The sequence below is a fragment of the Caulobacter sp. GW821-FHT12F03 genome, assembly GCF_058806855.1.
Genome location: NZ_JBXAQC010000009.1, coordinates 1 through 52,840 on the forward strand (window position 1 = coordinate 1; position 52,840 = coordinate 52,840).

A 52,840-nucleotide genomic window follows, 5' to 3' on the forward strand; every position below is an offset into this window, starting at 1 on the left:
GGGCTAGGGGCTAGGGGCTAGGGGCTAGGGGCTAGGGGCTAGGGGCTAGGGGCTAGGGGCTAGGGGCTAGGGGCTAGACATGGATCTGAGCTGACCTTGCTAACCCCTAGCCCCTAATCCCTAATCCCTAGTCCCTACTCCCTAACCGCCGCCCCCTTCCCGCCTTGCCTTCGCCGCATGGCCCGGCGAATGTGCGATCAATCCCTCCAGCCCTGATTGAGCGTATCCCCGCATGCACCCCTTCGTCCGCCCGGCCCTCGTCGCCGTGACGGCCCTGTCCCTCGCGGGCTGCGCCGGCGTCTCCGGCAAGCTGCCCGGCCTTCCCTTCGGCAAGCCCCGTGACCAGGCCGCCGCCGCGCCGACGCCCGTCCAGGGGCCGCAGGCGGTGAAGCTGGCGCCCGGGCAGTGGCCGCAGGCGGTCAGCGATGTGGCCGCCGATCCGAACATCCGCTTCGGCGCGCTGCCCAACGGCATGCGCTACGCCATCATCCGCAACGCCACGCCGCCGGGCCAGGCGTCGCTGCGCCTGCGCTTCGACGCCGGCTCGCTGATGGAGACCGACGCCCAGCAGGGCCTGGCCCACTTCCTCGAGCACATGGCCTTCAACGGCAGCAAGGGGATCGCCGAAGGCGACATGGTCAAGATGCTCGAGCGGCGGGGCCTGGCCTTCGGCGCCGACACCAACGCCTCGACCAATTTCGACGAGACCACCTACAAGCTCGACCTGCCGCAGACCGACGACGAGACCGTCGACCTGTCGCTGAAGGTGATGCGCGAGACGGCCAGCGAACTGCTGATCGCCGGCGACGCGGTCGACCGTGAGCGCGGCGTGGTGCTGTCCGAGGAGCGCACGAGCGACAGCCCGGGCCTGCGGGTCTACAAGGCGCGGCTCGAGTTCATCCTGCGCGGCCAGCTGCCGCCCAACCGCATGCCGATCGGCAAGGTCGCGGTGCTGCAAAGCGCCCCACGCGAGCAGATCGTCGACTTCTACAACCGCTACTACCGCCCCGAGCGGGCCGTGCTGGTGGCGGTCGGCGACTTCGACGTCGACGCCATGGAGGCCAAGATCAAGGCCAGCTTCAGCAGCTGGAGCAACTCGACGCCGCCCGGCGCCGAGCCGAACCTGGGCCGGGTGGCCAAACGCGGCCTCGAGACCCAGATCATCGTCGAGCCGGGCTCGTCCACCTCGCTGCAGATCGGCTGGGTCCAGGCCGCCGACCTGCGCCCCGACAGCGCCGCCAAGCGGCGGCAGGACTGGATCCAGCAACTGGGTTTCGCGGTGCTGAACCGCCGGCTGGAGGCCATCGCCCGCGGCGCGACGCCGCCGTTCATCGCCGCCGGCGGATTCTCGGGCAACCAGACCGACGCGGCCAGGGTGACGACGCTGGCCATCACGGCCCGCCCGGGCGAATGGCAATCCGCCCTGACGGCCGCCGAACGCGAACAGCGCCGCCTCATGCAGTACGGCGTGCGCCAGGACGAGCTGGATCGCGAGATCGAGGACTACCGCCAGTGGCTCAAGTCGCGCGTCGCCTCCGCCGCCACGCGCCGCACGCCGCAGCTGGCCAACGAGATGATCGACTCCGTCGGCGACGAGGAGGTGATGACCAGCCCGGCGCAGGACCTCGCCCAGTTCGAGGCCGCCGCGAAGGACCTCAAGGCCGACACCGTGTCGCTGGCCCTGAAGGCCGCCTTCGCCGGGTCCGGTCCGCTGGTGTTCGTCGCCACCCCGACGCCGATCGAGGGCAACGAACAGGCCGTCACCCAGGCCTGGACCCAGTCACAGCAGGTCGCCGTGGCCGCCCCGACCGGGCCGCGCCAGGTGGTCTGGCCCTATGACGCGTTCGGCGCGCCGGGCCAGGTGGCCGAGCAGACCGACGTCGTCGATCTCGACACCACCTTCGTGCGCTTCGCCAACGGCGTGCGGCTGACGGTGAAGCCGACCAAGTTCCGCGACGACCAGGTGCTGGTGAAGGTGCGCATCGGCAGCGGCCTCGCCGGCCTGCCGGCCGACCGGCAGTCGGTCTCCTGGGCCAGCAGCGCGCTGGTCGAGGGCGGCCTGGCGAAGATCGACTCCGAGGACATGGAGCGGGTGCTGGTCTCGAAGGTCTACGGCGCCCGGTTCGGCGTCGAGGACGACGCCTTCACCCTGTCGGGCTCGACCCGGCCGGAGGACATCGACACCCAGCTGCAGGTGCTGACCGCGTTCGCCACCGAACCCGGCTGGCGGCCCGAGGCGTTGCAGCGCATGCGGACCTACGCCGCCACCCTCAGCGACCAGTACGAAGCCACCGACAGCGGCGTGTTCAACCGCGACCTGCCGGGCCTGCTGCACGGCGGCGACCGCCGCTGGACGTGGCCCGGCAAGGCCGACATCGCCGCGATCGACGCCGACGCCCTCAAGCGCGCCTATGGCGACGCCCTGACCGGCGGCCCGGTCGAGGTGGTCATCGTCGGCGACATCTCCGTCGAAGAGGCCATCGCCGCCGTCGCCGCCACCTTCGGCGCCCTGCCCAAACGCCCTGACGCGCCGGCGAAGGTGACCGGGACGACCGGCTTCCCCGCGCCGGTGGCCCAGCCGCTGGTGCTGACCCACAAGGGCCGCGACGACCAGGCGATCGCCTTCCTCGCCTGGCGGACGGACGACTTTTTCCACAACGTCCAGCTGGCCCGGAACACGGCCGTGCTGGCCGACATCATGGAACTGCGGCTGATCGACGAACTGCGCGAGGCCCAGGGCGCGACCTACTCGCCGAGCGCCGGCTGGACCGCCAGCGACGTCTGGACCGACTGGGGCTATGTCTCGGCGCGCGTTGAGGTGCCGCCGGCCAAGGTGGAGGGCTTCTTCCGCGACACGCTGAAGATCGCCGCCGACCTGCGGGCCGCCCCGCCGACGGCCGACGAGCTGGACCGGGCGCTGAAGCCCAGGCTGGAGCGTCTGACCAAGGCCCGCGAGACGAACGAGTACTGGCTGGAGGAACTGGGCGGCGCCCAGACCGATCCGCGCCGGCTCGCCGCCACGCGGTCGCTGATCCCCGGCTATGAGCGGGTCACCGCCGCCGACGTCCAGGCCGCCGCCAAGGCCTATCTCGACCCCAACAAGGCCTGGCGCCTCGTCGTCCAGCCGGCCGGAAAGTGAGCCCCGCCATGCGCCAGTCGTTCCGCCTGTTGATCGCCGCCGCCGGCCTGGCCTCGGGCCTGGCGCTGGCGCCGTCCGCCTGGGCCGATCCGCCCGCGCCGACCGAGACCCCGACCCAGGAACTGACCGCGGTGTTCCGCTGCGCCGCCGCCATGGGCATCTACCAGGGCTTTACGGAAGACCCGGCCAGCGTCCTGACCGAGGGCGACAAGACCCTGGCCGCCGGACTGGCCGCGGTCGAGCCCCGGCTGAGGACCCGCGGAGAGGCCCTGGCCGCCAGCCTCGGCGAGGAGGCTACCCAGCAGATCATCGCCGGCATCAAGGCTGATCTGGGCGCACAGATCGAACCCCTGCGGGCTCAGCCCAACGCGCGCGGGAAGGTCATCGACCTTTTCCGGCCGGTCCTGGCCGGCTGCGTCGATCGCGGCGGCGCCCTGCCCACCACCTGAACCGCATCCGGGGGGAAGCGATGAAGACCTGCCGCATCGGCGTCATCGGCCTGGGCCAGCGCATCGCCCATGTGCTGGCCGCCATGAAGGAGGTCGGCTGGGACCTCAATGTCGCCGCCCATGTCGACCCGGCGCCTGTGGGGGCGCCGATTCTGGCGGAGGCCGGGATCGACGCCGGCCTGGCCTGCGACAGCGTCGCCGGGCTGCTGGCGCGCGGTCCCTATGACCTGGTGATGATCGGCTCGCCCAATCATCTGCATCTGGAACACCTGAACCAGGCGCTGGACGCCGGCTGGCCGGTGTTCGCCGAGAAGCCGATCGTGCGCACCGAGGCGGAAACCGAGGCGCTGGCGCGCCGGCTGGCGTCGGGGACGGCGCCGCCGCTGTACATCGGCCTTGTGATGCGCTCGATGTCGATCGTCCGCGAGGTCATCGCCCGGGTCGACTCGGGCCAGCTGGGCGAGATCATCTCCATCGACGCCACCGAACACCTGCCGCCCGAGCACGGCGGCTACCTGGCGCGCAACTGGCGGCGGCGGCAGGAGTGGGGCGGGTCCTATCTGCTCGACAAGGTCTGCCACGACTTCGATATCTTCGGCCGCATCGTCGGGGCCCGGCCGGCGCGGGTCGCCAGCTTCGGCGGGCGACGGATCTTCACGCCCGAGCGCGCCGGCGCGCCGCGGACCTACAGCAACGGCGAGGCCGCCTTCGCCTTGCGCGACGCCGGCTGGTCCGGCGCCAACGACAGCTTCCAGTCGGACATGGATGTCACCGACCACCAGACGGCCATGGTCGAGTACGAGAACCAGGTTCGGCTGACCTTCCACGCCAACAGCCAGGTCTCGCTGGCCGAACGGCGCTGGTACATCGCCGGCACGGAGGGGACGCTGATCGCCGATCTGGTGCGCAACCGGCTGATGGTCCGCGGGGTCATGGACCGGTCAAAACCCGAGCGGATCGACTACGGCGGCCGCACCGCCGACAGCCACAACGGGGCCGACCAGTCCATGGCGCGGGACCTGAAGGCCACGCTGGAAACCGGCGCCCCCTTCCCCGTGACGCCCTGGGACTCGATGGAGGCCGGGCTGACGGTGATGGCCATCGACCGGGCGATGGACGAGCGCGCCATGATCGACTGCGCGCCGATGTGGACGCGCTACGACGCGGCCAGGGGCGTCACCAGGGCCTGACCCAGCAGGTCCTGCAGCAGCGGGGAGCCGGGCCAGGGATGGTGGCGGTATTGCCGGAAGCCCTCGGCCATGGCGACGCCGAAGTCCCGCCCGCGCCGCCGCGCCCACTTTTCCAGCGACGCGACCTGGTCGGGAATGCCGTGCTGGCGGGCGACCCAGCGGATCTGGCTCTCGTGCGCCGCCAGCATGGCGCGCTTGGTCTCGAACACGGTTTCGATATCGGCCCCGAAGTCCGGGACCACGGGAACGCCCTCGCGGTCGCGGCCGCCGATCGGGTCCATGAAATAGAGGTGCGGGATGGAGTCCAGCGCCTGGGCCTCGCCGGTGCGGTAGTTCGGCACGGAGGCGGCGAAGCAGGCGTCGCGGACCAGCTGGCTCGTGGCCTCGTGGTCCGGATGGTAGTCGACCGGCGAACTGGTGATGACGATGTCGGGCCGGGCCCAGCGGATCAGTTCGGTCACCCGTCGCCGTGACGGGTCATCGCTGAACACCCCGAGGTCCGGCAGGTCGCCGCAGCGATAGCCGGCGCCGATGATCGCCGCGGCCGCCGCGGCCTCGGCCTTGCGGATCGCGGCGGTCTGCTCCGGCGTGGTGTCGGTGGCGCCGCCCTCGCCCGCCGTCAGGGTGACGAGGGTCACCGCATGCCCCTCGGCGGCCAGCAGCGCCAGGGCGCCGGCGCCGAGCGTCTCGATGTCGTCGGGATGGGCGTGGATGGCCAGAATGGCGGTCATGCGGCGGTCCTGCGCGTCCGCCGGATGCGGACGCCGCAGGATGCCGGGGTTCGTCGCGGCCTGCTAGTAGACCGTGCCGCCCACGCCGCCGTCGAGGCTCATGCTGTAGCTGGAGGCGGTCGACTCGGTGACCGTCTCCTCGCGGTAGGCCGTGTACTTCTCGACCGTCACGATGGTCAGCACCTTGATGCCGGCGCCGAAGCGGCGGAGCAGGCTGCGCTCGTTGCAGTCGCGGGCCGGCTTCTGCGGGCGGCAGACCAGCTGGCCGGCGTCGGCGGCCGAGCCGCGCGAGCGATAGAGGGCCTCGCCCTTGGCGCAGATCATGGTCTGGCCGCCCGAGAACGAGATTTGCTCGACCCATTCGGCGATCGTGATCTGCATCCGCGTGCCGGCGATGCAGCGATAGAGTTCGCCGTCATAGGCGTCGTCGACGTCCCGCTCCGGGAACACCTGGCTGGCGGGGTGGGGAATGTCGTGGTCGTCGAGACAGAAGGCCTGGATGACGACGCGGCGGCTGCGCGTGCGGCTGGCCTCGTAGGCCACCTGACGCGTGCGATGAACGCCCTGGACGTCGAGTCCCTGGATCAGACCGGTGGCGACCGGCGGCGAGTAGTAGCCGCCGCCCCCGCCGCCGCCGCCGTAGGCGACCGCGCCGGCCCCCGCGCCGGCGCCGGAAACCGACACGGCCACGGCGTTGGAGTTGACGATGATGTTGGTCCGGCCGCCGGCGGTGCAGCAGTTCGGCGGGCTCGGCGGCCGCGGCGGCGGCGCCGGCGGCGTGCAGCAGGGCGGCGGGGTCGGCGGCGTGCAGTTACAGGGCGGCGGTGGCGCGCAGCACTGGGCGGCGGCCTTGTCGCCGGGAATGGCGGATGAGGCGAGCCAGATCAGGATACCCCCGACCAGAGCCATCAACAGATTGCGAGACGCCATGGGACAAGTCCCCTCCAGATACCGTGCGCGCCCACATGCAAGAATCGCGCCTGAGGCGATCATGCGTCCCGAAAAGGAACACTGCGGACCTGGCCCGGGACTTCCCTGCAACCCTCGTGCGGCCGCATGGGGCCGTTCGGGCGGAGGGCCGAACCATGGTCCATCCCAACACGGAACGATTGACGGAGTATTGGCGGGCGCGCGCCGGCGGCGGCGCCGCGCCGTGGCGGTCCGACGTCGATCCGATGGATTTCCATGACCTTCTGCCCCAGGTCCTGATCGTCGGGCGCTCGGCCGACGGGACCTGGCCTTTCCGGCTGGCCGGCGGCTTCGTCTCCGACCTGCACCGCGCCGACCTGCGCGGGACCTGCCTGCTTGAGCGTTTCCGGCCCGGCGACCGCTGGCAGCTGAAGTCCGCGCTGGAGTTCAGCCGCGGGCGGCCCGAACCGCTCATCGTGCATGCCGACATCCTGGCCGACAGCGTCGCGCCGGTGAGTATGGAGGTGCTGCTGGCGCCCCTGCGCGGCCCCAGCGGCGTCGTGGACCGCTTCATCGGCCTGTATCAGCCCACGGCGATGATCTCCCGCCTGCGCGGGCAGCCCGCCCTCGCCCTGGCCATCGGCGGCATCAGCCGCGGCGACGGCGGCGAAGCGGCGCCCTCCCTGCGGCTGGCCGCGGTCGACGGCCGCCGCATCGCCTGATCTTGTGGCCGGTCCGCGCGACCGCTAGCTTCCGGCCATCGGCGCCCGGCATCGGTTCATGGGCCGCTCGCGTCTGGGGGCCTTGAGTGAGCGACGGCACAATCGACCATCGCCGCCTTGGCATCACCGACGGCCTGAGGGCGATCGCCGTGACGGCGGTCGTGCTGTTCCATTTCTTCCCGGCGACGTTCCGCGGCGGCTACATCGGCGTCGACGTGTTCTTCGTCATCTCCGGCTTCGTCATCGCCCTGCGCTACCTGCCTGGGCTGATTTCGGGCGAGAAGCGGATCGGCGACTTCTTCCTGCGGCGCATCCAGCGGCTGGTGCCCGCCTACCTGACCCTGCTGATCGTCGTCGCGGCCTGCGCCTACGTCCTGCTGCCGCCGATGGCGCTGCTGAAGTTCGGCCAGAGCCTGATGGCCCAGGCCGCCTATCTGCAGAACGTCTTCTTCTGGAACCAGGGGGAGTATTTCGACAAGGCCGTGCAGAAGCCGCTGCTGCACACCTGGAGCCTGGCCGTCGAGGAGCAGTTCTACCTGTTCTTCCCCCTGCTGGTGCTGATCTTCCGCCGCAGCTGGAAGCTGGCGGTCGGGCTGATGATCGCCGCCTTCTGCGCCTCGCTGGCGCTGGGCTGGATCGTCGCCGGGTCGAGTCCCAAGACGGCCTTCTACATGCTGCCGACCCGGGTCTGGGAGTTCTTCATCGGCATCGCCGTCGCTTTGCTGTTCGACCGCGTGCGCTTCGGGAGGGCCGCCCTGCCCCTCTATCTCGGCGCGCTCGCGCTGCTGTTCTGGTCGATCCTCGGCTTCGACGAGCGCGATCCCTTCCCCGGCCCCCAGGCGCTGCTCGCGGTGTTCGCCACGGGACTGATCTGCTGGGTGCAGCGCGAGGTCCCGCGCCTGCCCGCCGCGCTGCTGACCAACCGCGTCGCCCAGCACCTGGGGAAGATCTCCTACTCCTGGTATCTCTGGCACTGGCCGCTGGTGGTGTTCTTCCACGCCGCCGCCGGACGGTCGCCCAACCTCCTCGAAGGCCTGGCGGGCGTGGCGGCCAGCTATCTCCTGGCCGTCGCCTCGTTCCGCTTCATCGAGCAACCCGCGCTGGCCTGGAAGCCGCTGCGCAGGCCGCGCAACGCCCTGATGCTGCTGGGCGCCTTCCTCGGCGTCGCCCTGGCGGCGGGCCTGTTCATGCAACAGACCCGCGGCGCCCTGTTCCGCTACGCGCCGGACAAGCAGGTGCTCTACGCCGCCGAAATGGACCGGGTGCCCTACCGCTGCCCGCTCGTGGCGCGGCTGAAGGCCTATGACGCCGAGATCTGCCGGCTGACGGACGGGGGCGGCGGGCCGCCGACCCTGCTGATCGGGGATTCGCACGCTGACCGCGCCAAGGCCGTGCTGACGCCGATGGCCGAGGCGACGGGGACGCCGCTCTACCTGACCAAGCGCAACTGCCGGCCGACGCGGTTCGGCAAGATCGGCAATTGCCCCGCCTCCGTCTGGAAGCACATCGCGCGCGACATGCAGCGGTTCGGGATCAGGCGGGTGGTGGTTGTCGCCTACTGGACCCCGGATCTGACCGAGACGGACTATCGCGAAGCCATGACGCGGATTCTCGACACCGGCGCGACGGTGTTCGTGCAGAAGGTCGTGCCCAACGGGTCCTATTTCCATCCGATCCGCCGGGCGGAGGGCAAGACCTATCCGCCCGTGACCCTCGCCGACTACAACCGCCTCTACGCCGCGCAGAACGCCGCCTTCGCCGCGCTGGCGGCCCAATACGGCCCCCGTTTCCAGGTGATGGACCCCGTGCCCTGGCTCTGCCCGGACGTCTGCGCCTTCGAAACGGGCGGCAAGCCGAACTACATGGACGACAACCATGTGAACTCGGTCGGCCTCAAGCGGATCAGCCCGATCTACGCGCCGATCTTCAAACCCTGAGAATCAGGCGCTGGCGGCGTCCAGCCGGGCGATATGGGCCGGGTCCAGCGACAGCCGGGCCGCGCCCATCAGCTCCTCCAGTTGGAGCAGACTGGTCGCGCTGGCGATCGGGGCGGCGACGGCCGGCCGGGCCATGACCCAGGCCAGGGCGACCTGTGCCGGCGTGGCGCCCAGCGCCGAGGCCACCGCATCCAGCGCCGCCAGGACGCGGGGGCCCTTCTCGCCTTCCAGATGCTTCTTCATGCCGCCGCCGCGCGGGCTCTTGCCGAGGTCTTCCATCGACCGGTACTTGCCGGTCAGGAAGCCGCTGGCCAGGCCGTAGTAGCTGATGATGCTGATGTTTTCGGCCAGACACAGCTGCTGCAGCGGCCCCTCGATGGCGCGATCCATCAGGTTGTAGGCCGGCTGGAGCGTGTCGTAGCGGGGGTAGCCGCGCGCCTTGCTGACGGCCTCGGCCGAGGCCAGACGGTCGGCCTCGAAGTTGGACGCGCCGATCGCCCGCACCTTGCCGGCCTTGACCAGCCGGTCATAGGCCTCGAGCGTCTCGTCCTGCGGCGTGTCGGCGTCGTCGCGGTGCGACTGGTAGAGGTCGATATAGTCCGTCTGCAGCCGGCCGAGCGAAGCCTCGCAGGCGGCGATGATGTTGGCCGCCTTCAGGCCCGGGTGGACCGGCCACATGCCGACCTTGGTGGCGAGGATCACGTCGTCGCGGCGCCCGCGGGCCTTGAGCCAGGTCCCGATGACCTTCTCCGAGTCGCCGCCGGTGTTGCCCGGGACCCAGGCCGAATAGACGTCGGCCGTGTCGATGGCGTTGAAGCCGCCGTCGACGAAGGCGTCGAGGATGGCGTGCGAGGTCGCTTCATCGGCGGTCCAGCCGAACACGTTGCCGCCCAGCATCAGCGGGGCGATCGACAGGCCGGAGCGGCCGAGCGGACGGTGTTCCATGGGTAGCTTCCCTCTCCCGGCGGGAGACGGGCCCGCCGCGAAGCGGTGGGAGGGTGAGGGATTACGCCGCCGTCCGGCAAGCTCTTTAACCCCTCAACCTCCCACGCCGTGTGCGTGCCCCCCCTTCTCCCTGTGGGAGAAGGACTTCTACGCCGCCTTGACGCTCTCGCCGTCGTAGACGGGCGCGTCCTGCGGCGGCAGGGCGGCCTTGCCGCGGATCACGTCGCTGATCTTCTCGGCGATCATCATCGTCGGGGCGTTGGTGTTGCCGCCGATCAGGGTCGGCATGACCGAGGCGTCGACGACGCGCAGGCCCTGCAGGCCGATAACCTTCAGCTCCTCATCGACCACGGCCATGGCGTCGCCGGCCACGCCCATGCGGCAGGTGCCGACGGGGTGATAGATGGTCTCGGCGTTCTTGCGGATCCAGGCGTCGATCTCGTCGTCGGTCTGGACCGCCTTGCCGGGCGAGTATTCCTCGCCGCGATAGGGGTCGAGCGCGGGCTGGGCGGCGACCTTGCGGGCCATCTTGACCCCTTCGCGCACGGCCCGGCGGTCTTCCTCGGTGGCCAGGTAGTTGGCGAAGATCGTCGGATCGTCGTTCGGATCGGCCGAGCGCAGCCCGACCTTGCCGCGGCTTTCCGGGCGCAGCTGGCAGACGTGCAGGGTGAAGCCGTCCTTCTGGACCACGGTCTTGCCGTGGTTCTGCATGATCGCCAGCACGGTGTGGAACTGCAGGTCCGGACGGTCCAGGTCGGGCCGCGAGCGCAGGAAGGCGCCCGACTCGAGCATCTGCTGGCGGCCTGTGCCCTTCTTGAACAGCAGGTAGCTGAGGCCGGTGACGAGGGTCCTGAGGCCCTTGGTCCGCGAATAGGCGGTGATCGGCAGCGGGCATTCCCAGGACACGCAGACGTCCAGGTGGTCCTGCAGGTTCTTGCCGACGCCCGGCAGGGGGTGCAGCACCTTGATGCCGTGCGGCGTCAGGTCCTCCGGATCGCCGATGCCCGACAGCTGCAGGATCTGCGGCGACTGCACCGCGCCGGCGCAGAGCAGCACCTCGGCGTTGGCCTGGACGGTCACCGTCTTGCCGTCCGCGAGGTATTCGACGCCGGAGACGCGCTTGCCGTCGAGGATCAGGCGACTGGTCCGCGCGCCGGTGACGCAGGTCAGGTTCGGGCGATTGAGGGCCGGGTAGAGGTAGGCCTTGGAGGAGCTCCAGCGCTCGCCGTCCTTGACGGTCAGCTGGTACGGGCCCCAGCCCTCCTGCTGGAAGCCGTTGAAGTCCTTGGTGGTCATGTAGCCGGCCTGGGCGCCGGCCTCGATGGTCTTGGAATAGATCGGGTTGGGCGTAGAGGCCTTGGAGACGTGCAGCGGGCCGTCGCCGCCGTGCCAAGCGTCGCCGCCGCCCTCGAGGCTCTCGGAGCGCTTGAAGTAGGGCAGCACGTCGGCGTAGCCCCAGCCGGTCAGGCCCATCTGGCGCCACTGGTCGTAGTCGCGGGCGTGGCCGCGGATGTAGATCATGCCGTTGATCGACGACGAGCCGCCCCAGCCCTTGCCGCGCGGCCACCAGAGCTTGCGGTTTTCGAGGTTGGGCTCGGCTTCGGTCCAGAAGCCCCAGTTATAGACACCCTTGTCTTTAATGAGACTGCCAACGCCGGCAGGCATCTTGACGAGGATCGAGTTGTCCTTCCGCCCGGCTTCCAGCAGCAGGACGGTCTTGGTCCCGTCTTCGGTCAGCCGGTTGGCGAGCACGCAACCGGCCGAGCCGGCGCCGATGATGATGTAGTCGTAACGGTCGGCCACGCCGGCGTCTCCCTGGGCAGGTTATCGTTGTTCAGGGATTAGTGACGCCGGCGTCAGCTTTGGGCAAGCCCTTCCCCCGTGATGGCGTACGCGGGATAGTGCGGCATGCTCACCCGACGCGCCGTCGCCGCCGCCACCCTTGTCACCCTTGTCCCGGAGATCGCCATGGCCGACGAGACCCCGAAATACGGCCTGATCGGCAAGATGATCGCCGCGCCGGGCCAGAGGGACGCGCTGATCGGCTTCCTGATGGCCGGCGCCGGAGCCATGCCCGGCTGCCTCAGCTATGTCATCGCAACCGACCCCGCCCATCCGGACGCGATCTGGATCACCGAGGTCTGGGTCAGCAAACAGCATCACGCCGACTCGCTGAAGCTGCCGGCGGTCCAGGCCGCGATCAGCCAGGCGCGGCCGATTATCGCCGGCTTCGGCGAGCGGTTCGAGACCACGCCGGTGGGCGGGGTCGGGCTCGAGGCGCGCCCCTGACGGGAATCGGCCTACGGCAGGAACGACCATCGCCTTCGCGGAGTAAGATCATGACCGAACGCCCGCCTGTGACGGACGAGAACCGCGAAGTCGGCCGCGTCGCCGCGACGACCTTCGGCGGCGAGCCGAGCGCCTACACCTGGTGGGACGACAGCCGCACGCACAGCGTCGACATCCTGTCCTGCGTCGGCTCGCCCGGCGAAGGCCTGACGGCCTACTCCACCCTGACCTTGTCGAACCACAGCCTGAAGGGCGTCGAGAACGACCTGCGGGTCGAACTGGTCGGCGCCTGCCGCAGCGAGATCACCGCCTTCCCGCAGATGCTGTCGACCTGCGCCTTCAACGTGATCGCCAACGGCGCGGTGGTCGTGCCCGGCGCGGTGTTCCAGGGCGCGCTGTCGTTCTACGAGCCCGGCACGACCGTGCCGAACATCCTGTTCGTGCCGCCGTTCTTCTGGGAGACCGGCCCGAAGACGCTGTTCATGCCCACGCGCACGGTGGCGTGGCTGCTGGCCCTGCCGATCTCGGACGCCGAGTTCGAGTTCGTGAAGTCGGACGGCGCGCGCGCGCTGCTCGACCTGATGGAAGAGAAGCGGCCCAACGTGTTCGACATCCACCGGCCGTCGCTGGTCTGAAGCCGCGGCAAAAGTCTATTTCCTTGACTTTCCGATGCTGCACCGCCACATAGAGCCTGTCGCGGAGCCTTCCGCGCTATCGGCCTGACCCGGCCGCGTATGGAACCCACAGGTTCCGCCCGGGCCAGCCAGCCGATCCTCCCCATAGCGACGCCATACGCGGGGCGTTTCCCAAACTGACCCCCGCTTCGCCCGCAGACCTTGAAGGTCCTGCGGCGCAAGTCGCATTTGAAAGACGACCCTTGACCGATTTTGCTTCGCTTGGCCTCGCCAAGCCGCTGCTCTCCGCGCTCGCCGCCGAGGGCTACACCAAGCCCACCCCGATCCAGGCGCAGGCCATTCCGTTCGTCATGGACGGCAAGGACGTGCTGGGCATCGCCCAGACCGGCACCGGCAAGACCGCCGCGTTCGCCCTGCCCATCCTGCACCGCCTGGCGGCCAACCGCCGCCCGGCCCCGCGCCGCGGCTGCCGCTGCCTGGTGCTGTCGCCGACCCGTGAACTGGCCACCCAGATCGCCGAGAGCTTCCGCGCCTACGGCGCCGGCATGGGCATGACCGTGCAGGTCGTGTTCGGCGGCGTGAAGTACGGCCCGCAGGTCCGCGCCCTCGCCGGCGGCGTCGACGTGCTGGTGGCCACCCCCGGCCGCCTGATCGACCACATCAACGAGAAGGTCGCCAACCTGTCGGAGACGGAAATCTTCGTCCTCGACGAGGCCGACCAGATGCTCGACATGGGCTTCGTGGTGCCGATCCGCCGCATCGCCAAGACCCTGCCGCGCGTGCGCCAGAACCTGTTCTTCTCGGCCACCATGCCCTCGGAAATCGAGAAGCTGGCCGCCGAGCTGCTGAACCCGAACCCGTCGAAGGTCTCGGTCACGCCGCAGGCGACCACCGTCGAGAAGATCGAGCAAAAGGTCCTGTTCATCGAAACGGCCCGCAAGCGCGTGCTGCTGGCCGAGCTGTTCGATGATCCGGCCATGAAGCGCGTGCTGGTGTTCACCCGCACCAAGCGCGGCGCCGACCGCGTCGCCAAGGGTCTGACGACCATCGGCATCGAGGCCGCCTCGATCCACGGCGACAAGAGCCAGGGCCAGCGCGAGCGCGCCCTGGCCGAGTTCAAGGCCGGCAAGATGCGCGCCCTCGTGGCCACCGACATCGCCGCCCGCGGCATCGACGTCGACGGCGTGACCCACGTCATCCAGTTCGAGCTGCCGAACGTGCCGGAAGCCTACGTCCACCGCATCGGCCGGACGGCCCGCGCCGGCGCCGGCGGCGCGGCCATCGCCCTGGTGGCCGACGACGAACGCAACCTGCTGCGCGACATCCAGAAGGTCACCCGCCAGGTGATCCCCGCCTGGGACCGTCGCAACGACAAGGTCCTGGCCCAGGCCCAGGCCGCCCTGGCCAGCGTCGAGCCGGAGAAGCCCTATCGCGATCCGCGCGCGGCCAACGGCCGGGGCGGTCAGCCGGGCCGCAACAAGAAGCCCGCCGCGCTCGACGCCAGCGGCAAGGCCCAGCCTGACCGCGGCCAGCGCGCCCGTCACCGCCCGGCCGGCTATGAGCCGCTGGCCATGGCGGCCGCCGGCGAGGCCGCGCCCAAGCGCAAGAAGCCGCGCAACCGCAATCGCAGCCGCTCCGGCGGCGGCGGCGGCGCGGCGGCCAGCGCCTCGTAGAACGACAAAGGGCGGCCCCGGAAACGGAGCCGCCCTTTTTCATATCAATCCTCCCCTCGTCAGAGGGGAGGGGGACCATCCAAAGGATGGTGGAGGGGGTTGAGCCAGCTTCGCCGGATGGACCTGAAGTCAGGACGGGACCGTTCGCCTCGGCGCCGGCCCCTCCACCATGCTCCGCATGGTCCCCCTCCCCGCTTCGCGGAGAGGAAGATTACTTCCCCTTCCACTGCGGCGCGCGCTTCTGCGCGAACGCCATCGGGCCTTCCTTGAAGTCTTCCGAGCGGAACAGGGCGCCGACGGCGGGGAACTTGAACTGGCCGTTGATCGCCTCGGTCAGCGTCTGGTCGAGGCCCTGCATCACCGCCTGCTTGCTGGCGCGGATCGACATCGGGCTGCACTCGCAGATCATCTGCGCCCACTTGCGGGCCTCGGCCATCAGGTCGGCCGCCGGGACCACCGCGTTGACGAAGCCCAGCGCCTGCCCCTCGGCCGCCGGCACGCGGCGGGCGGTGAGGATCATGCCCATGGCCCGCTTGAGACCGATCTGCCGCGGCAGGCGGTGCAGACCGCCGGCCAGGGCGGCCAGGCCGACCTTCGGCTCCGGCAGCGCGAACACCGCTGTCTCGGCCGCCAGCACGATGTCGCAGGCCAGGGCGATCTCGAAGCCGCCGCCCATGGCCACGCCGTTGACCGCCGCGATCAGCGGCTTGTCGAGGTCGAAGCGGCTGGTCAGGCCGGCGAAGCCCGACGGGGGCGTGCCCATGCCGCCGCCCGTGGCCTGGTGCTTCAGGTCGTTGCCGGCCGAGAAAGCCCGCTCGCCGGCGCCGGTGATGATGCCGACCCACTGCTCGGGATCGGCGGCGAAGGCGTTGAACGCCTCATCCAGCTCGAAGTGCATCGGCGAATGAAGGGCGTTCATCACGTCCGGCCGGTTGAGCGTGAAGATGGTGACCGGCCCCTCGCGGTCGACCGTGATGAATTCGTAGGCCATGGAAGCGTCTCCCTGTTTTGCCGGAAGGTCGCCCCCCTTCCCTATGGTCCGTCAATGTGCGTCCTTCGAGACGCGATCCCGAGGGATCGTTCCTCAGGATGACGAACACCTTTGCCCGTCATGGTGAGGCGCGAGGCCCCGGCCGAGCGTCTCGAACCACGACCCACGCAATCTCTCAGAGCACGACCAGATCCCGGCGGAAGCGCTTCCAGTTTTCGACGTAGTGCAGGGCCGAGGCCTGAAGCACCGCCGCCTGCTGTTCGCCGATCTCGCGGACGACCTTGCCGGGCGCGCCCATGACCAGGCTGTTGTCCGGGATCTCCTTGCCCTCGGGAATCAGCGCCCCGGCGCCGATCAGGCAGTTGCGACCGATCCTCGCGCCGTTGAGCACGATCGAGCCGATGCCGACCAGACTGTTGTCGCCGATGGTGCAGCCGTGAAGCATAACCATGTGGCCGACGGTGACATTGGCCCCGATCACCAGAGGCATGCCCTTGTCGGCGTGAAGCACAGAACCGTCCTGGACGTTGCTGTTCTCGCCGATGGTCAGGGTATCGGTGTCGCCTCTGGCCACGGCGCCCCACCAGATGCTGGCGTTCTTCTGCAGAATCACATCGCCCATCACGGAGGCCGTCGGCGCTATCCAGTATTCACCTTCCGAAGGCAGCCGCGGCGCGAGGGCGCCCAAAGCATAAACAGTCATCCGTACGCCCCGTATATTGGAAATGGCCGCTTGATTAACGGCTGAGAAACCACGTTAGCATCATCCTAGTCGGGCGATTCGAAGGGGCGCCAGCCCCTTCGCATCCCGCCGCGGACATTCGTCCGCGGTCTCCTGACGACGGAGAACAGGGTGCCGCGTATCGTGTTTCGGCGTCATTGGGCGCCGCCAGTCTCGCGAAGCTGCAGTGAGCCGCCGGGCTACGCACGCGCTCCTTCCTCTGTCTTGTCGATCCAAGGGCGAGCCGTTCCGGCGTCGCCCTTTTTTCATGCCCCACTGGAGGCCACCCCATGACGAAGCGTGCCCTGAAGCGGACCGTGCGCGAAGGCGCATTCGACCAGACGCAATTCCACAACGACGACGGCGGCAAGGTCCGTCGCCTGCCGGTGGGCAATGGCTGGTCGCCGCTCGGTCGGGAGGAGGATCGCGAGCAGGGGTATCTCAAGACAATAAAGCCGAAATCAGAGGGCCAGGCCGAGCTGATCAAGGCGATCGACGCCAAGAACCTGGTCATGGCGCTGGGGCCGGCGGGTACGGGCAAGACCTATCTGGCCATCGCCAAGGCGGTTGAAGCGCTGGAGGCCGGCAAGGTCGCGCGCATCGTCCTGTCGCGCCCCGCCGTCGAGGCCGGGGAATCGATCGGCTACCTGCCCGGCGACATGGAGGACAAGCTCGCCCCCTATCTGCGGCCGCTCTACGACGCGTTGTCGGACCGGCTGTCGATGAAGCGGGTGCGGGCCCTGATCGCCGAGGGGGCCATCGAGATCGCGCCGGTCGGCTACATGCGCGGCCGCACACTAAACAACGCCTTCGTGGTCATCGACGAGGCGCAGAACTGCACCTACGGCCAGCTGAAGATGCTGCTGACCCGGCTGGGCTGGCATTCAACCATGGTGGTGACGGGGGATCCGAACCAGTCGGACCTGCTGACCGGCCTGTCGGGCCTGGGCGACGTCGCCGACCGCTTCGAGGCGGTGCCGAACATCGCGGTCGTGCGGCTGGCCGAGCAGGACATCGTGCGCCATCCGCTGGTCGCGGAGATGCTGCACGTTCTCTAGGTCGCGCGTCGCAGGGCGGGGCCGCCGGAGCGGCTCCGCCCGATGACGTCAGGCTTCGGTATCGCCGCCGCCACGCCGGCTGATCGCCAGCCCGACCAGCGCCACGGCCGCGGCCACCAGGGCCGTCGCGGCCACAGGATGCTCCTTGGCGGCCTTGGCGACGTCCTTCGCCGCGCCCTTGACCGCCGGAACGGCCTTGGTCCTGGCCTCTTCCACCAGCTTCTCGGTCGCCTTGGTCAGGTCCGCCACGGCCTTGTCCATGGCGTCGTGGCTGTCCGCGCCGACGTGGCGGGCGGCCTTCTTCAGGGCATGGAGCGCGTCGTCGAGGAAGTCATCGCCCTCGCGGACGGCGGTCTTGATGATCGACTTGGGCATGGGAATCCCTTTGGAGAGAGGGCCTGTGAACGGCCAGCGCCACACTAGGTTCCGGCCGGGCCGCTCGCGTTGACAGATGTCAAACCGGCTCAAGCCATCCCTGGTAGCGCACGATCAGGCCGGTGAACGGATGGCTGATCTCGACAAAGAAGCGGAAGCGATCGTCCTCGACCGCCTCCCAGGCCCTGCTGACCGGCGTGGTCCATCGGGGCATCCTTATGCCGAACAGCCGCCAGCCACGCAGGCGCAGGTTCAGCCGCCGCCCGTCCCAGATGAGGATCATCGGAAAGGCGGCCGGCCCGAACCGCTCCAGCAACCGGCGCTCGCGGCCGGTTTCCTGGGTGCTCTGGAAGACATGGCCGCCGAAGTCGCGCCGCCAGATCTCGACATCCCCGCGCCGCGAGAAGTCCACCCGCACCGCAACGTCGTCACTGGCCGGCGGAAAGCCCGCCAGGCGCCCGACCAGACGCGCCAGCCTGCCGTCGCCGCGCTCGACCTTCGCCCGCCCCGTGGCCGACAGGGTCGTGTCCAGCGCGTGCATGCGGCGCAGTGGTTCGGGCATGCCCGTCCAGGCGCCGCCGAGCAGACGGGCGTAGAGCCAGGTCGGATGGGCGCGTTTCCGGCCGGACTCCGGTTCGGCTCCGGCCGGAGTGGTCACTATTCGAGATCTTCGGCAAGGATGGCCATCTCGAACATGAACGAGCCGGGCTCGTCTTCATCTTCATAGATCACGCCGATGAACTCGCCCTTGAGTTCGACCTCGGCGGAATCCTTCTGCTTGCGGGCGATCACCGCGAAGTGCGGGTTGCCGAAGGTGCGCTTCAGGTGGGCTTCGACCTGTTTGATATGCTTGTCGTCCACGGCGTCGCTCCGGGCATTGGGGATTGGCCGCGGAACCTAGAGCGGGCGCGACGAAAGGTGAAACGCGTTTTGCACGCCATCCCCGGTTTTTTCCGGGTCCGGCGGACCGAACGTCAGATGCTGTAGTCGTAGATCTCTTCCGCCAGGGTGTGGTCCATGGTCCGGGCCGGCTCGTCACAGGTCGGGCAATTGACCAGGCGGGCGGGCACGCCCGCGGCCGTGCAGTGCGGCGGCACGTTCTTCAGCACCACCGAACCGGACGCCACCTTGGCGTAGTCGCCGATGGTGATGTTGCCCAGCACCTTGGCCCCGGCGCCGAGCAGCACGCCCTTGCCGATCTTGGGGTGGCGGTCGCCGCGCTCGGCCCCTGTGCCGCCCAGGGTCACCCCGTGCAGCATGGAGACGTCGTCGCCGACCGTGGCGGTCTCGCCGATGACGATGCCCGTGCCGTGGTCGAAGAAGATGCCCTTGCCGATTCTGGCGGCCGGATGGATGTCGACCTGGAAGACCTCGCTCATCCGGCTCTGCAGATAGAAGGCCAGGGTGTCGCGGCTGTGGGTCCACAGCCAGTGGGCCACGCGATGCGTCTGCAGGGCCTGGAAGCCCTTGAAGAACAGGAACGGCTGGACGTAGCCCTTGCAGGCCGGGTCGCGTTCGAACACGGCCTTCAGGTCGGCCTCGGCGGCGGCGATCAGCGACGGATCGGCCTCGTAGGCCTCGTCGGCGATCTCGCGGGCGCTCATGGCGCGCAGCTCCTGGTCGCCGATCTTGCGCGCGAACTGATAGGACAACGCCTCGGCCATCGAGCCGTGCGACAGGATCACCGCGTTCAGCAGGCTGCCCAGCGTCGGCTCGTCGCGCGCCGCGCGCTCGGCCTCGTTGCGCAGCGCGGCCCAGACGGGCGGCGCCACCGAAGCCTCGACGACTTCAAATTGTCTGGCCATTCCGGCCCTCCCATGATCCGCGCGTCAGACACTATAGCACAGAGGTTGCTATTTCGCCGCCGGGCCGCCCTTTCGCCCCATATGGGAGGCAAACCCGTGTTCGCCAAGGACCGGGGCGCCACCGCCGGTTTCCCTTCCCGCCGGAAAGGCACTAGCTTCAGCCCCATGCGTCTCTGGATCCCGCTCGTCCTCGCCCTGGGCCTCGCGCCCGCCCTGCCCGCGTCGGCGACCGAAAGGCCGGTCAACCGGGAGGGTCTGCTGACCGTGCTCAGGAGCAACCAGGTCTGGTGTTCCGACTGGAAGGACAAGGACCAGAGCTGCGAGGACATCGCCTTCCTCGACGTGCTGCCCGACAACCAGGTCCGGCAGGTCAGCCGCTACCGCATGTCCGAGGAGCCGGACCTCGAAATGGTCGTCCGCGAGACGATGAGGCTCGAAGGCGACGCCCTGTGCTCGGTGTTCCGCTTCGACGACCTGGAGATCGTCGTGCTGATGGACGACCAGCCGGCGCCGATGGAGCAGGCGGCGCCGATCCTGGCGATCCTCGCCCAGTCGATGGCCCACCTCGAGGGCAAGAAGTCCTGCGAGGCCTACGGCCGCGATGACGTCACCGGCGACCTCAAGGGCCATGTCACGCTCGACGGCGAGGCCGCGCCGGAGTTCGACTCGACCTACCGGCTGCTCAAGCCGGACACCAAGATCCTGCTTCGTCCGATGTTCGAGCACGAAGACGAACCCACCACCGTCTAGGGCCGCCATGAGCCACGACCTTCCCGCCGCGCCCGCGTTCGGCGACACCCTGCCCGTGACGGAATCGCCTGAGGTGCTGGCGTTTCTCGCCCGCCGCCGCTCGGCCTCGGCCCTGTCGCTGCGGGGCCCGGCCCCCTCGGACGCGGAACTGTCGGACCTGCTGACGCTCGCCGCGCGCGCGCCAGACCACGGCAAGCTGGCGCCCTGGCGGTTCATTGTGTTGACGGGCGAAGCCAAGGCGACGCTGGCGGATCGGCTCGAGGCCATCGCCGCCTCCCGCCCCGATGCGCCGAAGCTGGTCGCCAAGCTCGGCAAGCTGAAGGCGCCGCCGCTGGGCGTGGCCGTGGTCTCGCGCACCGTGGCCGGCGACATCCCGGCCTGGGAACAGGTGCTGTCGGCCGGCGCGGTCTGCACCGGCCTGCTCTACGCCGCGAGCGCGATGGGCTACGGCGCCAACTGGATCACCGACTGGTACGCCTATGATCCGGACGCCCGCGCGGCGCTGGGTCTGGCGGCCGACGAGCAGGTCGCCGGCTTCGTCTTCATCGGCACGGCGGCCGAGGCGCCGCAGGAGCGGGTGCGGCCGGACGTGGCCGCGCTGACGACCGTCTGGAAGCCCTAGCCGCGACCGCGATAGGGCGCGACGCCCTGGTCGGGCACCCACAGCCCCTCGGGCGCAGGGCCGGTCTGCCAGAAGACATCGATCGGGATGCCGCCACGCGGATACCAGTATCCGCCGATGCGCAGCCAGCGCGGCTGCGCAACCTCGACGATCTTGCGGCCGATCGACACCGTGCAGTCCTCGTGGAACGCCCCGTGATCGCGGAATGACCCGAGATAGAGCTTCAGCGACTTGGACTCGATCAGCCAGTCGCCCGGCGCGTAGTCGATGACCAGATGGGCGAAGTCCGGCTGACCCGTCACCGGGCACAGCGAGGTGAACTCCGGCGCCACGAAGCGGGCCAGGTACAGGGTGTCGTGCTGGGGATTGGGCACGCGCTCGAGGACCGCGTCCTCGGGACGGGTGGGCGCCGCGACGGCCTGGCCCAGCTGGGTGAGATGGAGTTCGCTCATGGCGAGCGGATGTAGACCTCCGCCCGAAGCGCGACAAGGCCGCCGCCCCGCGCTATCAGACCGCAAAACAGGTTCAGGGAGATGACCATGGCGGGCAAGGATTTCGAGGGTTTCGTGGTGCTGGTCACCGGCGGGTCGACCGGTCTCGGCAGGGCCATCGCCGTGGAGACCGCCTCGCGCGGCGCGGCGGCCGTGATCATCAACTACGCCTCCAGCAAGGCCGAGGCCGAGGAAACCGCCCGCCTGTGCGAGGCCGAAGGCGCGAAAACCGTGCTGGTCCAGGGCGATGTCGGCGAGGACGCCGACTGCCGCCGGATCGCCGCGGCGGCCGAACCGTTCGGCCGGATCGACGCGCTGTTCAACAACGCCGGGATCACCAAGTTCGCGCCGAACCACGGGGACCTGGACGCGGTCGACGCCGATGACTTCCTGCGGCTCTATCGCGTCAACGTGGTCGGGGCCTTCCAGATGGTGCGGGCCGCGCGAGCGCTGCTCGAGGCCGCGCCGCAGCCGGGCGCGGTGGTCAACACCGCCTCGATCGCCGGGGTGACCGGGATCGGCTCGTCGGTGCCCTATGCCGCCTCCAAGGGGGCGATGACGACCATGACCCTGTCGCTGGCGCGAGGTCTCGCGCCGAAGATCCGCGTCAACGCCATCTGCCCGGGCTTCATCGACACGCCCTGGTTCGGCAAGGCCATGCCGGACGACCGCATCGAGCGCATGCGCCAGGGGGTGATCAATTCCACGCCGCTGCAGGCGGCCTCCACCGCCGAGGACATCGCCGGCGCGGCGGTGTTCCTCGCCTCGCCCGCCTCGCGCCATGTCACCGGCGAGACCCTGCTGGCGGACGCGGGCACCCATCTGGGATTCGCCTCGCTGTCGATGCGCTGATCCTTAGGCCGCCCTTACAGGCGAGTCGCGTATTTCGCATTGCGGTGAAAAAGCCGGTCTGGGATGCATGCGGCGCCCACAAAACGGGCGAATGCTGGTTGCAGCGCACAATTTGCCGACACCCAAACGCCTGTTGGGCCGATCCGGCCCCGCACCGTTAGGGCGAACGGAACGCTTCGACCACTCTGGACCTGCTCATGCCGTGCGGCGGAGCGACGTCGGCCTCACGACAAAAGCGCGGGGGTCGGCGCCATCAAAAAGGGGATAGCGATGAAAGCTCTTAAACTTGCTCTTTGCGCCGCCGCGGCGTCGTTCGCCATGGCCGGTGTGGCCCATGCCGAAGATCCTACGGTGACCTTCAACGTCGGCCTGACGTCCGACTACGTGTTCCGCGGCGTGAGCCAGACGGACGAAAGCCCGGCCCTGCAGGGCGGCGTGGACGTCTCCAGCGGCATTCTCTACGGCGGCCTGTGGGCCTCCAACGTCGACTTCTACGACAGCACCGACGCTGAAATCGACGCCTACGTCGGCGTGAAGCCGACCGCCGGCCCCGTCAGCTTCGACCTCGGCGCCATCTACTACGGCTACGTCAACGCGCCGGGCTCGGCCGACTATGCCTACTGGGAATTCAAGGCCGCCGCCTCCGTGCCGGCCGGTCCCTTCACCCTCGGCGCCGCCGCCTACTACTCGCCGGAGTTCTTCGGCGGCGTGGGCGATTCGCTGTACTATGAAGCCAACGCGTCGGTCTCGCCGGCCGACAAGTGGACCATCACGGCCGCCGTCGGCAAGCAGACGATCAACGACTTCAGCTTCATGGACTACACGACCTACAACATCGGCGTGGGCTACGCCTTCACCGACAAGATCTCGGGCGACCTGCGCTTCCACGACAGCGACCTGGGTTGCGGCTCGATCTGCGACAGCCGCGTGGTCCTGTCGCTGAAGGCCACCCTGCCCTAGTCGACCGACACCGAGCCGGTCCCGGGTTCCGGGGCCGCTCACGGAAAGCCGTCGCGGTCCGCCGCGGCGGCTTTTTCGTATCCGGTCGGCGCAACGGAAAAGGGCGCGCCTCGCGGCGCGCCCTGATCATCTGGTGGGGACGGTGGGACTCGAACCCACACGCCTTGCGACCGCGGATTTTAAGTCCGCTGCGTATACCAGTTCCGCCACGTCCCCTGGCTCCGGGCCATTAAGCCCGAGTCGCCGCGGCGGCGCAGGCGGAAGCCGGCGTCAGCCCTACATGCCCGACACGCCCGGAGGATTGGGATCGCCGGCCGACCGACGGGTCGGATCGAGAGCCCGGTCCGCCGAATCCTTCAGGGCGTCGCGCTGGGCCACGGTCATGCAGATCTTCTGCGGGCGATTGGACCCGACCACGTGCTCACGCGTGCAGACAATGCGGTTGGGATCGTCCTTCGCAGGCTTGGCGGGCGCGGCCGCCGGCGCTGCGGCCGGGGCGGGCGCCGGCGCGGCGTCGCGGGCCTGCGCGACAGGCGCGAGGGCGACAAGACCGGTGGCGATGACGAAAGCGAAGGAAACTCGGCGCATGATGCGACCTCACTGGAAACTGAAGCGATTGCGCGCAAAGTGGACAGCCCTAACCTGGGGTGTCAAGTAACGTCAGGCCATGGATGCCGGCCGCGCGCAGAGCCGCCGTCAGTTCGTCCAGAGTCGCCTCGACTTCGGCCGGATCGCGCCCGCGAATGACCAGATTCGAGCCGTAGCCCTCGTTCGAGAAGAACGGATAGCTGCCCAGCGACAGCGTCGGATGCGCTTTGGCCACGGCCTCCAGCGGGGCGGCGATATTGCCCTCGCCCGAGCCGTCGACGCGCAGCGTGCGGGCGATGACCACCGCCCCGCCCTTCAGCCGCGGCCCAACGTCCTCGAGCATGCCGCGCATGATCGAGGGCACCCCGGCCAGCACGAAGACGTTCTCGATCTGGAAGCCGGGCGGGCCCTGCACCGGGTTCTTCACCAGGCTGCCGCCCTCGGGCACCCGGGCCATGCGGCGGCGGGCGGCGTTCAGCTCGCTCTTCCAGCGTGATTCCATCATGGCGATGATCTCGGGGTGCTCGTAGAGCGCCACGCCGAACGCCTTGGCCACGCAGTCGGCGGTGATGTCGTCGTGGGTCGGGCCGATGCCGCCGGTGGTGATGACGTAATCGTATTTCGTCCGCAGATGATTCAGCGCCGTGACGATCTCGTCCTCGTCGTCGGGCACCACCCGCGCTTCCGCCAGGTCGACGCCATAGGTCCCGATGTATTTCGCGATGGCCGACAGGTTGGTGTCCTGGGTGCGGCCCGACAGGATCTCGTCGCCGATGATCATGACGGCGGCTGTGACTCGGTCCTGGCTCATCGGAAACTCCGTTCGGCCCCGCACGCGCGGGGCATGTGATGTTTTAGCGGCTGGCGCCGGGTTGTCAGGAAAAAAGGCCCGCCCCGGCTTTCGCGGGAATGATTGCTGACCTAGGTCGATGCAATGGACTTTCCATCCCCGCTCGCGCACGGACAGCTGGTCAGCCGCTACAAGCGGTTCTTCGCCGACGTGCTGCTCGACGACGGGACCGCGATCACCGCCCACTGCCCCAACCCCGGCGCCATGCTGGGCCTGAACCAGCCGGGGCTCGGCTGCTGGGTCTCTCGGTCGGATGATCCCAAACGCAAGCTGGCCTGGACGCTGGAACTGGTCGAGGCGGACGGCGGGCTGGTGGGAATCAACACCCTTTTGCCCAACCGTCTCGTCGCCGAAGCGCTGGCCGCCGATGCGATCCCCGAACTGACCGGATACGCCACCCATCGGCGCGAGGTGGTGTACGGCGCAAACAGCCGGGTCGACTTTCTGCTCACGGCCGAGGACCGGCCGGCCTGCTGGCTGGAGATCAAGAACTGCCACCTGTCGCGGACCCCGGGCCTGGCTGAATTCCCCGACTGCGTGGCGGCCCGCTCGACGAAGCATCTGCGGGAGCTGGAGGCCATGGTCGCGGCCGGCGACCGGGCGGTGGCGCTGTTCGTCGTCCAGCGCACCGACTGCAGCGCCTTCAGCGCCTGCGCCGAGCTCGATCCGGCCTTTGCGGCCGCCCTCGACCGGACCGCCGACGCCGGCGTGGAGGTGCTCGTCTACGCCTGCGCCATGTCGACGGCCGGGATCGCGATCGACCGGCGGCTGGACTGGCGGCGCTAGGTCGCCCGGGCCCGGTCACCGGCCGCGAAGTGAGCCATCTGATCGGCGTGCGCCTTGACGAACGCCGGCCGCGCCGTCGCCCGCGCGACATAGGCCTTGCAGGCGGGGTAGCCGGCCAGCCCGTCGAACCGGTCGACCAGCCGCAGTACGTCGGCCATCAGGATATCCGCCACCGAGAAGGTCCCGGCCAGCCATTCGCGTCCGGTCAGGACCGTCTCCATGGGCCTGAGCCGGTGTTGAAAGAGGAAGTCATCGAAGAACTTGCGCATGGGTGTTTCGTCGGCGGCCGCCATGAACATGAAGAACGACCAGGGCTGACTGGCGGCCTCGACGGACGCCAGCGCGGCGACCAGCCATTCCCGGACCTCGCTGCGGCCGCGGCGGTCGGCGGGCATCAGCCGGTCGCTCAGCTCGCCCAGGTGCAGCAGGATCGCGCCGCTCTCGAAGATCGTCAGGTCGCCGTCGGTCAGCCACGGGACCTGACCGAACGGCTGATGCGCGACATGCTCCGGCCCGCGGTTTTCGAACGGCGTGCTGGCGACGCGGTAGGGCAACCCGGCCTCTTCCAGGGCCCACCGCACCCGCAGGTCGCGCACGAAGCCGCGCGGCGCATCCGGAACCCAGTCGTAGGTGGTCAGGATCAGATCGCTCATTCTCGCTCTCCCTGGCCGGGTCCCGGCGCGCCGGGAGGCTGGCAGACCCCGTCACGGCTATCAACCGCGGCGCCCGTCTTCCGGCTCTGGCGTGTCCCGCGTCGCCTGCACTATGTGTCTGGCCTTCCAGCCAGCGCGGGACCGACCATGACCCATTCCTCAACGTCCAACGGCGGCCAGGGCTCCGACGCCGCCGGCGACCTGCGGGCGCGGTTGCGGACGGACCTGCGCGACGCCATGAAGGCGCGCGACGCCGTCGCGACCGGCCTGCTGAGGCGGCTGATCGCGCTGATCGACAACGCCGAGGCCGTAACGCTGACGCCGGACCAGGCCGCTCCGGTCGACCTTTCGGCAGGGACGTCGGAATGGGTCGCCACCGGCGCGTCCTTCGGCGCGGCGGAGGTCCCGCGCAAGGTCCTCACGGCCGACGACCTGACGGCCCTGTTCCGGACGGAAGCCACGAAGATCGCCGCCACGGCCGCCGAGATGGACCGGGTCGGACGTCCCGACGAGGCGGCCGTCGCCCGCGCCGAGGCGGCGCTGCTGGCCCGCCATCTCGCCTGAGGCGTCCGTCACGGTCCCGCCGTTGATCTTCTGTGCTACAATGCCGACATAGGCTCGACTGACATTTGCATCGTCCCCGCCGCGGCGGCTGGACGAGAGGACCGCTTGATGACCCTCACCGACACCATTTCGGACGCCGAATACCGCACCGGCGAGATCCGCGTTCATGGCCCCGAGGGCTTCGAAGGCATGCGCAAGGCCGGCCGGCTGGCCGCCGAATGCCTCGACATGCTGATCCCGCACGTCGTGCCGGGCGTGACCACCGCCGAACTGGACCGGCTGTCGCGCGAGTTCGTGCTGGACAACGGCGGCCTGCCCGCCTGCCTCGGCTACCGGGGTTACATGCACACGGTGTGCATCTCGACCAACCATGTGGTCTGCCACGGCATTCCCAGCGACCGCGCGCTGCGCGAGGGTGACATCGCCAACATCGACGTCACCGTCATCGTCGACGGCTGGCACGGCGACACCAGCCGCATGTACGGCGTCGGCGAGGTTTCGCCCCGCGCCCGCCGGCTGGTCGACGTGACCTATGAAGGCATGGCCCGCGGCCTGGCGGCCATCAAGCCGGGCGCCACCTTCGGCGACATCGGCCACGCCATCCAGAAGTACGTCGAGGCCCAGCGCTGCTCGGTGGTGCGCGACTTCTGCGGCCACGGCGTCGGCCGGGTCTTCCACGACAGCCCCAACGTGCTGCACTTCGGCCGCCCGGGCGAAGGCCCGGTGCTGAAGGAAGGCATGTTCTTCACCGTCGAGCCGATGGTGAACCTCGGCCGGCCGCAGGTGAAGGTGCTCAGCGACGGCTGGACGGCCGTGACCCGCGACAAGTCCCTGTCGGCCCAGTGCGAGCACAGCTGCGGCGTGACCGCCGATGGCGTCGAGCTGTTCACCGCCTCCCCCGCCGGCCTGTTCAAGCCGGCGATCCAGGGCGAGGGCTAGACGCCGGCGGCCTTGCGCAGCACGGCGTTAATCCGCCCCTGCCAGCCGGGACCACCGGACTTGAAGCTCTCAAGAACATCAGCGTCCAGGCGCAAGGTCACCTGTTGCTTGGGGGCATTCGAGAGCGGGCGTCCACGCCGAACGGGAATGCCCCCGACGTGGAGAACCGCCTTCTCAAAGAACTCGTCCGGGAGCTCGGGAATCTCAGCATAGGCGGCGGCGTCGGGTTCGGTTTCATCGACCTTTTTCAAGTCGCTTCCCAAAGCGCGCTTGTTCACGGGCATTTGCCTTCCTCATCGAAATGACGTGCCGGGTTTCGTCACGCCGCGTCCAAACGACGACGACCATTCTTCCCCGAAGCCGCCCGATCGTCAGGATTCTCTCCTCACCGTAGTCGAACCGCTCATCCAGAATATCGAGCGTGAAATCGTCGAAGACTTCGACCGCATCGTCGAAATCCAGACCGCGGTTGCGAAGCGTCGCCTCGCGCTTGTTCGGATCGTAAGTGATCGTCATTTAATGTAGCTACATTAAATCCGGAGTCAATCCTGCGCGACCGATGCCGTTTGCACAACCCATCCGGGCATTGCATGATGGTCCGAGGTTAGGACCAGGGGCGCGGGGTCGCTTGTCACGGACCGGATCAACGACCCAGGCGCATCACCTCGGCCACCGGGAGCGCCTGCGCGAGCGGGCGCTGAAGAGCCTCGACGCCCTGCCCGACTACGAGCTGCTCGAGCTGTTCCTGTTCCGCACCTTTCCGCGCGGCGAGGTCAAGCCGCTGGCCAAGGCGCTGCTGGCGCGGTTCGGCGCGCTCGGCGGGGTGCTGACCGCCTCGGTGGAGGACCTGAAGACCGTCCCGGGCATCGGCGAGGCGGCGGCGCTGGACCTGCGGCTGCTGGGCGAGGCCACGCTGAGGGTAGGCCGCGAGACTATCCGCAAGCGCACGGTGATCGGCTCCTGGAGCGCCCTGCTGGCCTATGTGAAGGTCGCCCTGGCCAACGAGCCGCGCGAGCAGTTCCGTGTGCTGTTCCTCGACAACAAGAACCAGCTGATCGCCGACGAGGTGCAGAACCGCGGCACCGTCGACCATGCGCCGGTCTATCCGCGCGAGGTCATGCGCCGGGCGCTGGAGCTGTCGGCCAGCGCGGTGATCCTGGTGCACAACCACCCGAGCGGCGACCCGACCCCCAGCCGCCAGGACATCGACATGACGCGGCAGGTGATCGAGGCCGGTCGCAGCCTGAAGATCTCGGTCCACGACCATCTGGTCGTCGGCCGCGAGGGCGTCGCCAGCTTCAAGGCGCTGGGTCTGTTCTAGGCCCGCGCCCGAACAGCCGCCAGCATCCGCCAGCCGAGCAGCAGCAGCACGATCGCGCCGTAGACCAGCGGCGGGCGGTGGTCGGCCTTGACCAGTAGGTAGTAGTGCACGACGCCCATCGGCGCGATCAGGTAGATCAGCCGATGCAGCTTGCGCCAGTTCAATGGCCCCAGCCGGCGGATCGCGGCGTTGAACGAGGTCGCCGCCAGCGGGATCAGCAGCACGAAAGCCGCCATGCCGATAGTGATGAACGGCCGCTTGAGGATGTCCTTCCAGATCGCGTGCCAGTCGAAATACTGGTCGACGCCGATGTAGGTCGACAGGTGCAGCACGACGTAGCCGAAGGCGATGAGACCGATCGGCCGGCGCAGGCGGATCAGGCGCGGCTGCTTCAGGATGCGGGCCAGCGGCGTGATCGTCAGGCCGACGATCAGCAGCCGCAGACCCCAGACGCCCAGATTGCGGATGACCGTCTCGATCGGGTTGGCCCCGAGCGCGCCCTGGTATCCGCGCCAGACCAGCCAGAGCAGCGGCAGCAGGCAGGCCAGCGAGACCGCCCAGAGGGCGATCGCGTCCACGGTCTTGCGGTTCATCAGAAGAACTTTTTCAGGTCCATGCCGCGGTAGAGCGATGCGACCTGCTCGCCATAGCCGTTGAACATCAGGGTCGGGCGGCGGCGGAATTCGCCGATGCGCCGCTCGGTGGCCTGGGACCAGCGCGGGTGGTCCACCTGCGGGTTCACATTGGAATAGAAGCCGTACTCCTGCGGCGCCGACAGGTTCCAGGCCGTGCGCGGCTGGGTCTCGGTGAAGCTGATGCGGACGATGCTCTTGATGCTCTTGAAGCCGTACTTCCACGGCACGACCAGCCGCATCGGCGCGCCGTTCTGGTTCTTCAGCGTCTCGCCGTAAAGGCCGACCGCCATCAGTGTCAGCGGGTTCATCGCCTCGTCGATGCGCAGGCCCTCGCGGTAGGGCCAGTCGAGCACCCGCCGCTTCTGGCCGGGCATCTCGGAGGGCCGGTAGAGGGTCTCGAACGCCACGTACTTCGCCTTGCTGGTCGGCTGGTAGCGCTTGAGCAGGTCGGCCAGCGGCACGCCCAGCCAGGGGATGACCATCGACCAGCCCTCGACGCAGCGGTGACGGTAGACCCGGTCCTGCAGCGTGTTGCCGCGCAGGAAGCTGGCCAGATCGACCGTGCCCGGTTTGGCGCACTCGCCGTCGATCCTGATCGTCCAGGGCGAGGTCTTCAGGGTCCCGGCGTTGCGGGCCGGATCGTCCTTGTCGACGCCGAACTCGTAGAAATTGTTGTAGCCGGTGACGTCCTCCTTCGAGGTCTTCGGCTCGGTCGTGGAGAACGGGCTCGAATTACCCTTCAGCGGGATGGCGGCGGCCTCGCCGGCCAGCCCCAACCCGATGCCGGCCGCGCCGAGCGTCAGAAACTCGCGCCTGCGCAGATAGACATCATGCGGCGTGACGTCGTTCTCGGTCAGGTCGTCGGCGTGGCGGATCAGCATGGTCGTCTCCGTGCCCCCGCACAGTCTACGCATGGGAAGGCTTCTGGATCACGCCGGTCGATCACGCGCCAGTCAACTCGCAGGCGCCCGGGCGTGATCAGGCGGCCAGGGCGTCCTTCTCCCAGGCGAGGAAGTCCGGCGTTTCCAGCAGGCGCTCGACGTACTGGCCCGCCGCGCCCGTGTCGCCGTAGTCGCTGGCGTGGATGCCGTAGCTGCGGAAACGGGTCGCCACCGGGGTGAAAAATGCGTCGGCGATGGTCCAGTCGCCGAACAGGAACGGGCCGCCCGAGCGGGCCAGCAGGCTGGACCACAGCTGGACCAGTCGGCGTACGTTGGCCTGGGTCGCCTCGGACAGGTCCGCCCTGGTCATCAGCGACAGGTCCATCGGGCATTCGCCGCGCAGGGACGCAAAACCACTGTGCATCTCCGCCGTCGCCGCGCGGGCCAGGGCGCGATCGGCCGGGTCTTCCGGCCACAGCTTCGCGTCCGGGAACCGCTCGGCCAGATATTCGCAGATCGCCAGCGAGTCCCAGACCGTAAGGTCGCCGTCCTTCAGCACCGGCACGAGGCCGGACGGAGAGTGCTTCAGGATCTCCTTCGTCGAGGTCTCGACCTCGCGCAGCGGAACCAGCGTCTCGGTGAACGGCGCGCCGGTGCGCTTCATCACCAGCCAGGGGCGCAGCGACCAGGTCGACCAGATCCTGGTGCCGATGACGAGTTCCATGGCCGACTCCTTCCATTGATCACGCAGCCGTTATTGCCGGCGGCGTCTGACGTGCACGTAAGCTGCCTCAACAACGAGAACAAGCGTGTGCCAGGGAGGAGCGTACAGATGACCGACGCGGTTGCGCCGGCGACGGGGGCTGTCGCGCCCGAGCCCGTTCCCCTGGTCAGCGACGGCTACCGCCGCTACGCCCTGACCCTTCTTCTGGTGATCTACACGCTGAACTTCCTCGACCGGCAGGTGGTCAACATCCTGGCCGAGCCGATCAAGAAAGATCTCGGTCTGCATGACTGGCAGCTCGGCATGATGACCGGGCTGGCGTTCGCGCTGTTCTACACCGTGCTCGGCCTGCCGATCGCGCGGCTGGCGGAGCGGGCCAACCGGGCCTGGATCATCTCCGGCGCCATCGCCGCCTGGAGCGGCTTCACGCTGCTGTGTGGCTTCGCCCAGAATTTTCCGCAGCTGATCCTCGCCCGTATCGGGGTGGGGGTCGGCGAGGCCGGCTGCACCCCGCCGTCGCATTCGCTGATCACCGACTATGTGCCGAAGGACAAGCGCGCCTCGGCCATCGCCTTCTATTCCATCGGCACGCCGCTGGGCTCGCTGCTCGGTATGGCCATGGGCGGGGTCGTCGCGGACGCCTGGGGCTGGCGGGCCGCCTTCCTCGTGGCCGGCGCGCCGGGCGTCTTCATGGCGCTGCTGGCGCTCTTCACCCTGAAGGAGCCGCGCAAGGCGGCGATCAGGGGTGTTCCCCACGCGGGGCCGGGCCTCGGCGAGGCCCTGGGCGAGATCCTCGGCAAGAAGACCTTCTGGCTGATGGCCATCGGCGCGGCGATCATCGCCTTCGCCGGCTACGGCAGCGCCGCCTTCATCGGCTCGTTCTACTTCCGCAACCACGCGGCCGAAGCCGCCGCCGCGGCGCAGGGCTTCGGCCTCGGCACCGCCGGGTTCCTTGGCCTGGCGCTGGGCCTCATCGGCGGCGTCGCCGGCATCCTCGGGTCCTTCCTCGGCGGCGTGATCGGCGACCGTCTCGGCAAGAAGGGGCCACAGGGCCAGATGACGCTGCCCGCCGTCGCGGCGATCATCGGCGCGCCCTTCTACATCTACGGCATGACCACGCCCTCGATGACCACGGCCATGGCCGTCCTGGCCATCCCGACCTTCCTCAATTCCATGTGGTACGGCCCCGTCTACGGCAGCGTGCAGGGCCTGGTGCGGCCCCAGACCCGCGCCACCGCGGCCGCGGTCATCCTGTTCATCATCAACCTGATCGGGCTGGGTTTTGGCCCCCTGGCGGTGGGTGCGCTGAGCGACTTTTACGCCGACGGTCTGCACATGGGCGCCGGCGAGGGCATCCGCTGGGCTCTGATGACCTCGGCGTCCTCGATGCTGGTCGCCGCGGTGCTGTTCTGGATCGCGCGCCGGACCATCAAGTCCGACATGGTCAGCTGACGCCATACCGTTGTTTCAAATCGCCACTGGCGATGCGCGACGCGCCGCGGCTAGAGTGGCCGGCTACGACTGGGGAGGATTCAACGGATGACCGATGTGACGGCGGGGGAAACCGCGCGGCCTGTCTATTCGAACGGCTACAAGACGCTCGTGCTCGGAATGCTGCTGGCGGCTTACACGTTCAATTTCATTGATCGCACGATCATCGCCACCATCGGCCAGGCCATCAAGGTCGACCTCAAGCTGACCGACACCCAGCTGGGCCTGCTGGGCGGCCTGTACTTCGCCCTGCTCTACACGACCCTCGGCATCCCCATCGCCCGGCTGGCCGAGCGCAAAAGCCGGGTCAACATCATCACCTGGTCGCTGATCATCTGGTCGGGCTTCACGGCGCTGTGCGGCGCCGCCCAGAACTTCGTCATGCTGGCCATCCTCCGGTTCGGGGTCGGTATCGGCGAGGCGGGCTGTTCGCCGCCGTCGCACTCGCTGATCAGCGACTATTTCGAGCCCAAGAAGCGGGCCACGGCCCTGTCGATCTACGCCTTCGGCATCCCGCTCGGCACGATGATCGGCGCCGTCGCCGGCGGCTGGCTGACCCAGGCCTTCAGCTGGCGGGTGGCCTTCGTCGTCGTCGGCCTGCCGGGCCTGATCCTGGCGGTGCTGTTCAAGCTGCTGGTCAAGGAGCCGCCGCGCGGCCATTCCGACATGGTCGAACACCCGATCGAGCCGGAAGACGTCACCGCGCCGGTGGCCCCGGAGCCGAAGCCCTTCTCCATCGCCAACGAGTTCCGCGAACTCTGGGGCGTGGGCAAGGTCCTGTTCGGCAAGTGGCCCGTGCTGCACATGGTGCTGGGCGTGACCATCGCCTCGTTCGGCTCGTACGGCTCGGGCGCCTTCGTGCCGGCCTATTTCGTCCGCCAGTTCGGCCTGGACTACGCCACCGTCGGCCTGATCACCGGCCTGGTCGGCGGCTTCTCGGCCGGCATCGGCACGCTGGTGGGTGGCTTCGTCGCCGACCGCGCGGCCCGCAAGAGCGCCATCTGGTATCCGCTGGTTCCGGCCATCGGCCTGCTGATCGCCACGCCGATCTACATCGCCGCCTACCTGCAGAACACCTGGCAGCTGGCCGCGATGATCCTGCTGGTCCCGGGCATCTTCCACTACACCTACCTCGGCCCGACGTTCGGCGTGGTGCAGAACTCCGTGCCGGTGACCCAGCGGGCCACGGCGACGGCGCTGCTGTTCTTCTTCCTCAACCTGATCGCCCTCGGCGGCGGGCCGGTGTTCACCGGCTGGCTCAGCGACCTGCTCGGCCAGTTCAACTTCAGCCACCCTGGCCTCGGCGTGGCCGGCCTGTTCCAGGGCTTCAGCGGCGACGCCGGCGTCGGCGACTTCATCAAGGAATGCCCGGGCGGCAAGGCTCCCGAAGGCGCAGCCGAGGCGCTCGGCGCGGCCTGCCATACGGCAGGCTCGATGGGCACGCGGCAGGCGATCATCATCTCGCTCTGCTTCTACGCCTGGGCCTCGGTGCACTACTTCCTGGCCGCCATCGGCATGGTCAAACACATGAAGTCGACCGCGGGCGGTTGACGCCAAGGGCGCCAAGGGCGTAGCGGGCGGCATGATCCCTCGCTACGCCCGCCCCGACGCCGTCGCCATCTGGTCTCCCGAGACCCGGTACAAGATCTGGTTCGAGATCGAGGCCCATGCGGCCGACGCCATGGCGGAGCTGGGAACCATCCCCAAGGCCGCCGCCGCGGCGATCTGGGCCGGCGGCAAGGACGCCGTCTGGGATTCCGACCGCATCGACGAGATCGAGCGGACGACGAAGCACGACGTCATCGCCTTCCTGACCCACGTCTCCGAGGTCGTCGGGCCCGAAGCCCGTTTCCTGCACCAGGGCATGACCAGCAGCGACGTGCTGGACACCTGCCTGGCCGTGCAGATGTCGCGCGCCACCGACCTGCTGCTGGAAGACGTCGACCTGGTGCTGGCCGCGCTCAAGCGCCGGGCCTTCGAACACAAGTTCACCCCGACGGTCGGTCGCAGCCACGGCATTCACGCCGAACCGACGACCTTCGGCCTGAAGCTGGCCGGCCACTACGCCGAGTTCCAGCGGGCCAAGGAACGGCTGGCCATGGCGAAGTTCGAGATCGCCACCTGCGCCATCTCCGGCGCCGTGGGCACCTTCGCCAACGTTGACCCGCGGGTCGAACAGCATGTCGCCGACAAGATGGGCCTGGCCGTCGAGCCGGTCTCGACCCAGGTCATCCCGCGTGACCGCCACGCCGCCTGGTTCGCGGCCCTGGCCGTGGTCGCCAGCTCGATCGAGCGGCTGGCCATCGAGATCCGCCACCTGCAGCGCACCGAGGTGCTGGAAGCCGAAGAGCCCTTCGACCCCGGTCAGAAGGGCAGCTCGGCCATGCCGCACAAGCGCAACCCGATCCTGACCGAGAACCTGACCGGCCTCGCCCGCCTCGTCCGTTCGGCGGTCGTGCCGGCGCTGGAAAACGTCGCCCTCTGGCATGAGCGCGACATCAGCCATTCGTCGGTCGAGCGCGGCATCGCGCCGGACGCCTCGATCCACCTCGACTTCGCGCTGCGCCGCCTGGCGGGCGTGGTCGAGCGGCTGGTGATCTATCCGGAGAACATGCTCAAGAACCTCGACCGCCTCGGCGGCCTGGTGCACAGCCAGCGCGTCATGCTGGCCCTGACCCACAAGGACGTGAGCCGCGAGGAGGCCTATGCGGCCGTCCAGAGCAACGCGATGAAGGTCTGGCGCGGCGAGGGCCGGTTCATCGACTTCCTCAAGGCCGACCCGTTCGTCAGCGCCAACATGACCGACGCCGAGCTCGACGACCTGTTCGACAATGCCTACCACTTCAAGCACGTCGACACGATCTTCGCCCGGGTGTTCGGGGAACAGGCCAACGCGTAAGCGCTCCTTCCCGCCGGTCGTCGCGGCCGATACGCGGCTGCTGGTGCTGGGCAGCCTGCCCGGCGAGGCCTCACTGGCGGCCGGACGCTACTACGCCCACCCGCAGAACGCGTTCTGGCGGCTGATGGGCGAGGTCCTCGGCGAGGACATCGCCGCCCTGCCCTATGACGACCGCCTGGCCGCCCTGCTGCGCCATCGCGTCGGCCTGTGGGACGTTGTCGGCGAGGCCAGCCGGCCGGGCAGCCTCGATGCCGCCATCCGCGACGCCGTTCACAACGACCTCGCCGCCCTCGTCGAAACCCTTCCCGCGCTGTGCATGGTCGCCTTCAACGGCGGCAAGGCCGCGGCCGACGGTCGAAAGCTGCTGGCCGCCCAGGCCGACCGGCTGCGGCTGGTGACCCTGCCCTCGTCGAGCCCTGCCCACGCCAGCCTGCGATTCGAACAGAAGGCTGACGTCTGGAAGGTGCTGCGCGAAGCGCTGGGCTAGGGGTGTTGCCGTTTCCCGGCGGGGCGCCTATCCCGGGACCGCACAGGGGGATCCGCCGCGTGAGATCGTTCTTCATCGCCGGGGCCGGCACCGATGTCGGCAAGACCTATGTCACGGCGGCCCTGGCCCGCGCCCTCTTGCGGACGGGCCGGACGGTCGGCGTCTTCAAGCCGGTGGCCAGCGGCTACGACCCCGCGCATCCGGAGGAAAGCGACGCGGGCCGGCTGCTGGATGCGCTCGGCCTGCCCCTCACGCCCGACAATATCGAGGCCATCTGCCCGCTGCGATTCGCCGCCCCGCTGTCGCCGCCCGCCGCCGCCCGCCGCGAAGGGTCGGCGCTCTCGCTGGAGACGATCGCCGGCCTCTGCGAGGGCAGGGTTCGCGCCGCGGCGACCGATGTGCTGCTGATCGAGGGGGTGGGCGGGCTGATGTCGCCGCTGACCGACGACGCCACCGGGCTGGACCTTATGACGCGACTGGCCGCGCCGACCGTGCTGGTCGGCGGGACCTATCTGGGCGCGATCAGCCATCTGCTGACCGCCGTCGAGGTGCTGATGGGGCGGGGTGTGGAGATCGCCGCGGCGGTGATCAGCGAAAGCCCGTCTCCGGCGCCCGATTTCGAGGAAACGGTCGCCGACATCGGGCGCTTCCTGCCCGGCCTGCCGCTGTACGCCGCGACCCGCGCCGACGCGTGGCGGGCCGACGCTCTGGCCGGCCGCCTGCTGGCCGAAGCCTAGCCGCCGTTCTTGATCTGGTCGCGGGCCTGGGCCAGCAGCTCGTCCATCTTCATGCGGACGTCGCCTTCGCTCACGGCGACGCCGGAGCCCTTCAGGTCGCCGAACACCTTGCGAAGAACATCGTCGTCGCCGGGTTGCTCGAAGTCCGCCTTCACCACGGCGCGCACGTATTCGTCCACCGACTCCAGGCCCATCAGGCCGGCAGCCCATTCCGCAAGCATGCGGTTGCGCCGGGCGGCGGCCTTAAAGTCCTGCTCGGCGTCATGCGCGAACTTCTTCTCGAAGCCCTTTTCGCGGTCGTCGAACGTGCTCATGGAAACTCCAGTGGTCTTTACGGGCGCCCTGATATCCCCTTGCGCGCGTCGCCGCAATGCGATGCGTGGCCGCGCGGGCTCCGGGTTTGCGTGAGCCCCCCCATTCAGGTAGTTTCCGGCTCGACTTCAGCGACAGCGGCCCTGAGTCGACGAACCGCGCGCCGGCCTTCCGCCGCGCGCGATTTTTGTTCCGCAAGGCCGCCGCGCGCCCCCACGGGGAACACCACCAGATGACGACCCGCCGAAAGAAGATCTACGAGGGCAAGGCCAAGATCCTCTATGAGGGTCCGGAGCCGGGCACGTTGATCCAGTACTTCAAGGACGACGCGACGGCGTTCAACGCCCAGAAAAAAGCGGTCCTCGAAGGCAAGGGCGTCATCAACAACCGTATCAGCGAATTCGTGATGGTGAAGCTGGGGGCCATCGGCATCCCGACGCATTTCATCAAGCGCCTGAACCTGCGCGAGCAGCTGATCAAGGAAGTCGAGATCGTCCCGCTCGAGGTGATCTGCCGCAACATCGCCGCCGGCAGCCTGGCCACGCGCCTGGGCCTCGAGGAAGGCGTGCTCCTGCCGCGCTCGATCATCGAGTTCTGCCTGAAGGACGACAAGCTGGGCGACCCGCTGGTCGCCGAGGAGCACATCACCGCGTTCAACTGGGCCACCACCCAGGAGATCGACGACATCATGGCCCTGACCCTGCGGATCAACGACTTCCTGTGCGGGATGTTCGCGGCCGTCGGCATCACCCTGGTCGACTTCAAGGTCGAGTTCGGCCGGATCTACGACGGCGAGTTCGCCCGCATCATCCTGGCCGACGAGATCAGCCCCGACAGCTGCCGGCTGTGGGATTCGACGACCAACGAGAAGCTCGACAAGGACCGCTTCCGCCGCGACATGGGCGAGGTCATCGAGAGCTACACAGAAGTCGCCCGCCGCCTGGGCATCATGAAGGAAATGCCGACGGTCATCCGCGGCGGCCTGCACTAGGGATTTCGAGTCTGCCGATGAAAGCCACCGTCCACGTCTTCCTCAAGCCCGGCGTCCTCGACGTGCAGGGCAAGGCCGTTGAGAGCGCCCTGCACGGTCTGGGCTGGGCCGATGTGAAGGACGTCCGCGTCGGCCGGGTGATCACCTTCGACCTGGCTGCGACCGAAAAGGCCGCCGCCGAAACCGAGGTGAAGGCGATGTGCGACAAGCTGCTCGCCAACACCGTGATCGAAAGCTACCGGGTCGAGGTGGCCTAGGTGAAAGCCGCCGTCATCGTCTTCCCCGGCTCCAACTGTGACCGGGACTGCAAGGTCGCCATCGAGCGCTCGACGGGCGCGAAGGTCGACATGGTCTGGCACGGCGACAGCGACCTGCCGGACGGCCTGGACCTGATCGTGCTGCCGGGCGGCTTCTCCTATGGCGACTACCTGCGCTGCGGGGCCATGGCGGCCCTGTCGCCGGTGATGCAGGCGGTCAAGGCCGCGGCCCAGCGCGGCGTGGCCACGGTGGGCATCTGCAACGGCTTCCAGATCCTCTGCGAGGCCGGCATGCTGCCGGGCGCGCTGCTGCGCAACGAAGGCCTGAAATACGTCTGCAAGCCCGTGGCGCTGGAAGTGACCAACGCCCAGACCCGCTTCACCGCCGCCTACCAGGGCCGGCGCGAGGTGACGATGACCGTGGGCAACGGCGAGGGCAACTTCTTCGCCGACGAGGCCACGCTGGACCGGCTCGAGGGCCAGGGCCAGGTGGTGTTCCGCTACCTCGACAACCCCAACGGCTCGGCCCGCAACATCGCCGGCATCGTCAACGAGGCCGGCAACGTGCTGGGCATGATGCCCCACCCCGACCGGGCCTTCGAGGTCGAGCTCGGCTCGGCCGACGGCGCCCTGCTGTTCCAGAGCGCGCTGGCCAGCGCCTGAGTTCAGCCCTGCGGGGAATTTGGTGGCCGCGAGTCGCACGCTCGGCCACGGTGACCGCCGTTCCTTCGGAGGGGGTCATGGACGTCAGTCAGATCAACTGGGCCTGGGTCGCGCTGGGCGTATCGGCGGTTCTGCTGCTCGTCTGGACGCTGGTGGCGCGACGGGCGAAGGCCGGCGCGCCGGCGGCGTTCGTCGGCCTGGCGCACCTGATCGTCGCCGGTCTGCATTCCGCCGCCCCCGTGCGTGGCTACCTCGATCCGCAGTACGTCGGCTACGGTTTCGGCCTGCTGACGGCCGACCAGGGCCTGGCCGTGTCCATCACCGCCGGCGCGGTGTGGGTCGTCGCCGTGCTGGGGGCCTTCCTGGCGCTGGCGAAGGCGCGCGTCGCGATGGCCTTCGTCGCCCTGTCCAGCCTGGCCTTCGCGGTGATCATCGGCGCGCCGCTGGTCCGCGACCTGCTGATCACGCCCGACACCAGCAAACTCCAGCTCGGCGAATACCTGACCATCCCCGGCATGGCGGCCATCGGCCTGCTGCTGGCGATCCTGGTGCTGCCGTTCGTGATGGGCTTCGTCTGGGCCGCGCGGCGCGTTCTGAAGCGCGGCTGATCAGACCCGCTTCACCGCCGTGAACTTCACCGGCGGGTCGAGGATCTGCCCGGCCATGCCGTAGTCCGCGCCCTCGGTCGGCGAGACCGGCATGGCGTGGATCGCCAGCACCACGTCCATGCCGCCGACCACCTGGCCGAAGGCGGCGTAGCCCAGGTTGTCGCCCGGCTTGATCGGATTGACGTCGTACCAGGGCGCCTCCTCGAGGCAGATGAAGAACTCCCCGTCCGCCGTGCCCAGCTCGCGGCGCGGCATCGACAGGGTGCCGACCCTGTGCCGCAGACCCGTCTGGCTGGTCGGCTCATGGGCGATCGGCGGCAGCAGGCGTTTGGGATCGCCGTGGCAGCCGCCCTGCAGGAGGCCGGCGTTGGGCAGGGCCTCGAGCCGGACCGTGCGGTAGAACTCCGCGCCGTCGAAGCGCTTCTCGTCGACGTAGCGCAGGAAGTTGGCCACGGTGATCGGGGCCTTGTCGCCGTAGAGCTCGACCGTGATCGTCCCGGCGGCCGTCTCGATGGCCACCCGCACGGGCGGCGTCTCGGCCCGCGCCGCCCCGCCGAGCAGCGGCAGGGCGGCCATCGCGGCCATCAGCGTTCTGCGATCCTGTTTCATGGCGCCATCTTCACTCGCTCGCCCTGACATTTCGAGTGGAATCCGCTAAGCCCGCGCCATGACCGCCTCCCCCGCGAAGAGCATGGCCGCCACGGCCGTCGAGTTCGGCCTCAAGCCCGAGGAATACGAGCTCATCGTCCGTCGTCTGAACCGCGAGCCCAACCATGTTGAGCTCGGCGTTTTCTCGGTGATGTGGAGCGAGCATTGCTCGTACAAGTCCTCGCGCAAGCACCTCGGCAAGTTCCCGACCAAGGGCCCGCGGGTGATCTGCGGACCGGGCGAGAACGCCGGCGTCATCGACATCGACGACGGCCAGGCCTGCATCTTCAAGATGGAGAGCCACAACCACCCGTCCTACATCGAGCCCTACCAGGGCGCGGCGACGGGCGTGGGCGGCATCATGCGCGACGTGTTCACCATGGGCGCGCGGCCGGTGGCGCTGCTGAACGCCCTGCGGTTTGGCGATCCTTCGCACCCCAAGACCAAACGCCTGGTCGGCGGCGTGGTCGCCGGCATCGCCGGCTACGGCAACTGCGTGGGCGTGCCCACCGTGGCGGGCGAGACCAACTTCCACCGCGGCTATGACGGCAACATCCTGGTTAACGCCATGTGCGTGGGCCTGGCCGACGCGGACAAGATCTTCTACTCGGCCGCCCCCGGGCCCGGCCTGGCGGTGGTCTATTTCGGGTCCAAGACCGGCCGCGACGGCATCCATGGCGCGACCATGGCCAGCGCCGAGTTCGACGAGGACAGCGACGAGAAGCGCCCGACCGTGCAGGTCGGCGACCCCTTCGCCGAGAAGCTGCTGATCGAGGCGACGCTGGAGCTGATGGCCACCGGCGCGGTGGCCGCCATCCAGGACATGGGGGCGGCCGGCCTGACCTCCTCTTCGGTCGAGATGGCAGGCAAGGGCGAGGTCGGCATCGAGCTGGACCTCGACCTCGTGCCCCAGCGCGAAGAGGGCATGACCGCCTACGAGATGATGCTGTCGGAGAGCCAGGAGCGGATGCTGGCCATCCTCAAGCCCGGCCGCGAGCATGAAGGCCACGCGATCTTCGAGAAGTGGGGCCTCGACGCCGCCGTCATCGGCTGGACCACCGAGACCGGCCATATCGTGCTGAAGCACAAGGGCGAGGTGGTCTGCGACATCCCGCTGGCCCCGCTGTCGGAAGACGCGCCGCTGTACGACCGCCCCTGGACCGAACCGGTGAAGCAGCCGCGCCTCGACCCGGCGCAGGTCACCGCCCCCGCCGACTGGGAAAAGGCCGTGCTGCAGGTCATCGGCTGCCCCGACATGGCCTCCAAGCGCTGGCTGTGGGAGCAGTACGACCGCCACGTGATGGCCGACACCCTGGAGGACAGCGCCACCGGCGCCGACGCCGGTATCGTCCGCGTGCACGGCACCCGCAAGGCGCTGGCCGTGACCAGCGACTGCACCCCGCGCTACGTGCAGAACGATCCCTACGAAGGCGGCAAGCAGGCCGTGGCCGAGGCCTGGCGCAACCTGACCGCCGTCGGGGCCGAGCCGATCGCCATCACCGACAACCTGAACTTCGGCAATCCGGAGCGGCCCGAGATCATGGGCCAGATCGTCCGGGCCATCGACGGCATGGCCGAGGCCTGCCGCGTGCTCGACTTCCCGGTCGTGAGCGGCAATGTCAGCCTCTACAACGAGACCAACGGCGCCGCGATCCCGCCCACCCCGACCGTCGGCGCGGTGGGCCTGCTGACCGAGTACAGCCTGCGGGCCGACTTCGCGGGCATGAAGTCCGGCGACACCCTGGTGCTGGTCGGCGCCAACGCCGGCGAACTCGGCGCCTCGATCTATCTGCGCGAGGTGCTCGGCCGCGAGGACGGCGCCCCGCCGCCCGTCGACCTGGCGCTGGAACGTCGCACGGGTGACTTCGTGCGCGGCCTGATCAAGTCCCGGCAAGTGACTGTCGTGCATGACCTTTCCGACGGCGGACTGATCGTCGCGGCGGCCGACATGGCCCTGGCGTCGAACGTCGGCCTGACGCTGGACGCGACCAGCCCGGGCAATGCCCATCCGTTCCTGTTCGGCGAGGACCAGGCCCGATACCTGATCGCCACGGCCGATCCGGAAAGCCTGCTCAAGGCCGCCGCGGACGCCGGCCTGCACGCCAGCGTCGTCGGCCGGGCCGGCGGGGACGCCTTCGCGTCGAAGGACCTGTTCAACATTCCCATGGCGACCCTGCGCACGGCGCACGAGGCCTGGATGCCGGGGTATATGGGCTAACCGGGGACATGTACCGAAGGTACGTGTCCCCCAATCGAGCGGCTGTGGATTAGGGGGACACGTACCTTCGGTACGTGTACCCGCCTACGCCAGCACCGCCTCGAACCGCTCCAGCGCGAACCGGGCGAAGGCCAGCATGTTGGCCACCCGGTCGCTCTCGCCGGTCTCCAGCGTGAACGCCGCCTCGACCGGCCCGACCACCCCGACGCAGGTGTGTCCCGCCGCGTCGCCGTGGGGATTGCCGCTCGGCCCGGCCGCGCCGGTCTCGCACAGACCCCAGGTCCCGCGCAGCTTCTCGCGGATCACCCCGGCCATGAACAGCGCGTAGGGCTCGCTGGACGAGCGGATGCCCGGCGGCATGGTTTCGCGGGTGATGCCCAGCAGACCCTTCGCCACGTTCGGCGTGTAGGTGACGCTGGCGCCCTGGTACCAGACAGACGCCTTCGGCACGGCCAGCAGGGCCGCCGACACCAGGCCGCCCGAGGACGACTCGGACACCGCGACGCTCTCGCCGCGTTCAACGAGCCGCGCGCCGATGCGCGTGGCGATGGGGATCAGGGTCTGCATCAGCGTCCGGCCTCTTTCATCATCGCATCGAGTTCATCGTCGAACAGTCGCGTCGCCGAGACGACCAGGGCCACCACGCCGGTGAAGAACGGCTGCGGCACGGTGGCGAAGTCGTCGCTCGGCTGGTGGTACTCGGCGTGGTCCTCGACGCCGAAATAGACCCAGGGCACGCCCTTCGCGGCGAAGGCGCCCTGGTCCGACTGGGTGGTCCAGTTGTTCTGCGGCCCGTCGGCGTCGGTGTCGTGGCCGAGCTTGAGGGTCACCTGCGCATCCTTCGCGAGGCGCTCGAGGCGGGGCTTCAACCACGGAAACACCGCGCCGCCCGAGACATAGATCTCGCCCTTCGCGTTCTTGGCCAGCATGTCGAAGTTCACGTCCAGGCCGATGTCCGCCAGCGGGACCGGCGGCGACTCGACGAAGGCGCGCGCGCCGCGCAGGCCGCTCTCCTCGCCGTCGAGGGCGACGAGGATGATGGTGTGCTTCGGCGGCGCGGCCCGGAAGGCCTCGGCCACCGCCAGCAGACCGGCCACGCCCGAGGCGTTGTCGTCAGCGCCGTTGTAGATCACGCTATCCCGGGTCCCCAGGTGGTCGTAGTGGGCGCTGACCACGATGGCCTTGCCGCCGGCGACGGTTCCCGCGATGCGCGCGAGGAGGTTGACGCCATGGACCTCCTTGCCGTCGCGCTTGCGGGTGAAGGCGAACGGCTGCTCGACGACGGTCAGGCCCATCTGTTCGAACCGGCTGCGGATGTAGGCCCGCGCCCTGGCCGAGCCCTCGGTCTCGATGCCCCGGCCGGCCATGTCGTCGGCGGACAGGATGCGGACATCCTCGAGCGCCCGGTCGCCCGGCGCGGCCATGGCGGGCGCGACGGAAAGGAAGGCCGCGAGGGCGGCGATGAGCATACGGCGCATGAAGGCTCCGGAAGGACCAGCCTTCTCAATGCGGGGCCGCGGGCGACCGTGCAAGCCGGTCATGCGCCGTTCAGGTCCGGCCTGTCAGGCTCATCGTCAACCAGAACCCCCGGGTGCCCCCATGAAGACCCTGCTCGCCGCCGCCCTCGCCCTGACCGTCCTGACCCCGGCCGCCGCCCAGGCGACGGGCCCCGCCTGCGACGTCAGCGTCCAGTTCGGCAGCTACGCCATGGGCATCGACGGCCGGGGCTTCGACCGGGTGCAGACCTGGGTGCGCCGTCATCCGCGCCTGATCCAGATGTCGTCCGTGAGCAGCTGGGGCCGGGAGGGCGAGAAGACCGTCTGCCTGACCACCCGCACCCGCAAGGACGCGGCGATGGCGTTCCGGGAGATCCGCGGCCTGATCGGCAAGGGCCAGCGCGGTCCGGTCGAGGTGCGCACCCTCGACGGCCGCGTGTGGCGCTCCCATCCGGGGACGGCGCGCTAGGACGAGGCAATCAGGGGACAGCTTACTCATTTCCAATGCTGTGCCGGCTCCCGCTCGGGAAATGAGTAAGCTGTCCCCCGATTGCCCCAGACCGCCCATACCGCTTTTTCTGCTTTCCCTCCCCCGCCTCGCCCGGCCATCATGCCGGCAACGAGAAAAACGGGAGCGAAACATGGACGCCCAGTCGCAGTGGACCGGCCTCAACGCCGATCGGCTTGAGCGGATCACCGATCACATCGAGCGCAACTACATCCAGCCCGGCAAGATCGCCGGCTGCCAGGTGGAGGTGCGGCGGCACGGGCACCAGGCCTATGCCCGCAGCTTCGGCCTGCGCGACCGCGAGCGCGGCACGCCGTGGTCCGACGACACCATCGTGCGCATCTATTCGATGACCAAGCCGATCGTCTCGGTGGCGCTGATGACGCTGATGGAACAGGGCCGTTTCGAGCTCGACGATCCGGTCACCCGCTACATCCCCGAATGGAAGAACCATCGCGTCTGGGTCTCCGGCGAGGGCGACAGCATGGTCACCGAGGCCCCGGCGCGGCCGGTCAGCTTCCGCGACGTGCTCAGCCACACCGCCGGCCTGACCTACGGCTCGATGCTGGCCCAGCTCAGCGGCCTGCCGATCGAGCACCCGGTCGACAAGGCCTACGACGTCGTCGGCGTGCGCCGCGGCAGCGAGACCCTCGACCAGTTCCTCGAGAAGCTCGGCCGGGTGCCGCTGCGCTACCATCCCGGCGAGCGCTGGCAGTACAGCCTGGCCACCGACGTCTGCGGCGGGCTGGTCGAGCGGATCAGTGGCATGCCGCTGGAGGACTATCTGCAGAAGACCATCTTCGAGCCGCTGGGCATGGTCGACACGGCCTTCCACGTGCCGGCCGACAAGGCCCACCGCTTCGCCGCCAACTACATGCGCATGCCCGACAAGAGCCTGAAGCTGTCGGACGACCCGCAGACCAGCCCCTATCTCAAGGATCCGGTGTTCAAGTCCGGCGGCGGCGGCCTGGCCGGGACGATGGCCGACTACGTCCGGTTCGCCGAGATGCTGCGGGCCGGCGGATCGCTCGACGGAGTCCGGGTGATCGGCTCGCGCACGCTGGACCTGATGGTCCACAACCATCTGAAGGACAACCAGGACCTGACCCAGGCGGCCATCGGCGGCTTCTCGGAGACCTCCAACGCCGGCATCGGCTTCGGCCTGGGCTTCGCCATGACCATCGACCAGACGGCCACGGGCGGCCTGTCCAGCGGCGACTTCTACTGGGGTGGCGCGGCCTCGACGATCTTCTGGGCCGACCAGGAGGAGGACCTGTCGGTCGTCTTCATGACCCAGCTGATGCCGTCGGCGACGTTCAACTTCCGCGGCCAGCTGAAGAGCCTGGTCTATTCGGCCATCGAGGACTGAGGGATCAGGGATAGGTGTCGCGGATCCAGCGGGCCGCGACACCTTCCTCGGCCGCCCAGGCCCGGCTGGGACCGGCGGCGGCGCGGACGGCGGCGGCGTCGGTCGCCCTGCAGCTGCTCTCGTCGACCACCGTCAGCCCGGGCAGGGGCTGCAGCGTCACGTAACGCCGCTTGCCGTCGGTCATCGCGCCCTCCGGCGGCGGCGGTCCGCACATCACGGGCCAGGCGGTAAAGGCCTTGATGCCCGCGCCGTCGCCCGCCGTCTGTTCAACCCCGAAGAACTGGTAGTCCACCTTGCCGTCTTCGGTCGTCGCCACCTGCAGGACGGGCGGGTCGCCGGCGGACAACACGAACGGCACGCTGGTCCATTCCCCTGTCCCGGTGACATCGCCCTTGCCGGGCTTGTCGTAACCCAGGATTTCGCCACCCCGCAGCAGCATCCAGTCGGCGCAGTCCGGCCAGCGGGTCACGGGCAGACGCGCATCGTAACGGCAGGCGGTATTGTCATGGTTCTGGACGGCCCAGACACCGTCGCGCAACGCCGGCCCCGTCGCCTCGGTGACGAACAGCGGGTGGTCGCTGTGCACGCGGTTGCAGCCGCCGAGAACCAACACCAGACACAGACCCAGCAGGACTCTCATGGCGCTCTCCGATCACGGACGCGTGAGCATGGCGCCGATCCCGCGCCGCCGCACGTCAATTCGAGCGCCCGGTCCGGCCATCCAGCGGATGTTAAGCATTATGGCGCATTGAAAGGACTGTTTCCGGAGACCGCCCCCGTGCCGATGACCGCCGTCGACCTCGAATCCCGCCTGCGGACGGCCTTCCCGGACGCCGAAATCGAGATCACCGACCTGGCCGGCGACGGCGACCACTACAAGGCGCGCATCGTCTCCGCCGCCTTCGCGGGCCTGCCCCGCGTGCGTCAGCACCAGCTGGTCAACAAGGCGCTCGCCGATGTGCTGGGCGGAGCCCTGCACGCCCTGGCGCTCGAAACCGCCGCCCCGGCCGGCTGACGCATGCGCTATCGGCCCTACGGCAAATCCGGTCATGTGGTCTCGGCCGTCTCCCTGCTGCTCGACGGCGCGGTGCGCCATTCGGTGCGGGACTGGCGGACGCTGATCGCGACGGCCATGGACCATGGCGTCAACGGCTTCGAGATCGCCGGCGGCTCCCCGGCCCTGATCGAGGCGGTTACGGCCGCCTTCGCCGAGATTGAGCGCGACCTGCTGTTCATCGCCTGGCGCCCCGTGGCCCTGCCGGCGGAGCCCGGCAACACGATCGAGGCGCTGCTGGCCCGCACGGGCCTCGACTACCTCGACCTGATCAACTTCGACAGCGCGCCGCCGGCCGCCGAGGTGCTAGAGCGCATCCGGATGATGCGCTGGGTGCGGTCATGGGGACTGACCAGCGACGACGAGGACACCGACCTGCTGATCGCGCGCGGCGCCTTCGACTGCCTGACCACCTGCTACAGCCCGGTGTCCGGCTGGCGCGAGCGCAACCGCCTGAAGTCCGCCGCCGAGCGCGGCCTGGCCGTGATCGCCCGCAATGTCTGGCCCGAGGCGATGCAGCCCAAGACCGTGCTGTTCAAGAAGCCGCAGCTGCTGGGCCGCCGCCGCGAGCCGCTCGCCGGCGTCGGCGGCTACGGCTTCCTCGAGAACACGCCCGGCTGGACCGCCGAGGAGATCTGCCTCGCCTATGTCCTGACCGAGCCGGCCGTGACCACGGTGCGGTTCGAGGTCGACCGCGTCGATCAGCTGATCCGGCTGGCCGAGGTGCCCGACCGTGATCTGCCGACCGGCGTGGCGGCACAGATCGAGATGGCCCGCTTCTCCGACGACGCCAGCCGCAAGTCCGCCCGGACTTGACCGGGCCCGGTCGCGTGCCTAGCTGATAGGCTGACGTTTCAAGCCCAAAGGCCCCTGCCGTGACCGACGCCGCTGTCGCCAATCCCGCCCACGATTTCATCGCCCGCACCGTGGCCGAGCATCCCGTCGTGGTGTTCATGAAGGGCGAGCCGGAACAGCCGCGCTGCGGTTTCTCCGCCCAGGTCGTGCAGATCCTCGACCACCTCGGCGTCGACTTCGTCGGCGTCGACGTGCTGCAGAGCGATGTCCTGCGCGACGGCATCAAGCTCTACAGCGACTGGCCGACGATCCCGCAGGTCTATGTGAAGGGCGAGTTCGTCGGCGGCTGCGACATCGTCCGCGAGATGTTCCAGGACGGCGAACTGAAGACGCTGCTGGAAACCCAGGGCCTGCTGACCGCCTAGGTCCGCGCGTCCCGGCGGACAGAATGAAGCTCCTTACGCCCCCGGAAAACCGGCAGGTCTTCACCCTGCCGTTCATCCCGAAGCCCTCCGACATCGACGAGAACGGCCATGTAAACAACGTGGTCTATCTCGGCTGGGTGCAGGATATCGCCATCGCCCACTGGCGCTCGCGCGCGCCGGCCGAGGAGGCCGCGCACTGGGCCTGGGTCGTGCTGCGTCACGAGATCGATTACCGCCGGCCGCTGATGCCCGGCGAACATGCGACCGGCCGCACCTGGGTCGGCGAGCGGCGCGGCCCGCGCTTCGACCGCTTCGTGCGCATCGACGGCCCCGACGGCGAGATGTGCGCCCAGACCCGCTCCGAATGGGTGCTCGTCGACGCCGTCACCAAACGTCCCGCCCGTGTCCCGGCGTGGATGGAAGAGATGTTCATCTAGGCCGGGACTGGCCAAGCTGTCCCTTGGGACTGCTTGTCCTGTCCCCGTCACCGTCAGAGGCCGCCCGGCCCTGTCCAGGCCACCAGCGGATTGGCCACGAACACCGGCGTCCGGCCATCGAGCCCCAGCTCCGACCAGGTGAAGGTCAGTTCGATCTGGCCCTGGGCGAAGGACCGGCAACGGTCGACCGTCCTGCGCCCGAACGCCACGCGCGGCCCGGCCGGGGTCTTCTCGACATAGACGGCGAAGTCCGCCTTCGTCGTGCAGCCGTTCGAGGCGACGCGGATGGCCAGGGCGTCCCGGCCGGCGGAGGCGGCATAGAGCGGCTCGAGCAGTTCGAACCCCGCCCCGACCGGCGCCGCGGGCCGCAGCGTGGCGCAGCCGCTGAGCAGCAGGGTTCCGGCGATGAGGACGGCGCGGCGGTTCATCTTGTCACCAAAGACGCCGGCGCCGGACTTGTCTAGGCTGGCCTTCCCACTGGAAGCGCGCCGTGATCCGAACCGCCCTCACCCTCACCGCCCTGCTGCTGGCGACACCGGCCCTGGCCCGGCCCGCCCTTCCCCCACCGGCGGCGATCGACGCCGAGGTCGCCAGGGTCATGACCGACACCGGCGCCCAGGGCCTGGCGGTCGCGGTGATCGACGGCGGTCAGGTCCGCTACGTCCAGGCCTACGGTAGACGCAACGCGGCCGGCGACCCGCTGACGCCGGACACCATCATGTACGGCGCCTCCCTGACCAAGGCGGTGTTCGCCTGGACGGTCCTGAGCCTGGTCGACGAGGGTCGCGTCGATCTGGACCGATCGATCGCCGCCGACCTGCCCAGGCCTCTGACCGACTACGACGACCCCGACGAACGCTACGCGCCGTGGAACACCCTGGCGGGCGACGACCGCTGGCGGAAGATCACCCCGCGCATCCTGCTGACGCACAGCGCGGGCTTCGCGAACTTTTCCTGGCTGGAGCCCGACCAGAGGCTGCACATCCATTTCGAGCCGGGATCGCGCTACGCCTATTCGGGCGACGGGATCATCCTGATGCAGTTCGTGCTGGAAGAGGGCCTGGACATTCCGGTCGGCCCGGCGATGCAGACCCGGGTGTTCGACCGCTTCGGCATGACGCGAACCAGCATGACCTGGCGGCCGGATTTCGCCGGGAACCTGGCCGACGGCTGGGACATGCACGGCAAGGTCGAGCCACACGACGAGCGCGGCCGGGTCCGCGCCGCGGGCTCGATGGACACCACCATCAACGACTTCGCCCGGTTCGCGGCCGGCATGGTGCGGGGTGAGGGCCTGTCGAAGACCTCTCGCAAGGCCATGACCACCGGCTGGCTGCCGATCACCACGCGGCAACAGTTCCCGAGCCTGTTGCCGGAGCGGCCGGTCGCCGAACGGCGGCCGGACCTGGCGGCGGGGCTCGGCGTGGTGACCTTCAAGGGCCCGCAGGGGCCGGGCTTCTTCAAGGGCGGCCACAACGACACCACCGCCAATACCTGGGTCTGTATCGAGCGCAGCCGGCGCTGCGTCGTACTGCTCAGCAACGACGTCCGCGCCGAAACGGCCTTCCCCGCGCTGGTCCGGTTCATCCTGGGTGACACCGGCGCGCCCTATGACTGGGAGTACGGGCTCCCGGCCGCGCCATAGCAAAAGGGCCCCGGATCGCTCCGGGGCCCTTCGCAATGCCTTGGGTCGGTTCAGGCCTTAGGAGGCGTAGAATTCGACGACCAGGTTCGGCTCCATCTTCACCGGATAGGGCACTTCGGCCAGTTCCGGGGCGCGGACGAAGGTCGCCGCCATGTGGCGGGCGTCCACGGTGATGTAGTCGGGGGTGTCGCGCTCGCCCGAGCTGAGGGCTTCGAGCACGAGGGCCATGTTGCGCGACTTTTCGCGGACGCTGACGACGTCGCCGGCCTTCACGCGGTAGGAGGCGATGTTGACGCGCTTGCCGTTCACCAGCACGTGGCCGTGGTTGACGAACTGACGGGCGGCGAAGACGGTCGGCACGAACTTGGCGCGGTAGACGACCGCGTCGAGACGGGCTTCCAGCAGGCCGACCAGGTTCTCGGCCGTGTTGCCCTTGCGGCGCGCGGCTTCGGTGTAGGTGCGGCTGAACTGCTTTTCGGTCAGGTTGCCGTAGTAGCCCTTCAGCTTCTGCTTGGCGCGCAGCTGCAGGCCGAAATCGGAGACCTTGGACTTGCGGCGCTGGCCGTGCTGGCCGGGGCCGTAGGAGCGGGTGTTCACCGGGGACTTCGGACGGCCCCAGATGTTTTCGCCCATCCGGCGGTCGATCTTGTACTTGGCGCTATGGCGCTTGGACATATGTAGCTCTTTTCAGTTCGACCCGGGCCGGCTCCCCCGAAAGTGGAGGCGCGATCTCAACGGCGGCTTCGTGTCACCCGTCATGGAATCCCGGCGCCAGCCGGCAAGCCGGTGGCGTGGGAAGGCGCGCTTATGACGAAGCGGGGCCGGCGAGTCAACTTTTGGAGGCCGGCGAGGCGCTACCCCTCCCCCCGACTCGCCAACTGCCGTTAGATGCCCCTACGGCAAGTTGCGCGACCCCAGAGGGCCGATGGCGTTCGACACTCCTCCTGCCCGCCGGACCCTCGCCATCGTCGGCGGCGGGTTCAGCGGCTCGCTGCTGGCGCTGAAGCTGGTCGCGCTGCGGCCCGACTGGCGCGTGGTGCTGGTCGAGACGTCGAGCCGGCCGGGACGCGGCCTGGCCTATGGCGCTTGCGCGCCCTCGCACCTGCTCAATGTGCCGGTCGCCCGCATGGAGGCGGGCCTCAGCCCAGCCTACGGCGACTGGCTGGCCGGGCGGACGGAGATGGCCGAGACCCTGGCCGAGAGTGGTGGGGAGATGAGCGCCGCCTTCTCGCCGCGCGAGCTGTGGGGCCAGTACCTGCAGCAGCAGGTCGCCGCCGCCCGCGTGACCGACAACGGCCCCGGCCTGACCGTCCTGCGCGGCGAGGCCGTGCGGCTGCTGGATCCGCCCCGGCGTGGACTGGTGCTGTCCGACGGTCGCGAGATCGAGGCCGACACCATCGTGCTGGCCACCGGCAACCTGCCGCCCCGCCCGCCCCTGCCGGCCGACAGCTGGCTGCGCGACAGCGCCGCCTTCGCCGCCGATCCCTGGGCGGCCGACGCCCTGGCCGGGATCGACCCGGACGCGCCGGTGCTGCTGCTCGGCACAGGCCTGACCATGGTCGACATCGCCCTGAAGCTGGCCGAGGAGGGTCATCGCGGACCGATGCTGGCGGTTTCGCGGCGCGGGCTGCTGCCGGGCGCCCACCGCTACGGCGGCCACTGGGAGCCGTTCCTCGCGCCCCTGCTGCCGGCCAGCCCCCTGACCCTGTCGGCGGCCATCCGCGCCGAGGTGAAACGCGCCGAGGCGGCCGGCCAGCCCTGGCAGCGGGTGATCGACGCCGTCCGGCCGGTCATCGCCCGCATCTGGTCGAGCTGGACGGCGGCCCAGAAGCGCCAGTTCCTGCGCCACCAGCGGCCGCGCTGGGACGTCCACCGCCACCGCATGGCCCCGCGCATTGCGGAACGGATCGCGGCGCTGATGGCGTCCGGCCAGCTCGTCGTCCGGGCCGCCCGCACCCGCGACTGGACGCCGGCCGGCGAGGCCGTGGCGGTGACTCTGCACCCGCGCGGCGGCGACCGCGCTGAGACTCTGACCGTGGCGAAGGTGATCAACTGCACCGGCCCCCGCAGCGACCTGCACGGGCTGGAGGTCCCGCTTTACGCCGACCTCGCGCGCAGGGGTCTGATCGCGCCGGATGATCTGGGGCTGGGGCTGGAGACGGCCGACTGCGCCGTGCTCGGCGCGCGTGGCGAGGTCTCGACCTGGCTTTATGCGCTCGGCCCCCTGACCCGTCCCGCCTGGTGGGAAATCACCGCCGTCCCCGAGATCACCGCCCAGGTCGACGGCCTGGCCCACCGGCTGGCCGAGGATGCGATCGTCGGACCGTCGCTGCAGGAGGTGTTCGTCGATCTCGGGGCGGGGATCTAGATCCTCCTCCCTCCCCGCTTGCGGGGAGGGGGACCATGCGGAGCATGGTGGAGGGGTCAGCGCTGGAGATGGTGAGCGCTCGCGTTTTGGCTCGAACCTCTGACGCCGGCGCTGCCCCTCAGTCACGCTCCGCGTGATAGCTCCCCGCGAGCGGGGAGCATTGTCGGAACGCTACTCCAGCCTTTCCCGATGCCAGGCCAGGTGGTCGGCGATGAAGGTCGCGACGAAGAAGTAGCCGTGGTCGTAG

The 52,840-nt window shown here is 69.2% G+C and carries 62 protein-coding genes and 1 tRNA gene (1 of these 63 cut by a window edge); 35 read left to right on the top strand and 28 right to left on the bottom strand.

Annotated elements, in window-relative coordinates:
• Window positions 1–232: 232 nt before the first annotated feature.
• Genes AC1RN0_RS17230 through AC1RN0_RS17240 form a run of 3 tightly spaced genes read left to right on the top strand, consistent with a single transcriptional unit; the run spans window position 233 to window position 4,778 of the window.
• Window positions 233–3,139, top strand: coding sequence for a M16 family metallopeptidase (locus AC1RN0_RS17230; protein WP_492788699.1), 2,907 nt, complete (start codon window positions 233–235; stop codon window positions 3,137–3,139).
• An 8-nt stretch (window positions 3,140–3,147) separates the two neighbouring features.
• Window positions 3,148–3,588 carry a hypothetical protein gene (locus AC1RN0_RS17235; RefSeq protein ID WP_492788700.1) on the top strand — a complete coding sequence of 147 codons (441 nt, stop codon included), beginning with the start codon at window positions 3,148–3,150 and terminating at the stop codon, window positions 3,586–3,588.
• A 20-nt stretch (window positions 3,589–3,608) separates the two neighbouring features.
• Window positions 3,609–4,778, top strand: coding sequence for a Gfo/Idh/MocA family protein (locus AC1RN0_RS17240; RefSeq protein ID WP_492788701.1), 1,170 nt, complete (start codon window positions 3,609–3,611; stop codon window positions 4,776–4,778).
• On the opposite strand, the gene AC1RN0_RS17245 is transcribed toward AC1RN0_RS17240, so the two are convergent.
• The gene (locus tag AC1RN0_RS17245; protein WP_492788702.1) at window positions 4,745–5,509 is read right to left on the bottom strand and encodes a PIG-L family deacetylase; all 765 of its coding nucleotides are present in this window, start codon (window positions 5,507–5,509) and stop codon (window positions 4,745–4,747) included. The genes AC1RN0_RS17240 and AC1RN0_RS17245 overlap by 34 nt on opposite strands.
• Before the next feature lie 63 nt (window positions 5,510–5,572).
• Complete coding sequence (locus AC1RN0_RS17250) at window positions 5,573–6,439, bottom strand: hypothetical protein (RefSeq protein WP_492788703.1); 867 nt, start codon at window positions 6,437–6,439, stop codon at window positions 5,573–5,575.
• Between the two features lie 155 nt (window positions 6,440–6,594).
• Between AC1RN0_RS17250 and AC1RN0_RS17255 the strand changes: the two genes are divergently transcribed.
• Window positions 6,595–7,140 carry a PAS domain-containing protein gene (locus tag AC1RN0_RS17255; RefSeq protein WP_492788704.1) on the top strand — a complete coding sequence of 182 codons (546 nt, stop codon included), beginning with the start codon at window positions 6,595–6,597 and terminating at the stop codon, window positions 7,138–7,140.
• An 86-nt stretch (window positions 7,141–7,226) separates the two neighbouring features.
• Window positions 7,227–9,077, top strand: a complete 1,851-nt coding sequence (locus AC1RN0_RS17260; RefSeq protein WP_492788705.1) for an acyltransferase family protein — start codon at window positions 7,227–7,229, stop codon at window positions 9,075–9,077.
• Window positions 9,078–9,080: 3 nt separating this feature from the next.
• Here the strand turns inward: AC1RN0_RS17260 and AC1RN0_RS17265 are convergent, their stop codons facing one another.
• Both AC1RN0_RS17265 and AC1RN0_RS17270 read right to left on the bottom strand, forming a co-directional pair.
• Window positions 9,081–10,022, bottom strand: coding sequence for an aldo/keto reductase (locus AC1RN0_RS17265; protein WP_492788706.1), 942 nt, complete (start codon window positions 10,020–10,022; stop codon window positions 9,081–9,083).
• Window positions 10,023–10,169: 147 nt separating this feature from the next.
• A complete protein-coding gene (locus AC1RN0_RS17270) occupies window positions 10,170–11,825 on the bottom strand; it encodes a choline dehydrogenase (protein WP_492788707.1) in 1,656 nt (551 codons plus the stop codon).
• Between the two features lie 105 nt (window positions 11,826–11,930).
• On the opposite strand from AC1RN0_RS17270, the gene AC1RN0_RS17275 reads away from it, so the two are divergent.
• From AC1RN0_RS17275 to AC1RN0_RS17285, 3 genes are all read left to right on the top strand, one after another.
• Window positions 11,931–12,311, top strand: coding sequence for a putative quinol monooxygenase (locus AC1RN0_RS17275; protein WP_492788708.1), 381 nt, complete (start codon window positions 11,931–11,933; stop codon window positions 12,309–12,311).
• A gap of 50 nt (window positions 12,312–12,361) precedes the next feature.
• A complete protein-coding gene (locus tag AC1RN0_RS17280; RefSeq protein ID WP_492788709.1) occupies window positions 12,362–12,946 on the top strand; it encodes a suppressor of fused domain protein in 585 nt (194 codons plus the stop codon).
• A gap of 242 nt (window positions 12,947–13,188) precedes the next feature.
• The gene (locus tag AC1RN0_RS17285; protein ID WP_492788710.1) at window positions 13,189–14,619 is read left to right on the top strand and encodes a DEAD/DEAH box helicase; all 1,431 of its coding nucleotides are present in this window, start codon (window positions 13,189–13,191) and stop codon (window positions 14,617–14,619) included.
• Between the two features lie 211 nt (window positions 14,620–14,830).
• Here the strand turns inward: AC1RN0_RS17285 and AC1RN0_RS17290 are convergent, their stop codons facing one another.
• Together AC1RN0_RS17290 and AC1RN0_RS17295 are read right to left on the bottom strand one after the other, a co-directional pair.
• The gene (locus AC1RN0_RS17290; protein ID WP_492788711.1) at window positions 14,831–15,610 is read right to left on the bottom strand and encodes an enoyl-CoA hydratase-related protein; all 780 of its coding nucleotides are present in this window, start codon (window positions 15,608–15,610) and stop codon (window positions 14,831–14,833) included.
• A gap of 175 nt (window positions 15,611–15,785) precedes the next feature.
• Window positions 15,786–16,313 (bottom strand): gamma carbonic anhydrase family protein, encoded by a 528-nt coding sequence (locus tag AC1RN0_RS17295; protein ID WP_492788712.1) that lies wholly within the window; start codon window positions 16,311–16,313, stop codon window positions 15,786–15,788.
• 308 nt (window positions 16,314–16,621) lie between these two features.
• On the opposite strand from AC1RN0_RS17295, the gene AC1RN0_RS17300 reads away from it, so the two are divergent.
• Window positions 16,622–17,389, top strand: coding sequence for a PhoH family protein (locus AC1RN0_RS17300; RefSeq protein WP_492788713.1), 768 nt, complete (start codon window positions 16,622–16,624; stop codon window positions 17,387–17,389).
• Between the two features lie 48 nt (window positions 17,390–17,437).
• On the opposite strand, the gene AC1RN0_RS17305 is transcribed toward AC1RN0_RS17300, so the two are convergent.
• The 4 genes from AC1RN0_RS17305 to cysE all read right to left on the bottom strand — a co-directional run bounded on the left by AC1RN0_RS17305 (window position 17,438) and on the right by cysE (window position 19,569).
• Window positions 17,438–17,764 carry a hypothetical protein gene (locus AC1RN0_RS17305; RefSeq protein ID WP_492788714.1) on the bottom strand — a complete coding sequence of 109 codons (327 nt, stop codon included), beginning with the start codon at window positions 17,762–17,764 and terminating at the stop codon, window positions 17,438–17,440.
• A gap of 79 nt (window positions 17,765–17,843) precedes the next feature.
• Window positions 17,844–18,422, bottom strand: a complete 579-nt coding sequence (locus tag AC1RN0_RS17310) for a DUF4166 domain-containing protein (RefSeq protein ID WP_492788715.1) — start codon at window positions 18,420–18,422, stop codon at window positions 17,844–17,846.
• A complete protein-coding gene (locus AC1RN0_RS17315) occupies window positions 18,422–18,625 on the bottom strand; it encodes a DUF3126 family protein (protein ID WP_492788716.1) in 204 nt (67 codons plus the stop codon). Before AC1RN0_RS17315 ends, AC1RN0_RS17310 begins: the two co-directional genes overlap by 1 nt.
• Window positions 18,626–18,738: 113 nt before the next feature.
• Window positions 18,739–19,569: a serine O-acetyltransferase gene (gene cysE, locus AC1RN0_RS17320; protein WP_492788717.1), complete on the bottom strand. Its 831-nt coding sequence runs from the start codon at window positions 19,567–19,569 to the stop codon at window positions 18,739–18,741.
• 165 nt (window positions 19,570–19,734) lie between these two features.
• On the opposite strand from cysE, the gene AC1RN0_RS17325 reads away from it, so the two are divergent.
• Together AC1RN0_RS17325 and AC1RN0_RS17330 are read left to right on the top strand one after the other, a co-directional pair.
• A complete protein-coding gene (locus tag AC1RN0_RS17325; RefSeq protein ID WP_492788718.1) occupies window positions 19,735–20,319 on the top strand; it encodes a hypothetical protein in 585 nt (194 codons plus the stop codon).
• Between the two features lie 7 nt (window positions 20,320–20,326).
• Window positions 20,327–20,941 carry a nitroreductase family protein gene (locus AC1RN0_RS17330; RefSeq protein ID WP_492788719.1) on the top strand — a complete coding sequence of 205 codons (615 nt, stop codon included), beginning with the start codon at window positions 20,327–20,329 and terminating at the stop codon, window positions 20,939–20,941.
• Here AC1RN0_RS17330 and queF read toward each other — a convergent pair.
• Window positions 20,938–21,393, bottom strand: a complete 456-nt coding sequence (gene queF, locus AC1RN0_RS17335) for a preQ(1) synthase (RefSeq protein WP_492788720.1) — start codon at window positions 21,391–21,393, stop codon at window positions 20,938–20,940. The genes AC1RN0_RS17330 and queF overlap by 4 nt on opposite strands.
• A gap of 87 nt (window positions 21,394–21,480) precedes the next feature.
• Here queF and AC1RN0_RS17340 point away from each other — a divergent pair, with 87 nt between their 5' ends.
• Window positions 21,481–22,284 (top strand): SDR family NAD(P)-dependent oxidoreductase, encoded by an 804-nt coding sequence (locus tag AC1RN0_RS17340; RefSeq protein WP_492788721.1) that lies wholly within the window; start codon window positions 21,481–21,483, stop codon window positions 22,282–22,284.
• A 270-nt stretch (window positions 22,285–22,554) separates the two neighbouring features.
• Window positions 22,555–23,244: a TorF family putative porin gene (locus AC1RN0_RS17345; RefSeq protein ID WP_492788722.1), complete on the top strand. Its 690-nt coding sequence runs from the start codon at window positions 22,555–22,557 to the stop codon at window positions 23,242–23,244.
• A gap of 131 nt (window positions 23,245–23,375) precedes the next feature.
• Here the strand turns inward: AC1RN0_RS17345 and AC1RN0_RS17350 are convergent.
• From AC1RN0_RS17350 to AC1RN0_RS17360, 3 genes are all read right to left on the bottom strand, one after another.
• Window positions 23,376–23,460: transfer RNA gene (locus tag AC1RN0_RS17350), tRNA-Leu, on the bottom strand.
• Between the two features lie 60 nt (window positions 23,461–23,520).
• A complete protein-coding gene (locus tag AC1RN0_RS17355; protein WP_492788723.1) occupies window positions 23,521–23,832 on the bottom strand; it encodes a hypothetical protein in 312 nt (103 codons plus the stop codon).
• Window positions 23,833–23,881: 49 nt separating this feature from the next.
• A complete protein-coding gene (locus AC1RN0_RS17360; protein ID WP_492788724.1) occupies window positions 23,882–24,643 on the bottom strand; it encodes a competence/damage-inducible protein A in 762 nt (253 codons plus the stop codon).
• A 123-nt stretch (window positions 24,644–24,766) separates the two neighbouring features.
• Between AC1RN0_RS17360 and sfsA the strand changes: the two genes are divergently transcribed.
• Window positions 24,767–25,468, top strand: coding sequence for a DNA/RNA nuclease SfsA (gene sfsA / locus AC1RN0_RS17365; RefSeq protein ID WP_492788725.1), 702 nt, complete (start codon window positions 24,767–24,769; stop codon window positions 25,466–25,468).
• Here sfsA and AC1RN0_RS17370 read toward each other — a convergent pair.
• Window positions 25,465–26,121: a glutathione S-transferase family protein gene (locus AC1RN0_RS17370; protein ID WP_492788726.1), complete on the bottom strand. Its 657-nt coding sequence runs from the start codon at window positions 26,119–26,121 to the stop codon at window positions 25,465–25,467. The genes sfsA and AC1RN0_RS17370 overlap by 4 nt on opposite strands.
• A gap of 147 nt (window positions 26,122–26,268) precedes the next feature.
• On the opposite strand from AC1RN0_RS17370, the gene AC1RN0_RS17375 reads away from it, so the two are divergent.
• Together AC1RN0_RS17375 and map are read left to right on the top strand one after the other, a co-directional pair.
• Window positions 26,269–26,685, top strand: coding sequence for a hypothetical protein (locus AC1RN0_RS17375; protein ID WP_492788727.1), 417 nt, complete (start codon window positions 26,269–26,271; stop codon window positions 26,683–26,685).
• Window positions 26,686–26,793: 108 nt separating this feature from the next.
• Window positions 26,794–27,624 carry a type I methionyl aminopeptidase gene (gene map / locus AC1RN0_RS17380; RefSeq protein WP_492788728.1) on the top strand — a complete coding sequence of 277 codons (831 nt, stop codon included), beginning with the start codon at window positions 26,794–26,796 and terminating at the stop codon, window positions 27,622–27,624.
• On the opposite strand, the gene AC1RN0_RS17385 is transcribed toward map, so the two are convergent.
• Window positions 27,621–27,875, bottom strand: a complete 255-nt coding sequence (locus AC1RN0_RS17385; RefSeq protein WP_492788729.1) for a BrnA antitoxin family protein — start codon at window positions 27,873–27,875, stop codon at window positions 27,621–27,623. The two genes, map and AC1RN0_RS17385, sit on opposite strands and share 4 nt — an antisense overlap.
• Entirely contained in the window at window positions 27,859–28,140 is a 282-nt protein-coding gene (locus AC1RN0_RS17390; RefSeq protein ID WP_492788730.1) for a BrnT family toxin, read from the bottom strand. The genes AC1RN0_RS17385 and AC1RN0_RS17390 overlap by 17 nt, the downstream gene beginning before the upstream one ends.
• Before the next feature lie 112 nt (window positions 28,141–28,252).
• On the opposite strand from AC1RN0_RS17390, the gene radC reads away from it, so the two are divergent.
• Window positions 28,253–28,945, top strand: coding sequence for a RadC family protein (radC, locus tag AC1RN0_RS17395; protein WP_492788731.1), 693 nt, complete (start codon window positions 28,253–28,255; stop codon window positions 28,943–28,945).
• On the opposite strand, the gene msrQ is transcribed toward radC, so the two are convergent.
• The 3 genes from msrQ to AC1RN0_RS17410 form a co-directional block, all read right to left on the bottom strand.
• Window positions 28,942–29,538, bottom strand: coding sequence for a protein-methionine-sulfoxide reductase heme-binding subunit MsrQ (msrQ, locus tag AC1RN0_RS17400; RefSeq protein ID WP_492788732.1), 597 nt, complete (start codon window positions 29,536–29,538; stop codon window positions 28,942–28,944). The genes radC and msrQ overlap by 4 nt on opposite strands.
• Window positions 29,538–30,461: a protein-methionine-sulfoxide reductase catalytic subunit MsrP gene (msrP, locus tag AC1RN0_RS17405; RefSeq protein ID WP_492788793.1), complete on the bottom strand. Its 924-nt coding sequence runs from the start codon at window positions 30,459–30,461 to the stop codon at window positions 29,538–29,540. Before msrP ends, msrQ begins: the two co-directional genes overlap by 1 nt.
• A gap of 97 nt (window positions 30,462–30,558) precedes the next feature.
• On the bottom strand, window positions 30,559–31,185 hold the full coding sequence (locus AC1RN0_RS17410; RefSeq protein WP_492788733.1) for a glutathione S-transferase family protein: 627 nt from the start codon (window positions 31,183–31,185) through the stop codon (window positions 30,559–30,561).
• A 108-nt stretch (window positions 31,186–31,293) separates the two neighbouring features.
• Between AC1RN0_RS17410 and AC1RN0_RS17415 the strand changes: the two genes are divergently transcribed.
• From AC1RN0_RS17415 to bioD, 5 genes are all read left to right on the top strand, one after another.
• The gene (locus AC1RN0_RS17415; protein WP_492788734.1) at window positions 31,294–32,637 is read left to right on the top strand and encodes a spinster family MFS transporter; all 1,344 of its coding nucleotides are present in this window, start codon (window positions 31,294–31,296) and stop codon (window positions 32,635–32,637) included.
• An 87-nt stretch (window positions 32,638–32,724) separates the two neighbouring features.
• Window positions 32,725–34,227 carry a spinster family MFS transporter gene (locus AC1RN0_RS17420; protein ID WP_492788735.1) on the top strand — a complete coding sequence of 501 codons (1,503 nt, stop codon included), beginning with the start codon at window positions 32,725–32,727 and terminating at the stop codon, window positions 34,225–34,227.
• A 31-nt stretch (window positions 34,228–34,258) separates the two neighbouring features.
• On the top strand, window positions 34,259–35,575 hold the full coding sequence (gene purB / locus AC1RN0_RS17425) for an adenylosuccinate lyase (protein ID WP_492788736.1): 1,317 nt from the start codon (window positions 34,259–34,261) through the stop codon (window positions 35,573–35,575).
• A 43-nt stretch (window positions 35,576–35,618) separates the two neighbouring features.
• Window positions 35,619–36,062, top strand: coding sequence for a DNA-deoxyinosine glycosylase (locus AC1RN0_RS17430; RefSeq protein WP_492788737.1), 444 nt, complete (start codon window positions 35,619–35,621; stop codon window positions 36,060–36,062).
• A 59-nt stretch (window positions 36,063–36,121) separates the two neighbouring features.
• Complete coding sequence (bioD, locus tag AC1RN0_RS17435; RefSeq protein WP_492788738.1) at window positions 36,122–36,799, top strand: dethiobiotin synthase; 678 nt, start codon at window positions 36,122–36,124, stop codon at window positions 36,797–36,799.
• On the opposite strand, the gene AC1RN0_RS17440 is transcribed toward bioD, so the two are convergent.
• Window positions 36,796–37,113, bottom strand: coding sequence for a DUF1476 domain-containing protein (locus tag AC1RN0_RS17440; RefSeq protein WP_492788739.1), 318 nt, complete (start codon window positions 37,111–37,113; stop codon window positions 36,796–36,798). The two genes, bioD and AC1RN0_RS17440, sit on opposite strands and share 4 nt — an antisense overlap.
• Window positions 37,114–37,343: 230 nt before the next feature.
• Here AC1RN0_RS17440 and purC point away from each other — a divergent pair, with 230 nt between their 5' ends.
• From purC to AC1RN0_RS17460, 4 genes are all read left to right on the top strand, one after another.
• Complete coding sequence (gene purC, locus AC1RN0_RS17445; RefSeq protein WP_492788740.1) at window positions 37,344–38,102, top strand: phosphoribosylaminoimidazolesuccinocarboxamide synthase; 759 nt, start codon at window positions 37,344–37,346, stop codon at window positions 38,100–38,102.
• Window positions 38,103–38,119: 17 nt separating this feature from the next.
• Entirely contained in the window at window positions 38,120–38,359 is a 240-nt protein-coding gene (purS, locus tag AC1RN0_RS17450) for a phosphoribosylformylglycinamidine synthase subunit PurS (protein ID WP_492788741.1), read from the top strand.
• Window positions 38,360–39,022 (top strand): phosphoribosylformylglycinamidine synthase subunit PurQ, encoded by a 663-nt coding sequence (gene purQ, locus AC1RN0_RS17455; RefSeq protein ID WP_492788742.1) that lies wholly within the window; start codon window positions 38,360–38,362, stop codon window positions 39,020–39,022.
• A 77-nt stretch (window positions 39,023–39,099) separates the two neighbouring features.
• Window positions 39,100–39,630 (top strand): hypothetical protein, encoded by a 531-nt coding sequence (locus AC1RN0_RS17460; protein WP_492788743.1) that lies wholly within the window; start codon window positions 39,100–39,102, stop codon window positions 39,628–39,630.
• Here AC1RN0_RS17460 and AC1RN0_RS17465 read toward each other — a convergent pair whose 3' ends face one another.
• A complete protein-coding gene (locus AC1RN0_RS17465; protein WP_492788744.1) occupies window positions 39,631–40,239 on the bottom strand; it encodes a peptidylprolyl isomerase in 609 nt (202 codons plus the stop codon).
• 58 nt (window positions 40,240–40,297) lie between these two features.
• Here AC1RN0_RS17465 and purL point away from each other — a divergent pair, with 58 nt between their 5' ends.
• Window positions 40,298–42,496 (top strand): phosphoribosylformylglycinamidine synthase subunit PurL, encoded by a 2,199-nt coding sequence (purL, locus tag AC1RN0_RS17470; protein WP_492788745.1) that lies wholly within the window; start codon window positions 40,298–40,300, stop codon window positions 42,494–42,496.
• 84 nt (window positions 42,497–42,580) lie between these two features.
• On the opposite strand, the gene AC1RN0_RS17475 is transcribed toward purL, so the two are convergent.
• Both AC1RN0_RS17475 and AC1RN0_RS17480 read right to left on the bottom strand, forming a co-directional pair.
• A complete protein-coding gene (locus tag AC1RN0_RS17475) occupies window positions 42,581–43,063 on the bottom strand; it encodes a CinA family protein (RefSeq protein WP_492788746.1) in 483 nt (160 codons plus the stop codon).
• Entirely contained in the window at window positions 43,063–43,974 is a 912-nt protein-coding gene (locus tag AC1RN0_RS17480) for a M20/M25/M40 family metallo-hydrolase (RefSeq protein WP_492788747.1), read from the bottom strand. The genes AC1RN0_RS17475 and AC1RN0_RS17480 overlap by 1 nt, the downstream gene beginning before the upstream one ends.
• Window positions 43,975–44,095: 121 nt before the next feature.
• On the opposite strand from AC1RN0_RS17480, the gene AC1RN0_RS17485 reads away from it, so the two are divergent.
• Both AC1RN0_RS17485 and AC1RN0_RS17490 read left to right on the top strand, forming a co-directional pair.
• Window positions 44,096–44,461 carry a hypothetical protein gene (locus AC1RN0_RS17485; RefSeq protein ID WP_492788748.1) on the top strand — a complete coding sequence of 122 codons (366 nt, stop codon included), beginning with the start codon at window positions 44,096–44,098 and terminating at the stop codon, window positions 44,459–44,461.
• A gap of 172 nt (window positions 44,462–44,633) precedes the next feature.
• Window positions 44,634–45,869 (top strand): serine hydrolase domain-containing protein, encoded by a 1,236-nt coding sequence (locus AC1RN0_RS17490; RefSeq protein WP_492788749.1) that lies wholly within the window; start codon window positions 44,634–44,636, stop codon window positions 45,867–45,869.
• A 4-nt stretch (window positions 45,870–45,873) separates the two neighbouring features.
• Here AC1RN0_RS17490 and AC1RN0_RS17495 read toward each other — a convergent pair whose 3' ends face one another.
• Window positions 45,874–46,509, bottom strand: a complete 636-nt coding sequence (locus tag AC1RN0_RS17495) for a hypothetical protein (protein WP_492788750.1) — start codon at window positions 46,507–46,509, stop codon at window positions 45,874–45,876.
• A gap of 144 nt (window positions 46,510–46,653) precedes the next feature.
• Here AC1RN0_RS17495 and AC1RN0_RS17500 point away from each other — a divergent pair, with 144 nt between their 5' ends.
• From AC1RN0_RS17500 to AC1RN0_RS17515, 4 genes are read left to right on the top strand one after another with little or no spacing between them, the layout of a single operon-like run.
• On the top strand, window positions 46,654–46,884 hold the full coding sequence (locus AC1RN0_RS17500; RefSeq protein WP_492788794.1) for a BolA/IbaG family iron-sulfur metabolism protein: 231 nt from the start codon (window positions 46,654–46,656) through the stop codon (window positions 46,882–46,884).
• A 3-nt stretch (window positions 46,885–46,887) separates the two neighbouring features.
• A complete protein-coding gene (locus tag AC1RN0_RS17505; RefSeq protein ID WP_492788751.1) occupies window positions 46,888–47,739 on the top strand; it encodes an aldo-keto reductase family protein in 852 nt (283 codons plus the stop codon).
• Window positions 47,740–47,798: 59 nt separating this feature from the next.
• Entirely contained in the window at window positions 47,799–48,143 is a 345-nt protein-coding gene (gene grxD / locus AC1RN0_RS17510) for a Grx4 family monothiol glutaredoxin (protein WP_492788752.1), read from the top strand.
• 23 nt (window positions 48,144–48,166) lie between these two features.
• Window positions 48,167–48,580: an acyl-CoA thioesterase gene (locus AC1RN0_RS17515; RefSeq protein WP_492788753.1), complete on the top strand. Its 414-nt coding sequence runs from the start codon at window positions 48,167–48,169 to the stop codon at window positions 48,578–48,580.
• Between the two features lie 53 nt (window positions 48,581–48,633).
• Here AC1RN0_RS17515 and AC1RN0_RS17520 read toward each other — a convergent pair whose 3' ends face one another.
• Window positions 48,634–49,008 (bottom strand): hypothetical protein, encoded by a 375-nt coding sequence (locus tag AC1RN0_RS17520; RefSeq protein WP_492788754.1) that lies wholly within the window; start codon window positions 49,006–49,008, stop codon window positions 48,634–48,636.
• Window positions 49,009–49,070: 62 nt separating this feature from the next.
• Here AC1RN0_RS17520 and AC1RN0_RS17525 point away from each other — a divergent pair, with 62 nt between their 5' ends.
• Window positions 49,071–50,225, top strand: coding sequence for a serine hydrolase domain-containing protein (locus AC1RN0_RS17525; protein WP_492788755.1), 1,155 nt, complete (start codon window positions 49,071–49,073; stop codon window positions 50,223–50,225).
• Window positions 50,226–50,282: 57 nt separating this feature from the next.
• Here the strand turns inward: AC1RN0_RS17525 and rpsD are convergent, their stop codons facing one another.
• Window positions 50,283–50,900 (bottom strand): 30S ribosomal protein S4, encoded by a 618-nt coding sequence (gene rpsD, locus AC1RN0_RS17530; protein ID WP_492788756.1) that lies wholly within the window; start codon window positions 50,898–50,900, stop codon window positions 50,283–50,285.
• Window positions 50,901–51,150: 250 nt separating this feature from the next.
• Here rpsD and AC1RN0_RS17535 point away from each other — a divergent pair, with 250 nt between their 5' ends.
• Window positions 51,151–52,593, top strand: coding sequence for an FAD/NAD(P)-binding protein (locus AC1RN0_RS17535; RefSeq protein ID WP_492788757.1), 1,443 nt, complete (start codon window positions 51,151–51,153; stop codon window positions 52,591–52,593).
• A gap of 171 nt (window positions 52,594–52,764) precedes the next feature.
• Here the strand turns inward: AC1RN0_RS17535 and fghA are convergent, their stop codons facing one another.
• Window positions 52,765–52,840 carry the end of an S-formylglutathione hydrolase gene (gene fghA / locus AC1RN0_RS17540; RefSeq protein ID WP_492788758.1) on the bottom strand. It continues 761 nt past the right edge of the window, so 76 of the gene's 837 nt are visible here — the last part of the coding sequence; its start codon lies off the right edge, out of view; its stop codon occupies window positions 52,765–52,767.

What these genes read in the sequence shown, in the direction of transcription:
- AC1RN0_RS17230 (WP_492788699.1), top strand. Translation starts at nt 233, where the DNA reads ATGCACCCCTTCGTCCGCCCGGCCCTCGTCGCCGTGACGGCCCTGTCC.
- AC1RN0_RS17235 (WP_492788700.1), top strand. Translation starts at nt 3,148, where the DNA reads ATGCGCCAGTCGTTCCGCCTGTTGATCGCCGCCGCCGGCCTGGCCTCG.
- AC1RN0_RS17240 (WP_492788701.1), top strand. Translation starts at nt 3,609, where the DNA reads ATGAAGACCTGCCGCATCGGCGTCATCGGCCTGGGCCAGCGCATCGCC.
- AC1RN0_RS17245 (WP_492788702.1), bottom strand. Translation starts at nt 5,509, where the DNA reads ATGACCGCCATTCTGGCCATCCACGCCCATCCCGACGACATCGAGACG.
- AC1RN0_RS17250 (WP_492788703.1), bottom strand. Translation starts at nt 6,439, where the DNA reads ATGGCGTCTCGCAATCTGTTGATGGCTCTGGTCGGGGGTATCCTGATC.
- AC1RN0_RS17255 (WP_492788704.1), top strand. Translation starts at nt 6,595, where the DNA reads ATGGTCCATCCCAACACGGAACGATTGACGGAGTATTGGCGGGCGCGC.
- AC1RN0_RS17265 (WP_492788706.1), bottom strand. Translation starts at nt 10,022, where the DNA reads ATGGAACACCGTCCGCTCGGCCGCTCCGGCCTGTCGATCGCCCCGCTG.
- AC1RN0_RS17275 (WP_492788708.1), top strand. Translation starts at nt 11,931, where the DNA reads ATGCTCACCCGACGCGCCGTCGCCGCCGCCACCCTTGTCACCCTTGTC.
- AC1RN0_RS17280 (WP_492788709.1), top strand. Translation starts at nt 12,362, where the DNA reads ATGACCGAACGCCCGCCTGTGACGGACGAGAACCGCGAAGTCGGCCGC.
- AC1RN0_RS17290 (WP_492788711.1), bottom strand. Translation starts at nt 15,610, where the DNA reads ATGGCCTACGAATTCATCACGGTCGACCGCGAGGGGCCGGTCACCATC.
- AC1RN0_RS17295 (WP_492788712.1), bottom strand. Translation starts at nt 16,313, where the DNA reads ATGACTGTTTATGCTTTGGGCGCCCTCGCGCCGCGGCTGCCTTCGGAA.
- AC1RN0_RS17300 (WP_492788713.1), top strand. Translation starts at nt 16,622, where the DNA reads ATGACGAAGCGTGCCCTGAAGCGGACCGTGCGCGAAGGCGCATTCGAC.
- AC1RN0_RS17305 (WP_492788714.1), bottom strand. Translation starts at nt 17,764, where the DNA reads ATGCCCAAGTCGATCATCAAGACCGCCGTCCGCGAGGGCGATGACTTC.
- cysE (WP_492788717.1), bottom strand. Translation starts at nt 19,569, where the DNA reads ATGGCCAGACAATTTGAAGTCGTCGAGGCTTCGGTGGCGCCGCCCGTC.
- AC1RN0_RS17325 (WP_492788718.1), top strand. Translation starts at nt 19,735, where the DNA reads ATGCGTCTCTGGATCCCGCTCGTCCTCGCCCTGGGCCTCGCGCCCGCC.
- AC1RN0_RS17330 (WP_492788719.1), top strand. Translation starts at nt 20,327, where the DNA reads ATGAGCCACGACCTTCCCGCCGCGCCCGCGTTCGGCGACACCCTGCCC.
- queF (WP_492788720.1), bottom strand. Translation starts at nt 21,393, where the DNA reads ATGAGCGAACTCCATCTCACCCAGCTGGGCCAGGCCGTCGCGGCGCCC.
- AC1RN0_RS17340 (WP_492788721.1), top strand. Translation starts at nt 21,481, where the DNA reads ATGGCGGGCAAGGATTTCGAGGGTTTCGTGGTGCTGGTCACCGGCGGG.
- AC1RN0_RS17345 (WP_492788722.1), top strand. Translation starts at nt 22,555, where the DNA reads ATGAAAGCTCTTAAACTTGCTCTTTGCGCCGCCGCGGCGTCGTTCGCC.
- AC1RN0_RS17355 (WP_492788723.1), bottom strand. Translation starts at nt 23,832, where the DNA reads ATGCGCCGAGTTTCCTTCGCTTTCGTCATCGCCACCGGTCTTGTCGCC.
- AC1RN0_RS17360 (WP_492788724.1), bottom strand. Translation starts at nt 24,643, where the DNA reads ATGAGCCAGGACCGAGTCACAGCCGCCGTCATGATCATCGGCGACGAG.
- sfsA (WP_492788725.1), top strand. Translation starts at nt 24,767, where the DNA reads ATGGACTTTCCATCCCCGCTCGCGCACGGACAGCTGGTCAGCCGCTAC.
- AC1RN0_RS17370 (WP_492788726.1), bottom strand. Translation starts at nt 26,121, where the DNA reads ATGAGCGATCTGATCCTGACCACCTACGACTGGGTTCCGGATGCGCCG.
- AC1RN0_RS17375 (WP_492788727.1), top strand. Translation starts at nt 26,269, where the DNA reads ATGACCCATTCCTCAACGTCCAACGGCGGCCAGGGCTCCGACGCCGCC.
- map (WP_492788728.1), top strand. Translation starts at nt 26,794, where the DNA reads ATGACCCTCACCGACACCATTTCGGACGCCGAATACCGCACCGGCGAG.
- AC1RN0_RS17390 (WP_492788730.1), bottom strand. Translation starts at nt 28,140, where the DNA reads ATGACGATCACTTACGATCCGAACAAGCGCGAGGCGACGCTTCGCAAC.
- msrQ (WP_492788732.1), bottom strand. Translation starts at nt 29,538, where the DNA reads ATGAACCGCAAGACCGTGGACGCGATCGCCCTCTGGGCGGTCTCGCTG.
- msrP (WP_492788793.1), bottom strand. Translation starts at nt 30,461, where the DNA reads ATGCTGATCCGCCACGCCGACGACCTGACCGAGAACGACGTCACGCCG.
- AC1RN0_RS17410 (WP_492788733.1), bottom strand. Translation starts at nt 31,185, where the DNA reads ATGGAACTCGTCATCGGCACCAGGATCTGGTCGACCTGGTCGCTGCGC.
- AC1RN0_RS17415 (WP_492788734.1), top strand. Translation starts at nt 31,294, where the DNA reads ATGACCGACGCGGTTGCGCCGGCGACGGGGGCTGTCGCGCCCGAGCCC.
- AC1RN0_RS17420 (WP_492788735.1), top strand. Translation starts at nt 32,725, where the DNA reads ATGACCGATGTGACGGCGGGGGAAACCGCGCGGCCTGTCTATTCGAAC.
- purB (WP_492788736.1), top strand. Translation starts at nt 34,259, where the DNA reads ATGATCCCTCGCTACGCCCGCCCCGACGCCGTCGCCATCTGGTCTCCC.
- AC1RN0_RS17440 (WP_492788739.1), bottom strand. Translation starts at nt 37,113, where the DNA reads ATGAGCACGTTCGACGACCGCGAAAAGGGCTTCGAGAAGAAGTTCGCG.
- purC (WP_492788740.1), top strand. Translation starts at nt 37,344, where the DNA reads ATGACGACCCGCCGAAAGAAGATCTACGAGGGCAAGGCCAAGATCCTC.
- purS (WP_492788741.1), top strand. Translation starts at nt 38,120, where the DNA reads ATGAAAGCCACCGTCCACGTCTTCCTCAAGCCCGGCGTCCTCGACGTG.
- AC1RN0_RS17460 (WP_492788743.1), top strand. Translation starts at nt 39,100, where the DNA reads ATGGACGTCAGTCAGATCAACTGGGCCTGGGTCGCGCTGGGCGTATCG.
- AC1RN0_RS17465 (WP_492788744.1), bottom strand. Translation starts at nt 40,239, where the DNA reads ATGAAACAGGATCGCAGAACGCTGATGGCCGCGATGGCCGCCCTGCCG.
- purL (WP_492788745.1), top strand. Translation starts at nt 40,298, where the DNA reads ATGACCGCCTCCCCCGCGAAGAGCATGGCCGCCACGGCCGTCGAGTTC.
- AC1RN0_RS17475 (WP_492788746.1), bottom strand. Translation starts at nt 43,063, where the DNA reads ATGCAGACCCTGATCCCCATCGCCACGCGCATCGGCGCGCGGCTCGTT.
- AC1RN0_RS17480 (WP_492788747.1), bottom strand. Translation starts at nt 43,974, where the DNA reads ATGCGCCGTATGCTCATCGCCGCCCTCGCGGCCTTCCTTTCCGTCGCG.
- AC1RN0_RS17485 (WP_492788748.1), top strand. Translation starts at nt 44,096, where the DNA reads ATGAAGACCCTGCTCGCCGCCGCCCTCGCCCTGACCGTCCTGACCCCG.
- AC1RN0_RS17490 (WP_492788749.1), top strand. Translation starts at nt 44,634, where the DNA reads ATGGACGCCCAGTCGCAGTGGACCGGCCTCAACGCCGATCGGCTTGAG.
- AC1RN0_RS17495 (WP_492788750.1), bottom strand. Translation starts at nt 46,509, where the DNA reads ATGAGAGTCCTGCTGGGTCTGTGTCTGGTGTTGGTTCTCGGCGGCTGC.
- AC1RN0_RS17500 (WP_492788794.1), top strand. Translation starts at nt 46,654, where the DNA reads ATGACCGCCGTCGACCTCGAATCCCGCCTGCGGACGGCCTTCCCGGAC.
- AC1RN0_RS17505 (WP_492788751.1), top strand. Translation starts at nt 46,888, where the DNA reads ATGCGCTATCGGCCCTACGGCAAATCCGGTCATGTGGTCTCGGCCGTC.
- AC1RN0_RS17515 (WP_492788753.1), top strand. Translation starts at nt 48,167, where the DNA reads ATGAAGCTCCTTACGCCCCCGGAAAACCGGCAGGTCTTCACCCTGCCG.
- AC1RN0_RS17520 (WP_492788754.1), bottom strand. Translation starts at nt 49,008, where the DNA reads ATGAACCGCCGCGCCGTCCTCATCGCCGGAACCCTGCTGCTCAGCGGC.
- rpsD (WP_492788756.1), bottom strand. Translation starts at nt 50,900, where the DNA reads ATGTCCAAGCGCCATAGCGCCAAGTACAAGATCGACCGCCGGATGGGC.
- AC1RN0_RS17535 (WP_492788757.1), top strand. Translation starts at nt 51,151, where the DNA reads ATGGCGTTCGACACTCCTCCTGCCCGCCGGACCCTCGCCATCGTCGGC.